The following is a 57,671-nucleotide window of genomic DNA, read 5'->3' as shown; positions in this document are numbered from 1 at the left end:
TTGGCAGTAGCACGGGATTTCCCGTCAGCTGGTAGAAATCGGAAAGCAAAGATGACGGTTCTTTATCTACCATGAGGAATACGTCGAGATAATTCTCCGAGTGGGAAAGCGTCACTTTCTTAGCATCTTCTGCTCCGAAATCGTAGCGACCAGGCTTGAAAGTATGCCACAAAAGGCCGTACCCCTTTGTTGACCAATAGAAAGGAGTGGGAGAAGCCACACCGCCATCCACCCAGTTGTTCGTGTTTTCGATGGCGATAGACTTTCCTCTGTGGGAGAAACGACCATTTTGCACGCCGCCACCATAGAAATATTCATTGGGTTGAGCAGCAAATGTGAGGGTGGTTTTTGCATCCGTGATATTGGCAGCTGCCAGCTCGCGCACCACTTCTGTTCCCTCACCGTTGAGCACGGAGAGAAGCCCTGAAGTAGCATTTAGGCGAAGTTGTACTTTCGGCGTAGCAATGATATAGTAGCCATTGTCTTTTGTCAAGTTGATATGCTCCACGCTCTTTCGCGGATTGTCCACGAGGATTTGTGCGGGCGGCTGTGCCTGCGGATTGCGCACCTTTCCGCCCTTGTTGTCCTGGAACAGACGGAAGATGTTCTCACCGTAGAAGTCAATGGTGAGCACCTGTCCGTTCTGATAGCGCACTTCAAAGGTGGTAGCGTTCAGTTGGTTCACTCCGCTGATTGCGCTAGCAGTCTGGCTGATAGTGACCATGGAGGACGGAACGAAGGCCATAGCCGGAACGCCGGCCACGAGCGGCAGAGCGAGCGCCAAAGCTGCGCAACGTCCTCGTCCTTTTGATGTGTAATGTTTCATCGGGTGTATAATTGTTATTTCGATTTTCCAAATTAGGCACAAATTTACAAAGAATATCCATTCAATACAAGGGGCGAGCCGCTTCCTCCCTTCGAGAGTGAGCGAGAGTTGAAGGATAAGGCCGCAAAACAAAGCTATTGCAGTGAGAGTTCTGCTGGATTATGAGCCGCATAAAGGCCATGATAGTTGTGCAGTACTTTGTCAAGAGAATTCGTATTCTGCGGCTCTGAGAATCTCTCGAAATCAAAACCGAAATAGAGCGGTGCACCTGCAAGTCTTGCTGAGTTGCCCGCCCAATAAGGCTATCCATGGATACAATAAGGATATTTTGAAACGCAATAAGGCTGTCAGCTGACATCCTTATTGTATCGGCCGACAGGATAAGGAAAAATACGAGCGTTTTAATGAAGAAAGAGGGCGTTTTTGTGTTGTTGAACATTAAAAAGTAGGTGTTTTTCCAAAACTTAAAGGTAAGAGTGATTTTTTTAATGCGCTTTTTCGCTTTCTCCCCACTTTTTGCACGCTATATTGAGATAGTGGTTTGTCAAGTAATAGGGCGGTTTTACTTGTGGGAGATAAGATGTAGTTATCGAGCTTTTCGGACGAATTAGACACGTGAAATTAAAGCGAGAATTGGGAAAAGCGGATATTGCCCAATTCTAATCTTTACTTTATCTTTGCTATCCGAAATTGTAATAAGAGAAATGGCAAAGAAAATAACGCGGTTGGAGGCTCTGAGGGTCATTCTTTCCAATAAAGTGGTGAGGTCGCAAGCTGACATACAACGCGAATTGGCGCGCGCAGGCTTTAAGGTTTCGCAACCTACGGTGTCGAGCGATTTGCAGAAGCTTCACGCCTTGCGGCAAAAGACTCCCGATGGCTACCAACTGATTCTTCCCAAAACAGAAGGTTACCGCCGACCGATACCTATTGAGGCTTTACCAGAATATTTACAGAACACGGGTGTTGTCGGCATCACTTTTTCGGGCACTTTAGCCGTTCTCCACACACGTCCGGGCTATGCGGCGGGGCTTGCTGCCGATATTGATAGCCATCATTTGCCTGAAGTGGCAGGTACGGTGGCGGGCTACGACACCTTGTTTGTGGCACAAGCTGAAGGTATCGAACGCCAGCAGCTCATTGACGCACTCTCCAGCGTGATTCCCGCACTCAAAGCTGTGCTCCTATAAATTTTGAGAAATAACAACAGCGTCGGTCAACACTCATGAGATATTGACCGACGCTGCTATATATCTTCAAAAAAATACTTATTCTTCTGATTTGTATTTGCCAACAAACTCGTTGAGCAACTCAATGCCTTTCTCGGTGGAAATACCGCGGAGATAAGCGATAGTGGAAGAAGAGAGAAGTTCAAAGAGAGGAACGGTTTTGTAAAGCCCTTTCTCCACCAAGGTGTCTATGATGGCCACGCCTACTTCATAGACCATTTCCGCATTGATCTCGGGGCGGAAAAGTCCCTGACTGATACCGCGATTGATAAACTCAAGAGCGTTGGCCTTGTTCTCCTTTCGATGGTGTAGCATATTCTCCCGCAACTTATCGTAGAGGGGGATTTCGTTGAGAAACTCTTTTGAAAATTTCTGGATTTCCATCATGCTGAGTTGGAGATCGCTGAGAATGATTTCTATGACGTTGTCAGTCTCCGCCATGATATGTTCAATTTGCTGTTGGTGCTCCGCCATCGCTTTTTGCTGGCACGCAAGAAGCAAGCTCTCTTTGGTATCGAAGAGTTGGTAGAGTGTGCGCTTAGATATATGGAGCTGATGCGATACATCGTCCATCGTAACGGCTCGGATACCGCGTTTGTGAAACAGTTCCTGCCCCGCAGCAATCACTCGCTCCCGCAGTAGCGTTTTATCATTTATCGCTTTCATTTCTATCCTAAAATTGTATGTTCCCAAATGTCTTATCCGCAAAGTTAAGATAAAAACTTCTGTCTTGGCTATAAGTTTTAGTCTTTCTTTACTTTTAGCAGCAAGAATTTATTCTAAAAAAAGAGGTTTCTTGCAGTACATCTGTTAGTCAGTGGGTGCTTTCTGATGAAAAAATGTATCTTTGCAAAATAGAGATACATTATAAAGAACAAACCAGATAAGTATGGTGAAAATTACTAAAGAAGCTGCCTTGCATTATCATGCAATGGGCAAGCCCGGCAAGATTGAGATTGTTCCCACGAAGCCTTATCGCACACAAACAGATCTCTCTCTGGCCTATTCACCCGGTGTGGCTGAGCCATGCCTTGAGATTCAGAAAAATCCGCACGACGTTTATCGCTATACCAACAAAGGTAACCTCGTTGCTGTGATCAGTAACGGCACGGCCGTTCTCGGCTTGGGCGACATCGGCGCTATGAGTGGCAAACCCGTGATGGAAGGAAAATCACTCCTCTTCAAAATCTACGCTGGCGTGGATGCTTTCGATATAGAAGTGGACGAGAAAGACCCCGAAAAGTTTATACAAGCGGTCAAAGCTATCGCCCCCACTTTTGGCGGTATCAACTTGGAAGATATCAAAGCACCTGAATGTTTCGAAATTGAACGCCGACTGAAGGAAGAACTCGATATTCCCGTGATGCACGATGACCAGCACGGCACGGCCATTATTTCAGCCGCCGGAATGCTAAATGCCGTGGATGTGGCGGGAAAGCGTATGGAGGATGTGAAAGTTGTGGTCAACGGCGCTGGTGCAGCCGCTATCAGTTGCTCCCGTCTCTATTGTGCTTTCGGTGTGCGTAAGGAAAACATTGTGATGCTTGATTCTAAAGGTGTGATAACGGCAGATCGCCCCAATCTCACCGAACAAAAGCGCGAATTTGCCACCACTCGCACAGACGTACATTCCTTGGCCGAAGCAATGGTTGGGGCTGATATTTTTGTAGGTCTTTCAAAAGGAAATATCGTATCGCAAGAGATGGTTCGCACAATGGCTAAAAATCCCATCATCTTTGCATTGGCTAATCCTGTGCCCGAGATTTCTTACGAAGAAGCCAAGGCGGCTCGTCCAGACGTGCTGATGTCGACGGGGCGCACGGACTATCCCAATCAGATCAATAATGTCATTGGTTTCCCCTATATTTTCCGCGGTGCGTTGGATGTGGCTGCTACGGCCATCAACGAAGAAATGAAAATGGCTGCGGCGCGCGCCATTGCCGAACTGGCTCGCCGCCCTGTGCCCGATATTGTGAATCGTGCCTATCATGTGCGCAACTTCACTTTTGGCCCTGACTATTTCATTCCGAAGCCCGTTGATCCGCGCCTCATCACGGAGGTGAGCATGGCGGTGGCAAAGGCCGCTATCGATAGTGGCGTGGCACGAAAGGACATCTCCGACTGGCGCGCTTATCGTCAGCACTTGCGCGAACTCATGGGGCAGGAAACTAAATTCACGCAGAATCTATATGCCGCGGCAAAGCTCCACCCGAAGCGCGTGGTTTATGCCGAGGGTACTCACCCTACTATGCTCCAGGCTGCAGTGCAGGCAAAGGAGGAGGGATTCTGCGAACCTATCCTTTTGGGTAACGAAATCAAGATTAAAGCCTTAGCGGCTGAATTGCATCTCGACTTGACGGGTTGCCAGCTGCTGAATCTTCGCGACGATTCGCAGATTGACCGCCGCCACCACTACGCCCGTCTGTTGGCCGAAAAGAAGCAGCGCGAGGGGTACACCTTGCAGGAAGCAATGGACAAGATGTATGAGCGAAACTACTTTGGCATGATGATGGTGGAAACTGGCGACGCAGACGCTTTCATTACTGGATTATACACCAAATATAGTAATACGATCAAGGTAGCAAAGGAAGTGATTGGCATACGGGAGGGCTACTCGCACTTTGGTACTATGCACCTGATTTCCTCTAAAAAAGGCATTTTCTTCATAGCCGACACGCTCATCAACCGCGACCCAGACGAGGAAACACTCTACGACCTCGCCAAGCTCTCGGCTTCAACGGTGCGCTTCTTCAACCGCACTCCGACTATAGCTATGTTGAGTTATTCCAACTTTGGTTCGGACAATGAAGGCAAACCTGCTGTCGTGCACGATGTAGTCAGTCGGATGCAACAAGAATTCCCCGACTTAGCAATAGATGGAGAGATGCAGGTGAACTTCGCCCTCGACCGCCAGCTTCGCGATGAGAAGTATCCCTTTACGCGCCTCAAAGGACAGGACGTGAACACACTTGTTTTCCCCACTCTCTCAGCGGCCAATTCGGCTTATAAGATGGTGAAAGCTATCAATATGGCCGATGATGGAGAAGTGATAGGCCCTATTCAGATGGGACTGAACAAACCAATCCATTTTACAGACTTCGAAAGCAGCGTGCGCGACATCGTCAATGTCACAGCCGTTGCAGTGCTCGATGCAACCGTACAGAGCAAACTCGGAGAGCATCCCGAATTGTAAACAGATTCTTCTTATATAATAAAAGGAGTAATCGCTCGGTTGATAACAGCCTGCGGTTGCTCCTTTTACTTTTACTCATAAATGAGGATTTTAGAAAAAATAAAAAAATCATATCTTTGCACTCGAAACCAATATTTTAAAATTTTATGAAACTAACTAAATTTTTCGCCATTCTCGGACTTGGTCTCTGCTTGATGGCTACGAGCTGCTCAAAAGATGAAGACAAAGCTCTCACGGCAGCAGATGTTTGCGGTACCTATTCAGGTGCATTCACCGTTTCTTTAGGTGGCACTCCTTATGCTACTGATAATACAGAAGTGAAAGTAGAAAAGGCTGGCGACAACCTGGTAAACATCACTTTTGCTGAACTCACTGGTAGCCCTGCAAGTCCTGGTCGTCCGGCTTCTAAGATGACAAATCTGAAGCTTACTAATGTCAAGTTGACGCTCAATGGTACTACTGCTTCTTTCGAGGCAGACCCCGTTGAAGGTGCTGGCATGATGAACGGCAAGAGTGCTGCCATTAATCACAGCAAAATCTCTGGTACGTTCGCCAATAAGAAGTTGAATCTCAACCTCGATTTCTCTTTCGGCCGTATGTACGAAATGATGAAAGCTCTTTTGAACGGTAAATACGAAGGTACGAAGAAGTAACCCTTCTCCTTATTCCATAAATGTTGCAGTCCGATGTAAGCAATGCTTGTCGGACTGCTTTTTTTATTACTTTTGCCGAAATTTCAAAACCGATAGATTTATGTTACACTCTTTACGCACGGCTCTTTTAGCAGCTCTTTTCTGTTTGGCAACATCCTCCTTCTCGCAAAGAGAGGCTGTTATCGGGACATCCCCTGACTACTCCAGTTATGCCACGCTAATCAGCCAACAGGACACCTCCCTTGTTTTTGTCACCGACCAGCGGGACACGATTTCGCTCACCATTCTGAAAAAGCCGTGGAAGATGATGAGCCGGATAGGCACATTGCGCCCTGGCGATCGTTATGCTATTGTTGTTCATCCCGATGGGCTGCCAGGTGTAGTTTTTTCTTATTTGAATATCACACAGCTACAGCAGCGTTGGATTTCGCTTACAGATGGGAATACATTAGATTTTTTACCTGGAGGAAGGTTACGCGGAAGTTCTTCGGTAGCTCTAAAAAATTATCGTATAGATGACTATTGGGGTACAATTTTCGTGAACTTCGATCACTTTTATCCCGCGGGTGATGGAACGTATAGGCGCACAGATGGAGAGGCCTTACTGGAAGTGAAAGAACTTACAGACACCACGCTCGATGTTGTTTTGAAACTGAGCGATTTATCCTATATAAAGCTGGACGATTGGCACATGAAATACCGATGCCAAACACCTGAGGAGCGACAAAACGAGCTGCTCAAACGCTATGGTGTAAGAAAGCAGTGATACAATAAGGGCGTCAGTTGACAGAATAAGGTTGTCAGTTGACGCCCTTATTCTGTCAGCTGACGCAATAAGGATATTGATGGGTAAAAAGAAGATAAAGATTGCTTTGCTTATCTCTCAGAATAGCATAAGCCTATAAAGCAGTATTGCCCTTATAGGCGGCTTCGATTTCTAAGAAATAAACATCGTGGAGACCGCCACCGGGCCGATCGTTATACCAACGCTCGAGTTGTTCTTTATCGAGGAATTTCTCAGGCTCAAAATGTCCTTTGTACATCTTACGACAAACAAGAGTCAGTCGGGCTTGCTCGAAAGTTACGGTATCATCGGCCAGCGCAAGTGGCTTCAGTCCAGTTGCTGCCACTTTGTCGAGATCACGCCCCGACTTACTCCCACAAACTTTATGAGCAGCACGCCCAGCCTCTCCCAAGAAAGCAAGAGTCAGGCGATTCTGTTGCTCCACAAAATCATGCGTATAACGCTCGGGACGGATAAAAACAATCGCCACGTGCTTTCCCCAGAGTTCGCCCAGAGCTCCCCAGCTCACTGTCATCATGTTAAAGTTATCCAGAGTACCCGCAGTGACGAGTCCCCACTCTTTGCCGATGAGTTCAAAAACGTTCTCTTTGCCTAACTCAGTAATATCAATTTGTTGCATAATCTTTCTTATAAATTAAAAGTTTCCAGCCACTCCCCAATGGGAGCGGCTGGTGCAGGGAATATTATAAATCTTCGAGATAAATGAAATCGCCACGATCCTTACGTTCCTCGATGAGTTTGTTAAACTTCATCCGTTTATTACGATTGATAAAGCGACGGGCAAATACGTTTGGAATCGCCACACCGAGGGCTATACAGAAAATCATCATTGAGGCCGACACACCGTTGACTACTGCTGCGCTCATTGTCTGGTTGAGAGTTTCGTGGTCAACAGGCACTTGGATAAACGAATAAAGGGCGCGGTACATCAGCACACCTGGAACCATTGGGATGACACTCGAAATCGTGATAACATGGTTGGGGGTGTGAAGCCAGTGTACTGCTTTCAGCGCTATCAGGCTCACCAGTGCAGAGCCAGCTAAGCTACCGATGACGCCACCTAAGCCCAACGAGAAAGAACAGCATTCGTCGGGACGCAGGCTTACGAAGTTGCGTGTACAAACTGCTATGATGGCTCCTAAAGCCGCCACCCAGAGCAGTCGCTTGGGAATATTGAAAATCATACTAAAGCCCATTCCAGATATGGCCGCTGCAAGAGCATATTCCCAATATTGGTGGTGTGGCACCATAGGGATACCCATAATGTCGGGCTTGAAACCAAAGGTTATCCCGCAGAACATGAGGGCGAAAGCTATTCCGAAAGCCATTCCAACCATCATCATGGCCGTATTAGTTGCTCTGATGAGCCCCACCTGGTGGTTGCCTTCCATCATATCGTCTACAAAGTTGATCAGCGGTACTCCCGGCACAATGAAGAGCGCACACGCCAAGAGCGGATGTAGGGGCGTGGTTGTCCAACCGGGCAAGAAGGTAGTGAGCCAAGCCGCGAACGTGGAAACGAATGCGGCAATGGCAATGGACATATATAGATTCACTCCAGCTTTGAGCAGATAGAATCGTGCACGAAAACCGAGATAAGCACAAATAGATGCTAAAAGAAATGCAATCCAGTCGCAGCCAAACTGTATGCAGAAGCCACCGCAGGCGAAAGCCGCACCAATAGCGGTGACGCGTGGACTATAGTTGCGAGGGCGTTCTTTAATTGTGTTCAACTCCTCTTCAAACTGGTCGATAGAATAATCCTCACGAACTGCACGGAACGTGAGTTTGCTGATAGCAGAAATAGCTGTAAAGTTGATGCCGTGCTTCTCGCAACGCTGAAACTTTGAGAAAGAATGTTCGGCATCGCTGAAATTCACCATCAGCATCTTGTAGTCGATGTAGATATGAAGATTCTCTTCGGGCAATCCAAAGAAAGCCGCAGTTCGCTTCATGTTGCGCTTGATGCGGTCTGTATTTGCTGAACTTTCAACGAGTAGTTGTCCTGTACGAAGCAGAAGATCGAGTTTCCTACGCAAGTCATGTACTGAAGAACAGTGAGTATTTGCTTCCATTTATAAGTTATTGATTTTTCGAGGTGCAAAATTACAAAATTATCGGCAGAAGGCAGTCACCAACACATGGCTTTCCCTTATCGGACAGTAGGAGGAAAACGAAAGAAGACTTATTGCAGTCACAGATGTGATACTGCAATAAGTCTTCTTTTCTATAATCTCAAGCAACGTGCCTTATTTGGCGGCACTCAAGCGCAACTTATAGTGCTGCATCTTTTGTGCTACACGATATTTCGGTAAAGTATCCACATCTGCACCACAGGAAGCATTGCCCACACCACGTGTGCAAGCATCGAGGTGCAGCACTACGGCAGGATAACGCTGGAGGTCTTCTTTGTGAAGTGCTTCCATTAGCTGCGCATCAGTATAGTTGAGCGCTGAGAAACTCACATCGCCTTCTGTTTCTACTCGAACGCCACGACCTTGCTTATCGGTCAGCGTGAGTTCGCGGAGCAATTCTCGCCCACCCATAGACTGTGGCTTCATGTAGCGTTCTCCACTGTTCTCCACCATGGTTGTATAGCGACCCATAAGGCTTCCATCGCGGCGATCGTTATAGTTCTCCCAAGGTCCAAGAGCGTAATAGTTCATGCGCTGGAAGGTGCTGTCGAGGTACACCACGATACCCGCGCGGCGAAGGTTTGGCGTCTTCGGCTGGAGGGTTACATCGACATCCACAACGCCTTCGGGATAGAGTGTGTACTTCAGCGTCTGACCGCAGAGAGAGCCGTCGCGCGACACGATAATTTGAGGCGTGCCTTGAGCAGATGTTTCGAGGCGCACCTCTGCCTTATCGGCCAGTCCGTCGGACGTATTGCCGAAGCGGTCGTTCTCAATCCATCGGTGATTATTGAAAAGGAAACTTCCATCAGCACCTACCACTTGCGTGCTGCCGAGCGTGAGCGAGCGAACAGCACCTGTCGTGCGATTGATTTCAATGGCCGATTGGCCGTTCTGATAGCGCACAACATTACCTGGGAGTTCCGTGGCCGTGGGTGCTGCCGATGAGTGGAGCGCAGGCAGAGAGCCGCGCGCAGTCAAGGCAAACTGCTGATGAGCCACCTCGTGATCCTTAGCGGCATAACGCGTGGCAGCAGCTTCAAGGAGATGAAGCTGAAGAAGAACCTCATCGCCAGCAGCAGTTGCAGCACGAAGTTTCACCTTCTTAATAGGAAGCACCAAAGTGAGACTATCGCCGGGGAGCACATTGGGCAGCTTCATCGTTTTCGTACTCACAACATGGCCGTTCTTCATCACGTCGTAGCGCAGAACAAAGTTGTTGAGACTTGTGAAGTCGTAGTTATTATAGAGGCGTACTGCCACCGTATTCTTATCCATATCCGTGCGCTGCTCTGCAAACTTTACATACTGGAAGGCAGCTTTCACTTCTTTGAGTTTCGCACTCTCTTGACGCGTAGCAGGCAGAATACCATTGCAACAGAAGTTGCCTTGATGAGGGCCTGGATAGTCGTAGCCCGTTGTGAGGCGGTAAATGCCTTTCTTCATTAGTTGCGGATTGTAGATCGCTTGATCCACCCAATCCCAAATGCAGCCGCCGATGGTGGAGTTACTGCTCTCGATGACATTCCAATACTCCGTCAGATTGCCGATAGCATTACCCATGGCGTGGGCATACTCGCAGATGAACATCGGCTTATCAAGGTTGCTCGTATTCTCGTGCATCCAAGCCATACCTGGGTACATCTTAGAATAGAAATCAGAGAAACGAGAGCCACCATAAGGCTTGCCCGCGCGCGTTCCCTCGTAATGGATGGGACGACTGTCGAGTTCGTGAACTTTCTCGTAGCATTCTTTGAAGTTTGCCCCGTTTCCGGCCTCATTACCAAGACTCCAGAAAATCACAGAAGGATGGTTGCGATCGCGACGAACCATTCGTTCTTCACGGTCCACAAAGGCGGGAATCCAACTGGGACGATCGGAAATGCTCTGGTTTGCGTGGTCTTCCAAATCAGCTTCTTCCATGACATACATACCGTAGTAGTCGCACAGGAAAGAGAGGCGCGGAGAGTTGGGATAATGGCTTGTGCGGAGCGTATTGACATTGTTTTGCTTCATCAATAAGATGTCGCGCTCCATCTCCGACAAAGTGACAGCTCGTCCATGAGCTGGCGATGTGTCGTGGCGGTTTACGCCTTTGAAGAACACTTTCTTTCCGTTGATATAAACTAGAGAGTTGGCAACGCGAATATCGCGGAAACCGTATTTTGTACTGAAAGCCATCTCTTCGCGGTCGCCATCGAATTGCTGAATACGCACAGTGTAGAGGTTGGGGGTTTCAGCCGTCCACGCCACAAAGTGGGGCACGTGGATATTGAGGTTAGCATCCGTCACATTGCCCGGCGTGAGAGCCACTTCAACACTTTTCTCACCCACCAGCTTACCTGCTGGATCGTAGAGTTTAACCACCAAGCGGCGTGAACCTGAAACATTGTCGCGGTTATCGAGCGTCAGATTGACATTCAGCGCGGCGTCGGAGAAGTTCTCAAAGAATTTCGCCGTCAGAACGTGGTCGCGAATGGCAGCTTTGGGGACGTCGTAAACATATACGTCGCGGAAAATACCACTCATACGGAACATATCCTGACATTCGAGGTAGCTACCATCGCTCCAGCGGAAAACTTGCACGGCGAGGCGGTTGCGGCCGTCGGTGAGGTACTTGCTGACATCGAACTCAGTCACGTTGTTGCTTCCCTGCGTGTAGCCAACATATTGGCCGTTCACCCAAACGAAAGCAGCCGAGTAGATACCATCGAAGTGGAGGAATGTTCTGCGATTCTTATAGTCAGCTGGAGAGTCGAAGTAGGTTACGTAAGAACCCACGGGGTCTATCCCGTAGTTTTTACCGCCATCGTTGTAACCCGGACGGGCATTGATGAACGGCGGCGTATTGGAATGAGGGTATTCTACATTGCAATAAAGAGGTGTATCATATCCCTTCATCTCCCAATTAGAGGGAACAGAGATGGTGTCCCATGCAGCTTCGTCGAAACCATTTTTCCAGAAATCCATGGGGCGTTTGCTGGGCTCGGAAACAAGGTTAAACTTCCACACACCATTCAGCAAGCGGAAATGGCTGTTTCTTTGCGGATAGAGCCAAGGACTGTTGTAGAAAGCCTTGTCTGCCAGCATCTCCGCCTCTGTTGCGTAGGGGAAATAAGTAGCTACACCCCTTTCTTTATTGATGGCAAAGACGGTTTCGTCCTCCCATTCGTTTTGCTTGAACTTCGGCTTATCAGTCAGCTCAAAGCTAAACCACGCCTGCTGGTCTTTGGCATCGTATTTCACCAATTTGAGACGACCATTAATAAGGGCGTACATTGTGCCCTTACCTTTTGCGCCAGCAGAAATAAGGCGGTAAACATCTGTTTGCCCACTGACGGGTTCAAAGAAGAAGCGGGCGTTGCGCCATGTGCCGCGCTCGGCGGGCCACTGTAGCAAATAGTCGATAGCAGCATTATCGCCGCCATCGTCGAAGTTCTCGTCGTAGTAAGCATTCTGCACGGCATATTCGCCAAGTCCCGCCATCGCGATGTTCCAATACTGACCGCGATTGTTAGGATCAAGCTGTTCGCCAACGATGCGGGCATTGTTCTCGCCGCTGTTACCATTGCCAAGCACCACGTTTGCACCTGCTACGCTGCGAATACGGAAAGTTTGCGAATCGTCAAAACCTGCCACTTTAGATTTGCGGAGCGAGAACACCGTAATTCCTTCCGATGCTTTGCTTTCTGCATCCGTCAGGCAGAGTTGTCCCTTGCGTCCCGCCATCGCCTTTTTGCCCTGCTTGTTGGTGGGCAAAAGAGCAACGCCTTGTTTTGTATCGACGAGTTTCCAGAGTTGAGCCTCATCAGAACCATTGATTTCGGCAGCTTTCAGCAGGCCATCTTCATCGGAGCGAATGGCCAAATGCCGAAAAGGATTGACCAATCGGACACTACCACTCAATTCTTCCACTTGCCAATACTGCGAAGGATTGGCAGCATCGGCTTTTTGAACAACCACATTGCCGTGGTTGTCGACAGAAACTACATCGGTGCCATTCGCACCCACAAAGATTCCATAGAGTGCCCCTTTCTCGTAGCGCACTTGGGCTGTGAGCACATGGGCAAACAGCAAAAACGCCAGCACGAGTAGAGCTTTCAACGTTACATTTTTTCGATTCATAGGGATTGTAGAATTTTGCACAAAAATAAATATAAAACTTGGGATTTACAAACCACGCCGAAAAGGGAAAACCAAGAAGAGTGACTTCTCCATCGGCTTTAGCAATCCACCCTACCAATATGAAAGCTACTCACGTTCGTTGAAAACCTCGTCAGCAGTAGTCTATTGACGACCTCTTATGGACTTATTTTTCAGAGAAAGCATTCCCATTTTTTGTTCGTTTTATTTAACAACACGTTTTCTCATTCTGGAAACAAATCTTACAGAATGTGAACGAACACAGACTGGAGAAGGGGGAGAAAAGAGAGTTTGGAGCAAACGCCCCCTCCTTTTTAGTACAAAAAGGGAGGGAGAAGCAGCTTTTTCGCCTAAAATTAGCGATCGGAAAGTACCGCAGAGCCGTGTTTTTCCTTATTGTTCTGGCCGATACAATAAGGCTGTCAGCTGGCATCCTTATTGCGTTTGAAAATAGCCTTATTGTATTTACGAAGAGCCTTATTGGACGGGTTGTAGCAGCAGGACCTATCCAACGAGCAACTTACTGCAAGTTGGATTCCAAACGATTCTCAGAGCCGTAGACTGCGAATATTTTTGATAATATCAAAAAGAAAAAGACGCGCATCAAGGGCGTTGAAAGATAGAGCGACAAAGGTAAAGAGCGGGTATAGCCCCATCCGTTTCCAACTCCTCACAACTCTTGCACCGCTGCTTTGGCGTTGTCCATGTTTGCCGTTCCGTCATTTTTCTATACTTTTGCAATAATGAACACCCCTGCACTCGCCCTCGAAAAACTTACCACCGGCTATCGGTCGGGAAAGACCCTTCACCCCGTAGGTCAAAGACTCACGGGAGAAATTTCCGTGGGCGAAATGACGGCACTTGTGGGGCGCAACGGCTGCGGGAAAAGCACGTTGCTCCGCACCTTGGCGGGTTTCCTCCCTCCCATCAGCGGCTCGGTACGCTGGCTCGGTCGAGAGCTAACAGAGATGCAGCCGCGCGAATTGTCCCGCCTGCTGAGCATCGTCCTTACCGACCGTCCCGACACGGGTTTTCTCACGGTGCGCGAGATTGTTGAAACGGGGCGTATGCCTTACACCAACTTGACGGGACGACTCACGGCGGAGGACAGAGAGGTGGCCGACAAGGCGCTCTGCCTGACGGACACGGCCCACTTTGCGCGCCGCCGACTCACGAGCCTTTCCGATGGGGAGAGGCAGCGCGTGATGATTGCGAAAGCCCTCGCACAACAAACTCCGGTCATACTCCTCGATGAGCCGACGGCTTTTCTGGATTATCCCGGTAAGATTGAAATGTTGGAACTTCTCACACGATTGGCGCACGAAGAGCACAAAACGATTCTCATCTCTACCCATGACCTCGAACTCACCTTCCAAACGGCCGACCGCCTTTGGTTGCTCGGGCGCGAGGGTATTCAGCAGGGAGCCACACGCGAGATGCTGGAGAGCGGAGTATTGGAAAAAGAGCTGAAGTATGCTCCGCGCGTTGTGGCCGCAGCGAGTGCTGACCAATAAGGTGCAGCAGTCATTTAATAAGAACATTCAACAATAAGATATAAAGGTTCTTGCCTCCCTCCTCTCCCTCGGAGCGGGAAGTGGCAAGGTTATAGCGATGATAGTTTGTATTGCCGAAAAGCCGAGCGTAGCGCAAGACATTGCGCGCATATTGGGAGCAACCATTCGTAAGGATGGCTACATGGAAGGAAACGGTTACCAAGTGACGTGGACTTTTGGACATCTCTGCGAATTGAAGTACCCCGAGGATTACACCCCCACGTGGAAGCCTTGGAGCCTCGGGCAACTGCCCATGATACCGCAGCGTTTCGGCATCCGCCTAAAACACGAGAAAAGCATAGAGCACCAGTTTGCTGTCATTAAAGAATTGTTCGAGAAAGCCGACACCATCGTCAACTGCGGTGATGCTGGCCAAGAGGGTGAGCTCATCCAGCGATGGGTGCTCCAGCTCACGGGCGTAAAAAAAGACGTGCAACGGCTCTGGATCTCAAGTATGACGGACGAGGCCATACGCGAAGGCTTCAACACGCTCAAGCCGCAAACCAACTACCAAAGCCTCTACGAAGCGGGACTATGCCGCGCCATCGGCGACTGGATTCTGGGAATGAACGCCACCCGCCTCTACACGCTGAAATATGGACGGCGAGAGCGTGGAGCAACTCCGCTCTCCATCGGTCGCGTACAAACGCCCACGTTGGCACTTATCGTCAATCGCCAACACGAGATCGACAATTTCACACCCGAACCCTATTGGGTACTGACTACGGACTATCGCCAAACCACCTTTACTGCCATCACGGCCGATCCCAATGAGGACGAACAGCCGGAGGACAGCAAGGGCAGCAAGAAGCAAGGTGCAGCACGACGCGGCTTCACGAGCGAAGAAGAGGCACGCAACGCACTGGAGAAAATCAAGGATGCACCGTTCGAAGTGACGAAAGTGGAACGAAAGAACGGCACTGAAGCTCCACCACGCCTCTTCGATTTGACCTCGTTGCAGGTGGAATGCAACAAGAAGTTTGGCTATTCGGCCGACGAGACGCTGAAACTCGTACAGAGCCTTTATGAAAAGAAAGTGTCTACCTATCCGCGTGTGGACACTACCTATCTGCCCGACGATATCTATGGGCAGTGTAAGAACATTCTCAATGGCATTTCTGAAGCCTACGGCGAACTCTTGCAGCCGCTCCGTGGCACACAACTCAAAAAGAGTAAGAAGGTGTTCGACTCATCAAAGGTGACGGACCACCACGCCATTATTCCTACCGGACAGAAGCCTAACAACCTGACGGACATTGAGCGTTCCGTTTTCGATCTCATCGCCCGTCGTTTCATCGCTGCATTCTATCCCGATTGCAAGTTTGCTACAACCACCGTTGAAGGCCAGGCTGCCGATGTGCCGTTTAAGGTGAGCGGCAAGCAGATACTGGTGGCTGGTTGGCGCGATGTGTTTGCACGCGACAAGAAAGAGGACGATGATGACGCCAAGCAGGGCGACGACGAACGCACGCTGCCCGATTTCAAAAAGGGCGAACAAGGGCCACACCAGCCAGGACTAACGCAAAAAATGACGCAGCCGCCGAAGCCCTACACCGAAGCTACGCTGCTGCGCGCTATGGAAACGGCTGGACAAAAGGTGGATGATGACGAACTGCGCGATGCGCTCAAAGAAAACGGCATAGGTCGTCCCTCCACACGAGCCGCCATTATCGAAACACTCTTCCGCCGCAACTACATCCGCAAGACGCGCAAATCGCTCTTCCCTACACCTACGGGAACAGAACTCATCGGACTGATAAAAGAGGACTTGCTCAAAAGTGCAGAACTCACCGGACGATGGGAGAAACTCTTGCGCGAAATAGAACGCCACGAGTATGAACCGGCAGAATTCATCAACGGACTGAAAGAACAGATAGAACGAATCGTACACGACGTGCTTTGCGACAATAGTAATCGCCATGTGACGATGGAACTACCAGCTGAAACAACCAGAAAGAAAAGCTCATCAGCAACTACTGATACGGCGGCGAGCAAACCAAAGACGCCGCGCATCAGAGTGGGCAGCCAATGTCCCGAATGCGGACAAGGCAAGGTTATCAAAGGCAAAACGGCTTACGGCTGCTCGCGCTGGAAAGAAGGGTGTACATTTAGAAAACCGTTTAAGAAATAAAAAATTGAAGGCCTCTGTTATAGTAAAGAACAGAGGCCGCTTATTTATCTACAGCACACACAAAAACTAAGACATATTTATGCAAAACTCCACGATTTCCTCTTCCGCAGCTACTACTCCCGCATCGCTCCTCGCACAGTGCCGTACGCACAAGGGCGGCATCCTCTTCGATTTCGATGGCACATTGGCCAACACAACACCTGGTATCGTTGCCACGTTGCGCGCCTCTTTCGAGGCGATGGGTCGCCCCGTTCCCGAGGAGGATGCTATGGTGAAAAGTATCGGTTTGCCGCTCAACCAAGCATTTTGCAGGTTGGGAGAATTTAGCAAAGAAGAGGCAGCTACGGCGGTGAGTATCTACGCCGAGCTTTTCATGACTCACGAGATTCCCACCATAGAGTTGTTTCCCGAGGTAAAGACCACGCTGGAGCAGCTCCATGAGCAAGGCATCAGAATGGCGATTGTAACTTCGCGCAATCGGCACAGTCTCGAACTGATCCTTGAGCGGCACGACATCCAAAAGTATTTTGAAACCAACGTGACTTTCGACGACGGTATCACACCCAAGCCCGCGCCCGATATGGTTTTGGCCCTCCTCGACAGGATGCACCTCGCGGCGGATTCCACCCTCGTAGTGGGCGACACCACCTTCGACATCGAGATGGGAAATCGCGCCGGTTGCCACACCTGCGCCGTGAGCTACGGCAACCACGACATAGCAATGCTTCAAACAGCTCACCCCGAATTTATCATCCATCGTTTGGGCGAACTGTTGTAAGAAAAGGAGGCAACGATCCATACCTAAAGCAGAGAAAAGCTATAAGTATGATTGTTTAGCTTGTATTTCTTGTGAAATGTTTATATTTTTGCAGATAATAGGAATAAAATACAATAAAGAAAAGAAATATGAAGAAGATACATTCTCTGCTGTTGATCTTGGCAATGTCCTTATTAGTGGGCTGCGGAACAACATCAACAGTACCTCTCACTGGGCGCAAACAGAACTTACTCGTTACGGACGCACAAGTGTTGGCGTTGAGTAATCAGCAGTACAAAGAATATATGAGCAAAGCCATACCTTCCACCAATAAGCAGAACACAGAAATGGTGAAACGCGTAGGAAACAGACTGGCCACTGCTGTTCAGAATTACCTCATACAGAATGGCCGTGCGGAGGAGATAAAAAACTACGCTTGGGAGTTCAACCTCGTCCAGGACAAGAACGTCAATGCGTTCTGTATGCCTGGCGGAAAAATTGTGGTGTATGAAGGTCTTCTGCCATACACCAAAGATGAAGCATCATTAGCCATTGTTTTGGGACACGAGATAGCCCACGCTGTGGCGCGCCATAGTGCCGAGCAAATGTCGAAGCGCATGAAGGCGCAATATGGTGCAACAGCGTTTAGTGCCATCTTGGGCGCAACCACCAATAGCTCTTGGCAAGCGCTGGGCAACGAGGTTTTCGGATTCGGCGCCAATAGCGTGCTGCGCAAGTTCTCCCGCAATCACGAGAGCGAAGCCGACTACATGGGGCTTATCTTTGCTGCCATGGCTGGCTACGACCCCACGGTGGCGGTGGCCTTTTGGCAACGCATGGCTGCAAGCGGTGGCAGTAAACCCGCTGAATTCTTCTCTGATCACCCCTCTGATGAACATCGCATTTTGGCCATTCAGAAGGATTTGCCAGAGGCGTTGAAATACTACAAGCCACAACAACATACTTCAGCTTCTGCCTTTTCTGTGTCTACTCCTCAACGCAACCAAACTACACCTGGTGCAGCGAAGAAGAAGCAGACCACAAAGAAACGTCGATAAACTTTTGGGACACTGATTCGTCCATTTCTCGATTTTTTTCGTCCCTCGTCACGGACGTTTTGTTCTTAAAAAAACTCTCATGCAATATAAGTGGAACTACGTGAAGCCATCGCCGGAAGCAACGGCCGAAGCTGAAGAAGTAGCCCAACGTGCGGGAATTCACCCCGTCTTTGGGAAACTTCTCCTCGATCGTGGCATTCGGGAGCCGCAAGAAGTAAAGCGTTTCTTCAAGCCCCAACTAACGGATCTCTACGACCCGTTTTTGATGAACGATATGCAGCGGGCTGTTAGCCGACTCAACGATGCTATGGCTCGCAAGGAACGCGTCATGATCTACGGCGATTATGACGTTGATGGCTGTACGGCTGTGGCTCTCGTCTATAAATTCCTCCTCCAGTATTATGCCAATCTCGACTACTATATCCCCGATCGCTACGAAGAGGGATATGGCATTTCGAAGAAAGGTGTGGACTTCGCCTACGAAACGGGCGTGAAACTCATCATCGTATTGGACTGTGGCATCAAGGCTGTTGAGGAAATTGCTTACGCCAAGGATTTGGGTATCGACTTCATCATCTGCGACCACCATGTACCCGATGCAGTGCTGCCTCCCGCCGTTGCCATTCTGAATCCAAAGCGCACCGACAACCACTACCCTTACGACCACTTGAGCGGCTGCGGCGTAGGTTTCAAGCTGATGCAGGCTTTCGCCGTTAGCAACGGTATCGAGTTCAACAAACTCATGGAGCTGCTCGACCTCTGCGCCGTGTCCATCGCTTCCGATATTGTGCCCATCATGGGAGAGAACCGAATTTTGGCATGGCATGGTCTGCGCCGTCTCAACTCCAATCCCTCCGTTGGTTTACAAGCCATCATTGAGGTGTGCGGTCTGAGCGAGCGCGAACTAACACTGAATGATATTATCTTCAAGATAGGGCCGCGCATCAATGCGAGCGGACGTATCCAAAACGGCAAAGAAGCTGTCAAACTCTTGGTGGAACAGGACTATTCGGCAGCAGTAGAGATGGCCGAGCGCATCAACCTCTTCAATGAGATGCGCAAGGACATCGACAAACAAATGACAGAACAAGCCGTCAACCACGTTAAAGAAATGCCCGATCTCGAAGAACGCAAGAGTATCGTGGTCTTTAATAAAGAATGGCACAAAGGCGTTATCGGTATTGTGGCTTCACGCCTCACCGAACAGTACTATCGTCCCGTCGTGGTGCTCACGGAGAGTGAGGGCGTAGCCACTGGTTCGGCGCGCTCGGTATCGGGGTTCGATGTGTATGGAGCCGTGCGCAGTTGTGCCGACTTACTGGATAATTTCGGTGGTCATACTTACGCTGCCGGACTTTCTATGCGCGTGGAAAATGTACCCGAATTTGCTCGTCGCTTTGAGGAATATGCTGAAAACCACATCCTCGACGAACAAATGGAAGCAACGCTCGAGGTCGACGCCGTGCTCGACTTCAGCGACATCACGTTCGACTTCTACCGACAGTTACGCAAGTTTGCTCCGTTCGGGCCTGATAATGCTCGCCCCACCTTTTGCACCCATCGTGTCTACGATTATGGCACAAGTAAGGTAGTGGGACGTGGGCAAGAACACATCAAGCTGGAACTTGTCGACAATAAGAGCAATACGGTGATGAATGGTATTGCTTTCGGACAGAGTAGTCAGGCGCGCTACATCAAGACGAAGCGCGCTTTCGACATCTGCTACTCCATCGAAGAGAATACGCACAAGCGAGGCGAGGTGCAATTGCAGATTGTCGACATCAAACCTTGCGAATGAAAAAACAAGTGCCTCCTTCTCCCTCCCAGTCTGAGGACGACAGCTCACAACTCCCCGAATGGGCGAATGCCGCAGCAGCACCTCTTCCCTCAAAGGAAGATGAGGAGGGAGGCATACTCCCCTCGTCCAACATTCCTCTACCCGAACACATCGGCGAAACACCCACTCTCAGCTCCTCTCTCTTCTCTCAGCAGAAGCTAACGGAGGAGTCTCTCTCGTCTCCCTCCGCCATTCTCTCCCACTATTGGCACTACCCCGCTTTCCGCGGCATCCAGTTGCCTATCATAGAGAGCATTCTATCTGGTCACGACACACTGGGACTTATGCCCACGGGCGGTGGAAAAAGCATCACCTTCCAAGTGCCAGGGCTGGCAATGGAGGGCACTTGCTTAGTGGTTTCTCCCCTTATTGCACTGATGAAAGACCAGGTGCAAAACTTGCGCCGGCGAGGCATAACTGCCGCCGCCATCTATACGGGTCTTTCCCATGATGAAGTACTCCAGGTGTTGGACAACGCTATTTTCAACGCCTATAAGTTTCTGTATGTTTCGCCCGAACGCCTTGGCACGAAGCTCTTTCAGCAGAAACTTGCTCATATGCACATTTCCTTTATCACCGTTGACGAAGCCCACTGCATCTCCCAGTGGGGATATGATTTTCGCCCCTCTTATCTCCAGATTGCCGAGGTGCGCAAATTGCTCCCCGATGCTCCCGTGCTGGCCCTTACGGCAACGGCCACTCCCGAGGTTGTCGACGACATCTGCGCCCAGTTGGCATTCCGCCCCGACAGCGAAGTGCATCGCATGAGCTTTGCGCGGGATAATTTGGCATACGTCGTGCGCCGCACCTCTGATAAATTCCAAGAACTCCTCCACATTCTCAACAGCGTCCCTGGCAGCGCCATCGTTTACGAGCGCAGCCGAAAGGGCACAGCCGAAACGGCTAAGGCCCTCAATGAAGCAGGCATCCGCGCGCTCTACTACCACGCGGGACTGACCAATGTGGATAAGGACGTGCGGCAGAAGGCATGGCAGGACGATGATACGCGCGTCATGGTGGCTACCAACGCCTTCGGTATGGGTATCGACAAGCCGGATGTGCGCATAGTGGTTCACATGGATTTACCAGATTCCATCGAAGCCTATTTTCAAGAGGCAGGGCGAGCGGGACGCGATGGGAAAAAGGCGTATGCCGTACTCCTATACAACAATTCCGACCATGGCAAACTCTCGCGACGTGTGCCCGAGACATTTCCCGAGAAAGACTATGTGCGTGAGGTTTACAACAAACTGGCTTATTTTTTTCAACTGGCTGTGGGCGATGGCTTCAATGTACGTTATGAATTCAATCTCGACAAGTTTTGCTTGCGCTTCCATTGTTTCCCTGTTCCCGTTGTCAGTGCCCTCAATCTCCTCATGCGGGCTGGCTATCTCCACTATGAAGAAGAAAGCGAGAGCACCTCGCGCGTTCAGATGCTCGTGAGTCGGGAGGAGCTGTATCACATTCGCGACTATCCCGAGGGCAACGATGTACTCAAGGCGCTCCTGCGCGATTATAGCGGCCTTTTTTCCGATTATGTCAATATCGAGGAAAAACGCTTGGCGATGGATTCAGGATGGTCGGAACATGAGGTGTATGAGATTCTGAAAGGGCTCACGCGCCGCCGCATTCTCCATTATATCCCGCGCAAGAAAACGCCCTATATCACTTTCCTTCAACGCCGCGTGGAGGGAAAGGATATTGTCCTCTCACCTGAAGTCTACGACAAGCGAAAGGCCGTCTATGAAACACGCATCAATAGTATGCTCAACTATGCGGCACATTCTGACACCTGCCGCAGCCGCTACCTGCTCCACTATTTTGGAGAAGAACAAACGGCCGACTGTGCACAGTGTGACGTATGCCTTGAGCGTGCAGCACTCCTCAAAGGTGCGCCTCATCTGGATGCGCACATCCTCAACATCCTTGCCGACCGCCGCCCGCATCGCCTTGCCGAACTGCAAGATGCGCGCTTCCGCGCTGAAGACCTTGCGGCGACTCTCGAACAACTTGTTGAGGAAGAACGCATCACTTACCATAACGGCCGCTTCCGACTCAATGCGGAAGCACAATAGCACGCTCTCCAACGAAGATTTCAGCCACAAATCATCCCTCACCTTTTACGCCAGAAGCCACCCACAGCACCAACTTCTGCTCCGCCGTTTCCCCCTCACAGATATCCTTATTGCGTTTGGAAATACAATAAGGATGTCAGTTGATAGCCTTATTGCATCAGCCGACACCCTTATTGCGTCAGGACATAGAATAAACCTATCCGCACACGCCCTTATTGTGTTCACACCCACTGCGATGTAACGTATTCACTCACTGTCCCCGGCGGGGACACACCATGCTTAACCGCGGGTGATGCCCAAAGGGCGAACCCGTGGGAAAGGGATGCACAAACCTCCGACGCAGGAAGCGTCGCACAGCACCCACTCTCCTCCTCCCAGGATTTTATTTTTCGTTGTCACGTCGTCACGTTGTCACGCTTTGAGCATAACCGCCTGAGGATGTACACTTTATGAGGGTGACAACGGTGTGACAACAAAGAAAAATTGTTGTCACACACATAAGCTCCTCTCTATCAGCATCTTCGCCTCTTCCGTGACAACGTGACAACAAAATCGAGTTTTTTCTATAGGAGGAGAGATAGATAATACTCCCTCTACGCTTTCAGTGCGACGCTTCCTTCGTCGGAAGTTAGTGCTGCCACCTGTCCACGGGTTCTCCCTCACCATAGTTCGGGCATCACCCGCGGTTACGCATGGTGCGCCTCCGCTGGAGGCGTGAGATACTTTGTTTTGCTGCGGCTGTGGTGGGAGAGGATGACTTTTGTGAGTGCCCTACAGTCCTTGGCTGGAGGCGTAAGATAGTCTGTATTACTGTGGTCGCGGTGGAATATATGACAAAAAATCTGCAACACCCAAAGGGGTATTGCAGATAGAGGGTTATTATATAAGCCGCTATTTGCGGAGAATTGCGGAAATAGGTAATGGCTATTTGCGGAGAATCTTCTGAGTGGCGCCGTTGTTCATGCGGACAATATTCAGTCCACGCTGCAACTCGTTGAGCCTCTTCCCTTCAGGAGAATAGATTGCCTTGATATTTTCAGCATCATGGTGGGTGGTGAGGATGCCCGAAATTTCTTTTTTAGAGAAATATCCTGTCGTGGGATTCGCCATTGAGACATCGACCTTGTCTTCATCATAGGCTACTGCACCTTTGAGATTTGTACATCCCAAGAACATTTCATCAGAAATTTCACACGTCCAATCATCATTGCAATAAAGAGTTTGTAGCGCTGCACAATTCGTAAACATATACATCATTGCCTTTACCTTCTTCGTATCGAAGTGGGAAAGGTCGAGCTTAGAAAGTTTCTCACAACCATAGAACATAGCACTCATATCCGTTACCGCAGATGTATTGAAACTCGAAAGATTGAGGTCAGTAAGAGCCGAACAAGAATTAAACATATCGGACATCTCTTTCACATTCTTTGTATCGAAGTTGGAGATATTGAGCGTGGTGAGCTTTCCGCAACTGGCGAACATAGAAGACATTGTGGTTACGGCCGATGTATTGAAGCTTGAAAGGTCGAGACTGGAGAGGCTTCCACAATAGGAGAACATGGCATTCATTTCCGTCACCTCAGAGGTGTTGAGGTTCTCCAGTCCTTTGATTTCTTTCAGATTAGGGAAGTATAGGAACCAGCGATCCGTTGCTGTTGGGCGAAAGTCCTTGAACGAAGCATCGAAGACCGCCTTGAGTACCTTTGCTTCAGGTTCATCCCACGTTCCAGTCCAAGCGTGATACGTGTTGTAATTTTCATCCTCTTTCTCCTGCTCTATCCCCCACACAGTGCCTGCGCGAGAAGCTCTCTGAGTATCGTAGTAGAACGTGAGAGTTGTTTCATCACTACTTTTCACCACATAAGCTTCTTTGCTCTGAGCTTGAACTGACAGAGGAAATGCGAATAAAGCCATAACTCCAGCGAGGAGCACAGCACAAATGTTTATTGTTTTTTGTTTTATCATAATGCTTGCTTTTTCAAGGGAACTAGTTAGGTTATTGAGATTAGAGTAGTTTTACTTAACCACTATAACGCCGTTTTCCGTGGTTTGCAAACGAGGCTTGCTCTTCTGAACCACGGGATGTTGCTTTTGCGGCTTTTGCGATTTGGAGGCTTTGCGACGAGCAGAAGCAGAAGCAGAACGCCTTACGACGTGAGAAGCTTGGGGGCGTGACTGAGTTTTGGGTGTTTCTTCGCTATTTTCTGCTTTCGCCTTGTTGAAGGGAACGAAAGTTTTTTCCATTCGGGAGTATTGAGGATACTTTGGATCCGTAACAATTCGCTCATAATAGATACCATCATCAGTTATTGTTGTATCAGCCACAACCCATCCGTCTTCGTAACGAGTACGCTTGGATATTTTCCCATCTCTCTCAAAGGTATAATGCATCCCTTGAAACTCATCATTCTGATAAGTGGCGATGATATAAACCGGTGGTTTATCATGGGAATCTTCCGGTTCGTAGTATTTCACGTATTTACCTTCTTTCTTACCATTGCGATATTCGGTGATACTGCTCACAATGTTGTAGAAATTATAACGAATGAGTTTTCCATCCTCCAGTCCGTCCTTATAGTCGCACTCTTCAATCAAATCTCCCTGCTTGGAATAAACTTTCCAATGTCCTTCAAATTTTCCCGTTTTTTTGTCTTTGAATCCCGTGGCACAGATTTTTCCATCAGGATATCGATCTTCAAATTTCTTGATTTGGGCTTCAGCAGAAAGTGAGAGAAAAAGCAATAGGAACAGAAATACTTGTTTCATTTTGTAGAGAGTTTATATTCGGTTGGGAAAACGTACAGATTCTCATACTTACCGTCGGCTAAATCAAAGCTATAGCAATAGGCGTCGTTCGACTTGTCCCGATAAGTGGTCTCTACTCTCACCCATATTTTCTTATTATTACGGGCAGCAGGGCCTACTCTGAGACGTTCCTCAAGAGGCTTCGTCCAAAGAATCTGACCATCAGTGCGGCGCAACTGAAATACGGTGTTGGCATCCTCAGCTATCGTAGGCGTGTAGGTCAGGAGAATGTAGTTGGCATCTTGATAGATAATAGCCGTGTGGAAAGCCACAAAGGTATCGGATATAGGCGCATAGTTGATAAGGCGATGGTCGCCGTCCCATGTATTTATCATATTTTCGGAGAAATAATAAGAGTCCTGCGGATCACCAAGGTGGAACTTAACATGTAATTTCCACAGTCGGTTCTTCTTTTTATTCTCTGTACGCTGCAACCAATAGTAGACACTATCGCGCACTTCGCTTTGCAGCGCTGAAGGAGGCAGCGTTCTAGCATACTCGAAAGCTTCTTTGGTGTAGAGTCGGTCAGTGCCGGGGAAATAGTAATATGTGTCAGCCATATTGTTAGTGACCAAGAATCCCTCTCCTGTATCCTCTCTGATAAATTCCACTTGCGATAGTCCTGTATTCATCGCTGTCTTTTTAGCAAAGAGCGATTTCGTCACCTCCTTGAGCGTTAGTGAAACAGGGTCTATTTCATAAATATAGCGCGGCGAGACGATGATATACCAACGGCCTACTTGATGGAAATAGCGTATGTTATCAGAATTAAATGAAAAACCGTTGAGCTTATTTGCATCTTCACTAGAAATCAGCAAGTGATCGGAGAGAATCTTTCCAGACTGGGCATCACGAAAACCATAATAATAGCCGTCAATATATTTCCCTTTATTTGCTACATCACTGTCGTAGCAACGGCGTGTGAGATAGAAAAAACAGACGTTTTCTCCTCGCGACATGGGAAAGATATACTTATAATCCTCATCAACTTCCACCGTAGTATCTTCATTCAAAAGAGAGGACGGTGAAGATGAGGAATGTCTAAAAAGCATTGAGCCAAAGACAACAATGATGGTCACGATACTCACTGCTGCAATGGCAAATAGGTTGATCAGTTTTGAGGGGCCGCTGATATTGGGAATAGGAGGCGGACTATAATCGTAGCGATGATTTACGTTGATATTTATATCATCGTCATCAATAAAAAATTCCGTTCCACAATTCTTACATCGAAAGCGCTTACTGTCCAACTGATCGTGCTTCTCGCTTCCACAGTTGGGACATTTCACTGCTCGTATCTTTGTAGCCATTATATCGTTATGATTATGCCTTCTTTGAGTAATGTATAGTGAGATAAGTCAGCACACACTGTGCAGCCGTCAGAGCCACAAAGAGAATGATCCACCAGTTGTCCGTCAGACGAGCGGGAGCAAAGAAACCACTAAAAAACTCCATTATGCCCACTACTAAAAAAATCATGCCTAGACTCAAGCGGTGAGTGCTCTCAGCTTCCATCTGGAACAAGATGCCTATCAGCAGAGCGTTCACAAGGATAGCTAAGTTCGTCATGAGCATATTGGCAAATGGGTAGGCGGACAAGAGGAGCCCTGCAACTATATTTACAATCAGCGGAGCTATCGCTGCAACAATTACTTTTTTCATAATTGAGAGAGGATTTCGTTTTTCTTTTTCTCGTATTCTTCTTCCGTGATGAGCTGTTCATCGAGCAACTTTTTGAGTTTGCGCAATCGCTCTGTTGAATCGTCCGCAGCTTGTGTTTTAAACACATCTTTCGCCAATTGAACGCCAGCACCGAGTTGCAAACCAGCACCAGCCAATCCGCCTTCGTTGCGCGCAGCATCGCGAAGAGCTTCCAACTTCTGCATACTCACATAGTCGAGGTCGACCTCCGCAGCAGCTCTCTGTTCAGCCGTCATATTGGCAATACGTCCGATGCGCTCCATGGTGTCCTCATCGAAAGTGACAGAATTGACGCGAAAATCGGTTAGTTCCAACCCTAATTGTTCCAACTCTGTAGCCGTTCGTTCTTTCAATTCGTTCGATAAGTCCATCAAATGACTGTCTACTTCACGATAGGGATAAGCCTTTTCCGCTAAGAAAGAAGAGAGAGGGGCAACAATGCGCGACGATACTAACTCTTGCACGTCAGCAACACTATAATTGCTCATCGTGCCCAACAACGTTGTAAACATACGCCCGGCATCGGCAATCTTTATAGAGAAATTACCACATGCCCCCAACGTAACGGGTAGTTTATAATCTGGCTCAATATATTTGACAGGAGAAGCCGTACCCCACAATACATTTACCACCTCTGCCGTACGGAAGAAATAGAAACGCATTTTGTGTTCGCTCTCAGAGCGTTGCGCCAAATTGAGCAAAGACGTGATGAAAGGATGATTGGCGGTTTCCATCGAGTAGACATCAGGCTCTGTCAGTACGCCCGATACTTTACCGTCGTACACTACCACACAGCCCTGACCTGGAGCCACAATCAACTTACTTGCATTCTTAATTTCATCCGTTGTCGTCTCCATCAGATGGAAGAGCAGCTGCCCGTTTTGCTCCTTCCATTCCACAACTGTTCGCAGTTGTCGCTTGAATAAATCTCTCAATCCCATATATGATTATCGTTTTATACAACAACGCTCTTCTCAATAAAACCTAAGAGCTCGTTGCTGTTTCATGTGATGCAAAAATAACGATTCACGCCGATAACTACAAGTTTCAACTTCATATCTATTATTGTTTACGAAAACGAACATTTTACATCTCTGCTCTTAGCCTTACAAAAGAGCAGAGACAGACAAGAGTTGCAGAGCGCGGGGAGAGAGCTCTAAACTTTTCTATCTGCTATATTTTCACTAATTTAGCCGACAAAATTTGAAACGATATGAAGAAAATCTTTATTTTGCTGCTGACGCTGTGCATCTCAGCTGTGATGCTGGCGGGCGTGCCGATGCCAAAACGCGAGTTTCGCGGAGCTTGGATACAGATGATAAATGGGCAGTTTCAGGGGATGAGTCGCGACCAGATGCAAGCTAATCTTACGCATCAGTTGGACGTGCTTCAACGCTGCCATGTCAATACCATTATTTTCCAAGTGCGAGGTGAAGCCGATGCGATGTATCAGAGCAGTCTCGAACCTTGGACGCGTTTTCTCTCGGGGCAACAAGGCGTAGCACCGCAACCGCTGTGGGATCCTTTGGCGTGGATGGTGAATGAGTGTCACCGTCGTGGTATGGAACTCCATGCGTGGATCAATCCTTATCGGGCGAAGACGAAAACGACGAAGGAACTTGCGGCGAACCATCCTGCGCGCATTCATCCAGAGCGGTTTATCAGCTACGACAATCAGTTGATTTTCAATCCAGGGCTGAAAGAGAATCGCGACTATATCTGCACGGTGGTGAAAGACATCGTGAGTCGCTACGACATTGACGGACTTCATATCGACGACTATTTTTACCCCTACCCAAACGGTACGCGCTTCGACGACGAGGCTACTTTCCGCCAATACGGCAATGGTTTTACGGATTTAGGCGATTGGCGTCGCTTCAACGTGAACCTGCTTATCGAACAGCTTTATAAGACGATTCACGACACTAAGCCGTGGGTGAAGTTTGGTGTTTCGCCCTTTGGTATCTACCACAATGCAAAGAACGGCGGTGTGCCAGGTTCGGACACCAATGGTTTGCAAAACTACGACGATCTCTATGCTGATGTACTCTATTGGATTAACCGCGGTTGGGTGGATTATAACGTTCCACAAATCTATTGGGAGATTGGACACAAGGCGGCTGATTATGACACGCTCATCCGTTGGTGGAGCAAATATGCTTCGGCGCGTCCGCTCGTCATCGGACAGGATGTGGAGCGCACCGTGCGCGCTGCCGATCTTCAGAATCCTGCGCAAAATCAGATGCCTGCCAAGTTTCAGTTGCAGCGCACCCTACCAGGAGTGAGCGGTTCTTGTCTGTGGTATAGTGTAGCTGTTGTTCGCAACGAGGGCAACTATGCTGGAGCATTGGAGCAATATTATCACCGCTACCCTGCTTTGCAACCGTTGATGCCGTGGATCGACAAAAAAACGCCAAGGAAAGTGCGCCATCTGAGTGTTCGCAAAGCTCCCGATGGAAATTATCTCTTCTGGGAAGCACCCAAAGAGAAAAGCGAGATGAACAAGGTGCGCAACTATGTGGTATATCGCTTTGCGCGCGGCGAGAAAGTGAATACAGAAGATGCTTCGCACATCTTGACCATCACGCCACAAAACATTCTGAAGCTCCCCGTTGCTGATGGAAAAACCCGCTACACGTATGTAGTAACGGCTCTCAACCGCTTACAGAACGAGAGTAAGGGGAAAAAGAAGAAATATTAAGACTCAGAAACAAAAGGCTACGATACCTCCCCTCCTTTCCCCTCATGGGAAGGAGGGAACGGTGGCTTTACGAGTGAGATAAATACTAAACCGCAAAAACTAAAAACTTCCTCATCATGTTCTCTCTGGAAAATGAAGAAGAGGTGTTTTCCAATATGAAAGTTCTAAAATTTGGTGGATCCTCTGTGGGTACTCCCGAGAGCATCCTCAACGTAAAAAATATAGTAGAAGCAACGGCACGCCCCGCGGTGGTCATTGTCAGTGCCCTGGGTGGCGTTACGGACCAACTCATTGCCGCATCGCGCATGGCAGCAGCTGGCGATTCGGCTTATTCCGAAAGTGTCGATTCGCTGATGGAGCGCCACCACAAGATGGTGAATGCCGTTGTTGAACCGCGCCGCCGCCCGCAGTTGTTAGAGAATCTCGACCATCTGCTAACGGATCTCCGCAGCATCCTGCATGGTGTATTTCTCATTCAGGATCTCACACCGAAAACGGCCGATGCCATCGTGGCGTATGGAGAACGCTTATCATCGCTCATCACGGCAGCTTTGTTGGATAATGCTTGTCATGTTGACAGCCTGGATGTGGTTTGCACCCGTGTGCAAAACGGCAAAACGCTCGTAGATTTCGAACTGACCAATCGCCGGATAGTGGAGCACTTCGGGAAGCATCCCGGACTCTTTGTTTGTGGCGGTTTCATTGCGAAAGATGCCGAAACGGGACGCATCACCAATCTCGGGCGCGGTGGCTCCGACTACACGGCGGCCATCATCGCGGCTGCTCTCAATGCAGAAGCCTTGGAGATTTGGACGGATGTTGACGGATTTATGACAGCCGATCCGCGCGTTATCCCTACTGCCTACACCATTCCGCAGTTGTCTTACAACGAAGCAATGGAGTTGTGCAATTTCGGTGCAAAGGTGGTCTACCCTCCCACTATCTACCCCGTTTGCACAAAGAACATCCCCATCTACGTAAAAAACACCTTCCACCCCTCCCATGCTGGAAGTGTCATCAGCAGCGATATGTCGCTCACCGCCAATGGCGAATCCACATTCACAGCCCCCATCTGTGGTATCAGCTCCGTTAATCGCACGAGCGTTGTCACAGTGAGCGGCCCAACCATGGTGGGTGTCATCGGTGTAAACCGCCGCATCTTCGCCTGTCTGGCGCAGAATGGTATCAGCGTCTTCATGGTTGTTCAAACTTCTTCTGAAACGAGCACATCGCTCTGTATCACGCCGGAAGACGGACAGAAGGCGTGCAAGGTTCTCGATGCCGAATTCGCCGTTGAGATTGAGGACGGAGCGATGAACAAGGCGCAACTCGAAGAGGGACTGGCCACTGTGGCCGTTGTGGGCGAGAACATGAAGCGCACACCGGGCATCGCTGGAAAACTCTTCAGTGTGTTGGGGCGTAATGGTATCTCTGTCAGTGCCATCGGGCAAGGCTCGTTTGAGATGAACATCTCGTTTGTCATTCAGCAGGAGATGCTGAGCAAAGCTCTCAATGTGCTCCACAACAGCTTCTTCCTTTCCGAATATCAGGACGTCAACGTCTTTGTTTGTGGCACGGGAAATGTGGGCGGAAGCCTCCTCCAGCAGATTGCAGCCCAGCGCGAGCGTCTCATGAAAGAACGCCGCCTGCGCATCAACCTCGTGGGGGTCAGCGGAAGGAGCCAGTCGGTGTATCATCCTGAGGGAATCGATGCTGCCCACTACAAAGAAGCCATGCAGAATGGTGAACCGGGTGGTATCAACCACATGGTGGAACGCATCGTTGAGATGAACAGTTTCAACTCTGTCTTTGTGGATTGTACGGCTTCTGAAAACGTGGCTCGACAGTATGAAACCTTGCTCAGCCACAACGTGAGCATCGTGGCAGCCAACAAAGCTGCAGCCTCATCCGATTTCGATCGCTACAAACTCCTGAAGGACACCGCTCGGGAACGCGGAGTGAAATATCTCTTTGAAACCAACGTTGGGGCGGGGCTTCCTATCATCAACACCATCAACGACCTCACAGGTTCGGGCGACAAAGTGTTGCGCATCGAAGCCGTAGTGAGTGGCACACTCAATTTTGTGTTCAACGCGCTGAGTGCCGACATTCCTCTCTCAAAGGCGGTGCGCATGGCGCAGGAGCAGGGCTACAGCGAGCCCGATCCACGCGTCGATCTCTCGGGCAAGGATGTTATCCGCAAACTAACAATCCTTGCGCGCGAAAGTGGCTACCGCGTCAACATGGAAGACATCGAAGCGCATCTCTTCATCCCCAATTCGCTCTTCGAAGGTTCGCTCGAGGAGTTTTGGGAAAAACTGCCGGGACTCGATGCCGAATTTGAAGCGCGTCGTCAGCGCCTGGAAGCCGAAAGCAAATGTCTGCGCTTCGTTGCCACTTGGGCCGATGGTAAAGGTGAGGTGGGTTTGCGCGAAATTGACCAAACGCATCCTTTCTACCATTTGGAAGGCTCTAATAATATCATTTCGCTCACCACAAGTCGCTACCACGACTACCCCATGCTCATCAAGGGCTATGGAGCTGGGGCGGAAGTAACTGCCGCAGGTGTCTTTGCCGACATCATGCGCTGCGCCAACTTTTAGCTGGAACTAAAAGGAGGTTGCATTTGAATCTACTCTTTCTCTCACCAGAGAAAAAGTCATTTTTTGTTGTCACGTTGTCACAGCAGCGTAAACATACTGATAGACAGTAGTTTAGATGCGTGACAACAAAATTAAGAACAAAATTTGTTGTCACACTGTTGTCACGCATTTAATATGCTAATTTTCAAACTATTATATCTCTTTTGTGACAACGTGACGATGTGACAACAAAAAATAACTCTTAGGCGGAGAGTGCCTCCAAGTATTCTCCGCTTTCCTTTTCTTTTTCTTCACTACAATAAGGGTGTCGGCTGACGCAATAAGGATGTCAGCTGACACCCTTATTGTATTTCTAAACGCAATAAGGATATTTGCGACGGCAGTGCTTTTGTACATTACTTGCACTATATCCATTTGCAAAATTTTCTATTCTAAGGAAATTTATGTAAGTTCGCAACATCAATTTGCTAAAAGTTGAAGAACGGAAGATACACACCTAATATAATCCAAAATAGTATGCACACACAGCTCAAACACCTACTCTTTGCGGCAGGGCTTGCTTGCTTTACGCTGACAGCGCAGGCACAGCCGAAAAAGTTGCAAGCAAAGAAGACCATCCAGATGGTAAATCCACTTATGAAACCAAGTACACTACCCTACAATGCGCCCGATTTTAGCAAGATCAAAGGCGACTACTACCTGCCGGCCATCCAAGCAGCCATAGCTGCGCAAAGGCAAGAGATTAAAAAGATTACCGACAATAAGCAAAAACCCACCTTTGCCAATACCATACTTGCTTACGAAAGGAGCGGGCAGATGCTGAATCGTGTGACCGGTATTTTCAACTGCGTGACAGAGGCCGACAAGACGCCCGACTTAGAAAAGGCCGAAGCTGCCGTCATTCCGATGATGACCAACTTTGAAAACGAAATCAAGTTTAACCAAAAGTTTTTCCAGCGCATCAAATACGTCTACGACCACGAGTTGAACCAACTCAAGGGTGAAGATAAAAAACTTCTGGAAGAAGTGTATAAGAGTTTTACCCATGCCGGCGCACTGCTCCCCAAAGAGAAGATGGCGCGCATGCAGGAGATTAACAACCGCTTGGCAAAACTCCAACAAGACTTTGGGAATATGCTCCCGAAGGCCGCTAACGAGGCTACTGTTTGGGTTAACGATGTGAAAGAACTCAGCGGGTTGAGCGAAACGGACATAGCACAATGTAAGAAAGATGCCGAAGGGCGCGGCGGCAAAGCACCTTACTGCATCGTCATTACCAACACCACACAGCAACCCATTCTTGCCAGTCTTGAAAATAGGGCCTTGCGCGAGCGCGTCTACAATGCCTCTATTCATCGCACAGATGGTTCGGGAACATACAATACCTTTCCCTTCATCGTTGAAATAGCACGCCTGCGAGCAGAGAAAGCTGAACTGATGGGCTTCAAAGATTATGCCTCTTATTCGCTTGAGAATACGATGGCTAAGAATACGACCAATGCGTATGCCTTCTTGCGCCAACTCATTGCGGCTTACCAACCAAAGGCTGAAGCTGAAACAAAAGCCATCGAAGATTATGCAAGGCAGACCGAGGGTGCCGACTTCCAATTGCAACCCTACGATCGCTTTTTCTATTCCGCCAAGATGAAGAAAGCGCAATATAGTTTTAGTGACGATGACGTGAAACCTTATTTCAATTTGGACTCCGTTCTCGTCAATGGTGTCTTTTATGCTGCCCATCGTGTATACGGCTTAAACTTCCGCGAGCGCACGGATCTACCGACGTATCATAAAGATATGAAGGTCTTCGATGTGCTGGATGAGAACGGCAAGCAGTTGGCGCTGTTCTATTGCGACTACTTCCGCCGACCGACGAAGCGCGGTGGTGCTTGGATGAGTGCGTTCTTAAAACAGAGCAGCGACCGCAAGCAGTTGCCTCTTATCTATAACGTCTGCAATTATGCCAAGGTGCCTGAGGGGCAACCTACGCTCCTCACTTGGGACGAGACGCAGACGATGTTCCATGAGTTTGGACACGCTCTGCATGGTATGCTTTCCAATTGCAAATATAATACGCTTAGCGGCACATCCGTCTCACGCGACTTCGTTGAGATGCCTTCACAATTCAACGAGTCGTTTGCCAGCATACCCGAAGTGTTCAACCACTACGCACGCCATTATAAGACGGGTGAGGCGATGCCCGATGCCTTGCGAGAGAAGATGCTCGGTTCGCTCAATTTCCAGCCGGCCTATGCTCTCGGAGAGAACTTAGCTGCTACCTGCCTTGACATGGCTTGGCATTGCCTCTCTTCAGCCGAAGTCCCAACAGCTGAGGATGCGCAACAGTTTGAGACGAAGGCACTGAAAGAGATCGGTTTACTCAACACACAGATTCCACCCCGTTATTCCACATCCTATTTCAACCACGTTTGGGGCGGCGGTTATGCAGCTGGCTATTATAGTTATTTGTGGAGCGAGGTGTTGGCGGTGAATGTAGCCGACTATTTTGAGAAACATGGTGCACTGACGCGAGCTGTTGGCGATGCCTTCCGCACTAAGGTGCTGAGTCGTGGTAATACGCGCGACTTGATGTTTATCTTCTCCGACTTTACCGGCCTTTCGGCGCCCGACGCTAAGGGGTTGCTGAAAGCACGCGGCCTTTAAGCCGAAACTCCCCTTCAAACTCTTCGCTCCACCGCCTTTTATTTAATGAGGCAGGTAGGAGCGAAGAGTTGCTCGTTTTAACGCCCCTACCGATTGCCTCAAAGGGGGCTTTCATTCCCTCATATTGATGAAAACTAACTCCTTTATCTTCTCTTCTTCCTGTGTAGAAATGAAAAGACTGCTGCTCATAAGCATCTTTACACTGGTTTCGTTGAGTGCCTCTGCCCAGAGATGTGTCATAGATGGGCAACTCGTTCCCGACTCTCTCTTACGTGTAAGCGTTGACGAGATGCGCTCCGACTCGGCAAAGCAGATTGTTTCCAAGCGCTTAGGTTGCCTTTCTCCCTTTGCCATTAATACCATACAAATACTGCCTAAAGAAAAGCAACAGGTCTTCTGCAAGCCGCCATCAGATATTATCATGATACGAACCAATACTTTAGCTCAACTACAATGGGTCGTAAACGGGAAGGTCGCAAAACCTAAGAAACTACTAACAATAATTGATTACAAACTATCGCCTACGTGCTTAGAAGCAGCCCTGCCCAAAGGTGTAAAACCACAGAAAATTATTTCTATACAAATATTGGTGCCTAAGAATTATACCATTAGGCCAGAGGCGAGACCAACCGTAATTGTAGAAACCAAAAAGTAGACAGAGTGGATGCTAAGGTGTGCGACTCATCGGAGGGAATAAGGAAAAGAAGTGCATATCTAACTCTGTTCTCTCCCCTTCCTGAGTTTTTATCTCTCCTCCGGCACATATCCTTTTGAAAGAAAGAGGGACAAAAGAATTAAACGTTTAGCTATGTGGTTTTGAAAAACCATTTTTTGTATCTTCGCCACAAATCTTCACACTTATGAAATCTAAATTTCTTCTCCCTTCTCTCAGTTTGCTGGCGATGGCTGCTGCGGCACAGCGTGCCGATCGCCCCAATGTGTTGCTCTTAGTGGCGGACGATTTGGGCTATGGCGATTTGTCGTGCTATGGTGCAAAGCGCGTTTCAACTCCTGTTGTTGATAGTTTGGCAAGTCGCGGCGCTCGCTTTACGGATATGCACGCTTGCGCCAGTACGTCCACTCCTTCGCGCTATTCCCTCTTGACGGGTAAGTACCCTTTCCGCCGCGAAGGCACTGATGTGGCGCCTGGCGATGCGGGGCTTATTATCGAACCGCTGGAATACACCTTAGCAGATCTCTTCAAGGAAGCAGGGTATCGCACGGCTGCCATCGGAAAATGGCACTTGGGATTGGGAGCTGAAACAGGGAAACAGGATTGGAACGGTAAGCTCGATGTGACTCCTGCCGATATAGGCTTCGACTATCATTACCTAATGGCGGCAACGGCCGACCGCGTGCCGTGTGTGTTTATAGAACAAGGGCGCGTGGCCAACTATGATGCGTCAGCACCCATACAAGTGAGCTATCGGAAGAACTTCCCTGGTGAACCAACGGGACGCACTCATCCCGAGATGCTCAAACTCCTGCCCAGCCATGGGCACGATATGTCCATCGTCAATGGCATCAGCCGAATAGGCTATATGAAAGGTGGCGGCAAAGCCCTTTGGCGCGATGAAGATATTGCCGATTCTATCGCTGCCCACGCCATCAATTTCATTTCTCAAGAGGCGAACAAGCCCTTCTTCATGTACCTCTGTACCAATGACGTACACGTTCCACGCTACCCTCATGAGCGTTTCCGCGGTAAGAGCCCGATGGGGCTGCGTGGCGAAGCTATCTTGCAGTTCGATGAAACCGTCCGACAGGTGGTGACGGCTTTGCGCGAGAAGGGATTGGACAAAAACACGCTCATCATCATCACGAGCGACAACGGCCCTGTACTCGATGATGGTTATCGCGATGAGGCTTGGAAGCTGGCGGGCAGTCACAATCCGTCAGGTCCTTTCCGCGGTGGAAAATACAGTAGCTACGAAGGTGGCACTGCTGTTCCGTTCATTGTTTACTGGCCCAAACATGTCAAAGTGGGCACAACGAGCAACGCACTCTCATCACATATCGACTTGGGGGCTTCGCTTGCGCAGCTGATTGGTGCAAAAGTTCCTCAAGGGGCTTTTCCCGACAGTCGACAACACCTGAGGCAGCTACTCGGCAAATCTCACCGCAACCGCAACTTCGTTGTTACGATGCCCAACAATCGCAGCGTTGACCTTCGCGTGGGACGGTGGAAGTATATCCCCGCCAGTCGTGGCTACGCCGAAGCTTGGCAAACTCACATTGAGACGGGCTACCAACTCAAGCCGCAACTCTACGACCTTCGCCGCAGTCCCTACGAGGGGCAAGAACTCTCCTCTCGCTATCCACACTTGGCTCGCCGCTTGCAAAAAGTGCTGAACAAGATTGTGAAGCAATAAAAAACTCCTTTATCTTACCGGTTACATCCTCGAAGTTTTGAACGCATAAAAATATCCTTATTGCGCCAGCTGACCCCCTTATTCTGTCAGCTGGCTTCTTTATTGTATTCGCAAACGCAATAAGGAAAAGTCGGTGTATTTCTCCTCTATTTGGAGAAATACACCGACTGATTAAAAGGGATTTTGCTCTTCTTCGACGGGACGCGAAGAATGTAGCATTGATTAAAGCACTATTTTCTTCACAATTTGCTTACGCCCTTGACTTACAACTACGATATAGGAGCCATGAGCAAGAGAGAAAGAGATAGAATTGTGTGCCTTCTTTTCGGCTAATTTCTTGCCTTCTGTGCTATAAACCAAGATGCGCGCGTTATTAAGACCGGAAATATTCAGCATTTCACCTTGCGTAGAGAAATGTACGTTATCGAGTGCAGCATTCGTTACAGAAAGTACTTCGAACTCTTCGATGTTCGTGAAGGTCTTCCAACCAGGTGCTTGACTGTAAGCTTCTTTTGCACCTTGCGGGACATACAACGTAGCTGTTTCGATGTCAACAATATCAGCGAAAGCTGATTCATCGAGTGCGGGAGGCGTTGTGCTATAAGAGTATACCTTTGCGATAGACTGACAGCCGCGGAACGCATTAGCGCCGATAGTTGCATCTTTGGGCACATTGAGCGTAACAATAGCCGAGCCTTGCAATGCTTGCTCGCCAATATAAGTAACGCCCTCTTGCGGCAGGTTGAAACTTGCCAATCGGAAGCAAGCTTTGAAGCAGAAGTCGCCAATTCGCTTCAGTGCCTGACAATGCTCAATCTTCAGATCTACCAAATTGGCTGCACCGATGAAAGCATAGTCTTCCAACACTTCAACATCAGCAGGAAGCACGAGCTTTTGTGGCAGGAAGTTGAAAGCAAAAGCATATTTCTCGATTTTCTTAATATCATTCGGAAGTTCGATAGGCTTTGGTTCTTGCCCTGGTTGTACGAATGAGGGATAGTGCATCAGAGCACGATCTGCCTTGCGGATGAGCATTCCGTCGACAGTCTCGAAGTAATCGTTGCCGCCCAGAATTTTCTTGATAGGAATAGCAAAAGTGAATGCGCCCGTACGCACCTTTTCTACCGAAGCGGGGAGCGAGAAGGTCTCTTGCTGATAAGCTGTGGCTACTTGTACCAACTCTTTGCCATCTTTTGTATAAACTGCATTGTCTACAGAAGTGAAGTGTTGGTTTTCAGGTACAACAACCAACTTCTTCAACTGACCACAGAACATAAAGGGAAGTTCGCCGATACTTTCTACCTGCGCAGAAATCGTCAAACCGGTCAGACTTGAGCCCTTGAAAGCAAAGTCGGCAATATGCTTCACGTTGTTAGGCACAACAACATCACCTACAGCATTCCATTTCACCAGTGTATCGCCAGCAATGACGGGAGCGTGGTCATCTTCTTGGTGTCCTGATACCTCGCAAACCAAGCGAACAGAGAGATCGCTCGTCACATTATTGATGCGCAACTCTTGATCTTTTTCCGTTCTCTCTTCATCATTAACAATCCAAGTACCTACTTTGTATCCGGTTTTCGGAAGAGCCATGAAGATAATATCTTTGCCACTGGCTATAGCTTCGCCACTGGCAACAGGCGCTCCCTCTGCTGTACGAGCTGAGATGGAACCATTGCCGCTAAGCTCTTCATAGTTAATAACAACAGAACCTTCGTTGCGCTCAAAGCGAACGAGGAAATCGAGAGTCTCAGTCGGCGTAATCGTCCACGTAGTCTTACCTTTCAGTTCGTTCTTCTCAACGTACTTACCATCGCGATCTTCAAAGAGCCAATCGGTCACATTGTAGCCTTTAACTGGCGTTGCAGTAAACGTAACGCTCTTGCCGGTCGGAACAATCTCGCTACTCTTAATTTCTTTACCATCCATTACGGCTGTAACCGTACCGCCAGCAGGCGTTGCCGACTTAAAGAATATGCGATTACCTTCGGGGAGTTTGTTGCAATATGCCACAATATTAAGGTCTTGATCTACCGACTTAATCTCAAGAACTTTCGCGTTTTGAGGGTCACCGTCAACTCTATTTCCATTCACCGTCCAGTGAGAGAATTCATAAGTCGTGAATTTATAGCGGCATTCCATTTTAAGCGTGCTACCTTCAGCCACTTCCCCACCGTTTTCAACAGTGACAGGTCCCGTTGTCCAAGCCTCGATAAAGCCTGAACCTTCCGGTTCCACCTTGAAGTTTACGCGATATTTCTTCAGTTCGCTTGCTGGCGCACCAACAATAATCTTCGCTTTCTTATAATATTGTTCCAATGCCGTTTTCACCGTTTCGTTGGCTACATAGATCGTCAACGAAGTTTTATCAGCTGGGCCGCCATTGTTGTAGTTGCTAAAAGCTGTAAACTGTGTACTTTCGTGAATATCCACGAGCTTTATACCGCCGATTTGGCTAAATGACAAGAAGCCTACGTTTTCTAATTTGGGAAGATAGATGCTTTCCAAAGCATCAGCAGAGAGGAAGCTGGATTCACCAATCGTTGTCACAGATTTACCAATGATTGTTTGCAGCGTCTTCACATTCTGAGCAGCACCGTCAGCAATTGTCGTTGTCTCATCGGGTAGCGTGATCTTCGCAAATTGTGGGAGAATGATTACAGCTTCCGCCTTGTCTTTTGAAAGCACAGTACCATCCGCCACCACATAAGCTGCTTGCGCATTTATGATCTTAAATTCAGTTATGTTCGGGTCGTTGTTGAAAGGATTCTTTTCAATCTTTTCCAAAACGCCGCCTAAAACAATCTTCTGGAGTGAGGAGCAACTGAAGAATGCGTTCTTGCCAATGCGCTTAATGGCTGGCATTTCGAGCGTTGTGAAGCCGTTGTTGTCGCAAGAGGCAAAGGCGTCTTCACCTATTTCTTCAACATTCGGCATCTTTACCGACTTAATGCCTTTGCATTCTTTAAAGGCTTCTTTGCCGATTTTCTTCACTTGGTTGAAGTCTACAGAGGTGATTTCTTCGTTGGAGGAGCGACGCGATATGCCAAAAGCGGGAGCTCCTCCCCATTCATCTTCTCCGCCCCACTCACCACTGGTCTCATGGAAGCAATTCGGAGCAATTTCAACTACACCATCAGGAATCTTAATGTCTCCCGATGCCATGGGCCAGCTTATCAGCACGCCATCTTGGATGTTCTGCGCTTTGATGCCAAAGGTCGAGGCTATCAAAGAGAACAGAAAGAAAAGAGTAAACTTTTTCATTTGTAATAATTAAGTTAATATTCTATTTTGTCTGCATTGCTCGCAAACTCTTGGTATTGCTTCTTAAAAAAATCATTTACAGCCTCACCATATTGACGACAGTTTACAAGACTAAAAGTATAGCGTTTACAAAAATAAGTAGTCGTTTTGATTTTTTCAAACATTTCCTTATAAAAGTGCACTTGTCCATATTCCATCAAGGGTTGCAATAAGACAGCAAGATATGAGAAAGTACCTCTATTTGCTCAGATGCCGTTTTTGTTTTGCTACGAGGATTAGACCTCTCTTTCTCCTCAAAAAGCATACGGAAATTGGGGAAGTTAGTAGGAATTTAGTAATTTCGCCTAATAAACGTAAAATGCTCTATTTATGCCCGATAATACAGGAAAGGACTTGAAAATGTTTTATTCCATCTCCGAAGTTGCGGAGATGTTTGATGTGCAGCCCACACTGTTGCGCTATTGGGAGAAACATTTTCCGCAAATTGTTCCGAAACGGCTGAATCGCAATGTCCGCCAATATACGCAAGATGAAATCAATAAGATTCGGGTGGTGTATAACCTGGTAAAGGTGCGCGGATTAAAACTCGATGCTGCTGCCAAACTGATCAAGAAAAACCGCGGAGGAGAGGAGAAAAAAACAGAGGTGGTTACGCTCTTGCAGGACATCCGCGAGGAGTTGCTCACCATCAAAGACAAACTGAATCAACTGTAAGAGAGTTTTGAAATCGAAAACAGTCTATGTCTGCTCCCATTGTGGGGCAGACTCTCCTAAATGGATCGGCAGGTGTCCCGCTTGTGGAGAATGGAACACCTATAAAGAAATGACCATCCGACCGATGAGTGCTTCTTCGGCCGAATCAATTGCTGATACCGCGCTGGGGCGAGGCTTGAAGCGCAACAAGCCCATCCCTCTGGTGGAGGTTTCGGGAAAGGAACTTCCACGTTTAGATATGCACGATGCTGAATTGAATCGCGTGTTGGGTGGCGGCCTTGTGCCGGGTTCGTTAGTGCTTTTGGGTGGCGAACCAGGCATCGGCAAATCCACTCTTCTCTTACAAACTATCTTACACCTCCAAGAGCGTGTGCTCTATATTAGCGGAGAGGAAAGCGAGCAGCAAATCAAGTTGCGCGCCGACCGCTTGGGCATATCTCCCGCCAACATTTTGCTGCTCTGCGAAACGAATATGGAGCAGATTTTCACGCACATCAAAAACGTGGAGCCACAGCTCATTGTGGTTGACTCGATACAGACGATGACCACCGAGTCGCAGGAATCAGCAGCGGGGAGTGTGACGCAAATTCGCGAATGCGCCGCAGCTCTCCTCAAATATGCTAAAGAAAGCAGTGTCCCCGTGGTGCTGGTGGGTCACATCACGAAAGATGGCGCCATTGCCGGGCCAAAGGTGCTCGAACATATTGTGGACACCGTTCTTCAGTTTGAAGGTGATCGCCACTACCTCTACCGCATTCTTCGCAGTATCAAAAACCGCTTTGGGAGTACTTCCGAACTCGGCATCTACGAGATGCGCACAGAAGGGTTACGCCCCGTGGGGAATCCCTCCGAACTGCTGCTCACTCAAGCCAATGAGGGATTGAGCGGGGTGGCCATTTGTGCCGCTATCGAAGGCGTTCGCCCCTTCCTCATCGAGGTGCAAGCACTCGTCAGCACGGCTGCATACGGCACTCCACAGCGAAGCGCGACGGGTTTCGACCTCCGCCGACTCAATATGTTGTTGGCAGTTTTGGAAAAACGCATAGGGTTCAAACTCGGACAAAAGGATGTGTTTCTCAACATTGCAGGAGGTATCCGCGTAACTGATCCCGCCATTGATTTGAGCGTCATTGCCAGTGTGCTCAGTAGCAATGTGGACACCGCCATTGAACGTAGCGTTGCTATGGCAGGAGAAGTGGGACTGAGCGGTGAGATCCGCCCCGTCACACGTATTCAGCAGCGCATTGCCGAAGCTTCTAAACTCGGATTCCAGCAGTTCTTATTGCCCGAACAGAGCATGAAAGGCCTCGACATAAAAGCACCTGGCATCGAACTTGTGCCTGTTCGCACTGTCACGGAAGCCCTCCGCGCACTGTTTGGATAAGGATTTGAGCACAGACCTCTCGTGAGTTGAAGCAACTGAGAAAACCATTGTTCACGGTGCTTTTTCTCTTGTAAAATAGAAACTAAGTATGCAAAAACAAATACAATTACGCGTAACACCCGATGTGGCTTTTCAGCCCAGCGTGTTGCGTGAATATGTGGCTCGCGAACTCGCTTGCGATGGGCGCACTATCAAGGCCGTCCACATTCGCAAGCGGAGCATCGATGCGCGCCAACGTTCCGTTTTCGTGAATCTTTCCCTCAATATATACATCAATGAAGAGCCGCCAGCTCTCGATTATGAGCAAGTGGCGTATAAGGATGTTTCTCACGCCGACCGCGTCATTGTGGTGGGCGCAGGTCCTGGTGGACTCTTTGCCGCCTTGCGCCTCATCGAACTCGGATTACGCCCCGTGGTGCTCGAACGCGGAAAAGATGTTCGCGAACGGCGCAAAGATATTGCCCTCATCTCGCGCGAGCACAAAGTGGATGCCGAGAGCAACTACTCCTTTGGAGAAGGCGGTGCGGGGGCTTATTCCGATGGAAAACTCTATACGCGCAGCAAGAAAAGAGGCAACTCCGATAAGATTCTCCGCGTTTTCTGCCAGTTTGGAGCATCTACCGATATTCTTGTCGATGCGCATCCACACATTGGTACGGACAAGTTGCCGCGCGTGATAGAGAACATGCGCAATCAGATTATCGAAAGAGGCGGCGAAGTCCACTTCCAAACGCGTGTTGACGCTTTCCTCTTCGAGGGCAATAAAGTGGCGGGAGTACAGACTGCAACGGGCGAGCACTTCCGCGGTCCGGTTATCTTAGCCACGGGGCATAGTGCGCGCGATGTGTATCGCTATCTCTACCAAGCGGGAGTGGAAGTGGAAGCCAAAGGGCTTGCCGTGGGCGTTCGTTTGGAACACCCCTCTCAGCTCATTGATAGCATTCAGTATCACAATCGCAACGGGCGCGGGCGTTTTCTCCCCGCTGCCGAATATAGTTTTGTCACTCAAGCCAATGGGCGCGGCGTTTACAGTTTCTGTATGTGCCCTGGCGGCTTTGTAGTGCCAGCAGCGAGTGGACCAGAACAAATCGTAGTGAATGGTATGAGTCCGAGCAACCGCAATGGAGCGTGGTCCAACTCGGGAATGGTGGTAGAAACTCGCCCTGAGGACATCGACGGCGAACTAGCTCCCTTCATGGCTGAAGCTATGCAAGACGAACATTTCGCTGCGGCACACGCCGACTTCTCTAATCCAGAAAATCCGCTACGCCTTATGTACTTCCAAGAAGCACTGGAAAAGGCGTGTTGGCTACAAGGGCAACGACGTCAAACGGCTCCAGCTCAGCGCATGGCCGATTTTGTGAACAATCGCCTTAGCTACGATCTACCCAAGTCGAGCTACGCCCCCGGCGTAGTTTCTTCACCGCTCCATTTCTGGATGCCGAAATTCATCAGCTCTCGCTTGCAGGAGGGCTTCCGCTATTTCGGTCAGCGCAGTCGCGGCTTCCTCACCAACGAAGCTCTCGTCATTGCTGCCGAAACCCGCACGTCGAGCCCCGTTCGCATCCTGCGCAATCCCGAAAACCTGCAACACATCCGCATTGAGGGTCTCTTCCCCTGTGGCGAGGGAGCAGGCTATGCCGGAGGTATCGTATCGGCTGGTGTCGATGGCGAGCGCTGTGCTGAGGCTGCAGCAGCCTATTTGGGGAAATAAGCCAGATTGCAACAGAAGGAAGTAAAGAGTGAGTCTCTAAAATCCGCCGAAAGTTGTAATAAATCACATTAAAGACAAACTATTTATAACGGAAAGTACTACCTTTGCGTCACGAAAATAGAATAATTACTAATTTTATCTACTATAAAACCACATGAAACCAACATTATTCCTTTTGGCTGCTGGTATGGGCAGTCGTTATGGTGGTCTGAAACAATTAGATGGTCTTGGCCCTCACGGCGAGACGATCATGGACTATAGCATCTACGACGCTATCAAAGCTGGCTTCGGCAAGCTCGTTTTCGTTATTCGTAAGGATTTCGAAGAGGATTTCCGCAAGGTGGTGCTTTCTAAGTACGAAGGCCACATCCCCTGCGAAGTTGTATTCCAAAGCCTCGATAAGTTGCCCGAGGGCTTCACTATTCCCGAAGGCCGCACTAAACCCTGGGGTACAAATCACGCTGTCATGATGGGTAAGTCAGTGATTAAAGAACCGTTTGCTGTTATCAATTGCGACGACTTCTATGGTGCTGATGCTTTCCGCGTGATGGGTAAATTCCTCTCCGAACTACCTGAAAATTCTGAGAAGAAGTACGCCATGGTGGGCTTCCGCGTTGGCAATACGCTTTCCGATTTAGGTACAGTTTCTCGCGGCGTTTGTGAGAACGACGACCATAAACACCTCACCAGTGTTGTAGAGCGCACAAAGATTCAACGCCTCGACGGCGTGGTGAAGTATCTCGACGACAACGGCGAGTGGGTAGCTATTGAGGACAACACCCCTGTATCAATGAACTTCTGGGGCTTCACTCCCGAATACTTCCAGTACTCCGACGAGATGTTTAAGGAATTCCTTTCCGACCCGAAGAATCAGGAAAACTTGAAGAGCGAATTCTTCATTCCCTTAATGGTTGACAAACTCATCCACAAGGACGGAGCCACTTGCGAAGTTCTCGACACCACCAGCCAATGGTTCGGCGTGACTTACAAGGAGGACCGCCCCGAAGTGGTTGCTAAACTCGCAAAATTGCACGAAGAAGGCATTTATCCCGAAAAGATGTTCTAAAAAGGACGTCATACATAATAGAATTAGAGAGCATATCCCCCATTGCGTGGATATGCTCTTTTTCGTTTATTAGTGCTAACATTCTCCTACCAGAAAAAACTTGGAATTTCTTGTCACGTTGTCACAGAACGAGAAAATAAGCTGAAAAACAGCTTCTTATAGGGTGTGACAACAAAAAACAACAGACAGAGAAGAGCCTTCCTACCTATAAATGCCCGCAATCCTTATTGCAGCCTTCACCACAATAAGCGTATCAGCTGACGCAATAAGGCTATCAGCCGACATCCTTATTGCATTTCCAAATACAATAAGGACTTATATCATTCCGAAGTAAGTACAAAAAAGAGGGCATCGAGATTGTTCGATGTCCTCTTTCTTAAATTGTTAGTTACCTTAGCTTTAAGCTTCAGCTTGGGGCTCTACGGAAACAACGCTGCGGTCGCGATTACCACGACGGAAAACAACTACACCGTCTGCCAAAGCATACAGAGTGTCGTCCTTACCCTTAGCTACGTTCTTACCAGGATAGTGAACCGTACCGCGCTGGCGAACAAGAATGTTGCCTGCTACGCAAGTTTGGCCACCCCAAATCTTAACACCTAAACGCTTTGAAGCTGATTCGCGGCCGTTCTTAGAACTACCAACACCTTTTTTATGTGCCATTTCTTAAAATAATTTTAGGGGTTAAGCAATAACTTGTTTGATTACTAACTCAGTGAACTGATGACGATAGCCGTTGAGCTTGCGATAGCCCTTACGACGCTTCTTATGGAAAATAAGAACTTTGTCACCCTTAACGAGCTTGGAAGCTACTTCTGCAACTACCTTTGCGCCGTCAACAGTGGGAGCGCCTACAGTTACCGTGCCGTCTGCGTCTACCAGCAGCACCTTGTCAAATTCAACAGTTTGGCCGTCTTCTGCATTCTGCAAGTGATTGACGAAGAGCTTCTTGCCCTCTTCTGCCTTGAACTGCTGACCGTTAATCTCTACGATTGCGTACATTATAAATTATTGTTTAAACGGATTTTTCCGGGAGGCGGAAGAATCTATCAAATATCCACGCTGTTCGGTGCTGTGTGGCAACACGTCCCTTTATTTCTCTTCGATTTTCTTCACTTTTTCGGCCCCGTCGGACTCAATGCGGGTGCAAAAGTAGTACTTATTTATATAAAAACAAAATCTTTTGGCGCGGAAAATGCTTTTAATCAGCGAATTTCGCCCCATCATTTTTAGTTTTTCCACATAAAAAAACAGAATTTGCCTACGCTCGTAACACCTTTACTTATCCAACTTACGCACTTTCCGCTTTCTTTTTTAGAAATTCCTGTAATTTTCATATCTTTGCTGCAAAGAAAAGACTGATTCTCTATGAAAAAAATTCTGATGATGCTTTGGGCAGCTCTCTGCCTACAAGCTACAGCACAAACGGCGAAAGAAGTGCAGGCCGATTTCCAACAGCGCTTCAAAAATTCAGTTTGCACACATCCGCAAGAAGCGCTGAAACTGGCGAAGACACCGCAGGAACGCGATGCGCTCCAATTTCTGTATGCCTACATGGACTGGCCCGATGTGACGGATTATGACCCACAGTTCATGCTGGATAATGCGCGCTTAGCGCTCCAAACTCGCACTGATTTTCCTTGGGGGAAACAAATCCCCGACCGTGAATGGCTGCATTTTGTTTTGCCCGTTCGCGTCAACAATGAACATCTCGATTCATTCCGTATAAAAACCTACGAAGTGCTCCGAAAACGTGTGCGCTACATGAATTGGCACGATGCAGCTCTCGAAGTAAACCATTGGTGCCACTCGGTGATGACCTATCGCCCTTCAGATGCGCGCACCTCCAGCCCTCTGGCTTCCATGCGCACCACTACGGGGCGTTGCGGCGAGGAGAGTACGCTGGCGGTGAGTGCTCTTAGAGCCGTGGGCATACCGGCACGCCAAGTGTACACCCCGCGCTGGGCGCACACCGATGATAACCACGCGTGGGTGGAGGCTTACGTCGATGGAAAATGGCAGTTTCTCGGTGCTTGCGAACCAGCTGCGGAATTAAACATTGCGTGGTTCAATCAGCCCGCAGCGCGTGGTATGCTGATGAATACTACCGTCATGGGACGATACCAAGGCGACGAACAAATCCTCCAGCAATATCCGTTGCAAACCACTATCAACGTGACCAACAACTACGCTCCTGTTGAACGACGCAGCGTGCGCATTGTTGATGAAAGAGGGCGCAAAGTGCGCGATGCTAAGGTGCGCTTCGGTCTTTACAATTATGCTGAATTTTATCCGCTCTACTCCACTCAGTCGGATGCTCGCGGTGAAGCCTCACTCATCTGCGGAAAGGGCGATCTCCTTGTTTGGGCAGCAAAGGATGGACGCTACGGTTTTGCCAAAGTTTCGCCGAATCAGGGTAAACACCTCACGGAGATACGCCTTACTCATAAAGCGGGCGATCGCTTTGAAACTGACTTAACGCTCACTCCTCCTCCCGTTAGCAACAACTATCCGAAAGTGTCGCCCGAAGCCGAAGCTCTCAACAATAAGCGATTGGCGCAAGAGGATGCTCAGCGCATGAAATGGCCTTCAGTCTGGCCAAACGAGAAGAAGGTGGAGGAAGTGGCCGAAGTATTAAACTACGATGCTGCCCGCTTACAGCCGCTCTTCAAAAAATCGGAGGGAAACTTCATGGCGCTCTACGATGTGCTTGAACATTTCAACCAAGAAAAGAATGTATGCATATTATCGAAGAATTTGACGCAAAAAGATCTTGTTCTGTACGTACTCGAAAGTTTGACAGCCAAAGACTTGCGCGACTTTGATGAGCGGGTTATCATCAACCACATCGAACAAATCGAAAAGCAGCTGTCTACACCGAGCGCAACGAAAGTGGACGAAGAGAACTTCCAACGCAACTCACACTACGTGCTCTGCCCTCGCATCTCAACGGAAGAGCTCACACCGTGGCGCGAAGAGCTGGCTCAAACCGTGGAAACGATCCGGACATTCACTCATACCGACGAACAAGTGGCGGCAATCATACAGAAGCTAAATGGCGTGAAGACAGACACCACACCCGCTTCACGCTTCATCCCTCAAGCTCCCGCCACGGTGCTCTCCTCTCAAGAAGCCTCAGCCACTTCCAAAGGTATCTGCTTCGTGGCAATGTGCCGCACATTGGGCATTCCCGCCCGCCGTGATGAAGTGACGAGTAATTTCCAATATTGGGATGGCGAATGGAAAACAGTAGATTTCGGTCCAACGCAAGCTGCCGCTAACTCTCAGTTGTCCAACCTTGCCCTCTCCTATTCTCCGCGTCGTTTCATGGAGAATCCGTCCTACTATTCCCACTTCTCCCTCTCGCGCCTCGAAGATGGACTACCAAAGCTGCAAGGTTATGACGAGAACGCTACTTGGGCGGAAACATTCAAAAAGGGCGTAGAAGTGGAGCACGGCGATTATCTGCTCACTTCCGGCACACGTTTAGCCGATGGTAGTGTGCTCTGCCACATCAGTGTGTTCCCCGTAGCGGCTGACACCACTGTGCAACTCGTTATGCGGGAGGATTCCAGCCAGGTGAGTGTTATCGGTTCGTTCAACGCCGAGAACATCTACCACGACCTTGAGGAAGCTAAAGAGAAGAGCGTTCTCTCCACCACTGGGCGCGGCTATTTCATCGTTGGATTACTCAAAGCCAACAATGAGCCGAGCACCCATATTCTCCACGATATTGAAGCCAGTCGTGCCGAGCTTGAAAGCTGGGGACGCGCCATTTTGATGCTCTTCCCCACGGCAGCAGAGTACGACTCCTTCATGAAACGTCGCAGCGAATTTCCTAACCTACCGAAGAACCTCCGCTTTGGCATCGATAGCAAACAGCAAGTGGCCAACGACCTCTTTGGTAGCGGCTTGACGCAAAGCCCCGAACGCCCCGTTGTGATTATTGGCGACACGTTCAACCGCGTTGTATTCTTCAGCCAGGGCTACACCATCGGTATGGGGCAGCAACTCACAAAGACTATCGGTAAACTCTAACGCGACGCCTTTAACGGTGTAAAATTTCCACAAGCCCACTCCGCGAACACATTCTTCGCGTGAGTGGGCTTGCCTTGTTTTCTTCGGGCGCCAGTAAGGGCACAGAATAAGGAAAACAAGGTGTGGAACTTTGCGTTTCAGCCACTTTGCAGTATTTTTGCACCTTTAGAAAAAGAAAACTAATAAAAATACAGAATAATGACAGCAAACGAAATTCGCGAGTCGTACAAGAAATTCTTCGAAAGCAAGGGACACACGATTGTACCTTCTGCTCCGATGGTTGTCAAGGACGACCCCACGCTGATGTTTACAAATGCCGGCATGAATCAATGGAAAGATATCATCCTCGGCACGCGTGATCCAGAACCGCGCCGTCGTACAGACTCACAGAAGTGTCTGCGCGTGAGCGGCAAGCACAATGACCTTGAAGAAGTGGGTCACGACACTTATCACCATACTATGTTTGAGATGCTCGGTAATTGGAGCTTTGGCGATTACTTCAAAGAGAAAGCGATCGACTATGCTTGGGAGTATCTCGTCGATGTTCTTCACCTCGACCCGAAAGACCTTTACGTCACCGTATTTGAGGGCTCTAAGGAAGAAGGCCTTGAACGCGACGACGAAGCAGCCAGCTTCTGGGCTAAGCATGTTCCAGCCGACCATATCATCAACGGCAACAAGCACGACAACTTCTGGGAGATGGGCGACACAGGTCCCTGCGGTCCTTGCTCTGAAATCCACGTCGATTCTCGCTCAGCAGAAGAGAAAGCAAAAGTTCCGGGACGTGAGTTGGTAAACAAGGATGACCCTCAAGTTATCGAAATCTGGAACATCGTATTCATGCAGTATAACCGCAAAGCGGATGGAAGCCTCGAACCACTTCCTATGCACGTCATCGATACGGGTATGGGCTTCGAACGCTTGGTTCGTATGCTGCAGGGTAAGAACTCCAACTACGACACCGATATTTTCCAACCCATCATCAAGAAAGAGGAACAACTCTCCGGCTTTACGTACGGTAAGGAAGAAAATGTTGATGTGGCCATGCGTGTGGTTGCTGACCACCTCCGCGCCATCGCTTTCTCCATTGCTGACGGTCAGTTGCCCAGTAATGCGAAAGCGGGTTATGTGATTCGCCGTATTTTGCGCCGTGCAGTGCGCTACGCCTACACTTTCCTGAATCAGAAGCGGGCTTTCATCTATCAGCTCATCCCTACCTTCGTGAAAGAAATGGGTGGAGCCTATCCCGAACTTGTTGCGCAGCAAGAGCTTATCACCCGCGTTATCAAGGAAGAGGAAGATAGTTTCCTCCGCACTTTGGCAACAGGTATCAACCTGCTCGATGGACTTATTCGTGAAACCAAGGCAGCTGGTAGCGACACACTCGATGGTGCTAAGGCTTTCACGCTTTTCGACACTTACGGTTTCCCCTTCGATCTCACGGAACTCATCTGCGCTGAGCAGGGACTCAAGACGGACGAAGAAGGCTTCAACGTTGAGATGCAAAAGCAAAAGGAACGCGCTCGCAATGCTGCGGCAGTAGAAACTGGCGACTGGGTAGTACTTCGCGAAGGTGAAGACAAGTTTGTGGGGTGGGACGAAACAGAAGCCGACTGCCATATCCTGCGCTACCGCAAAGTGCAGCAGAAGAAACAAACCTACTACGAACTCGTGCTCGACACTACTCCTTTCTATGCTGAGATGGGCGGCCAGGTGGGCGACAAAGGTATTCTCCGCAGTGCGAACGAAACAGTTCAGATTTTCGATACGAAGCGCGAGAACAACCTCCCCATTCATCTAACAAAACAACTACCCGAAAATCCAGCAGCTGATTTCCGCGCAATAATCGACCTCGAAGCGCGCCGTGGCAGCGAAGCCAACCACACGGCCACTCACCTCATCGACCAAGCTCTCCGCGAAGTACTCGGTAGCCATGTAGAACAAAAGGGGTCACTTGTTACTCCCGACTATCTGCGCTTCGACTTCTCTCACTTCCAGAAAGTGACGCCCGAAGAATTACGTAAGGTTGAACAGATCGTCAACCGTCGTATCCGCGAGGACATCCCCTTGCAGGATCATCGCAACGTACCTATGGAAGAAGCCAAGCGTATGGGCGCCATCGCTCTCTTTGGCGAGAAATACGGAGATGAAGTTCGTGTCGTACAATTCGGCAACAGCGTAGAGTTCTGCGGCGGTTGCCATGCCAAGAGTACCGGTCGTCTCGGTTTGTTCCGCATTGTGAGTGAGAGCAGTGTAGCTGCTGGCGTTCGCCGCATCGAAGCTCTCACCGGTAAGGCAGCAGAGGAGAGTGTTTATATGCAACAAGACTTGCTGACGAGTTTGAAAGAACTTTTCAACAACGCTAAGGATCTCACGGCGGCTATTCAGAAAACCATCGAAGAAAACAGTGGACTGAAAGCTCAGGTAGAGGACTTCGTGAAGCAGAAGGTGCAACAAATCAAGGCGAGCCTCCTCGAACGTGCTGAAGATATCAACGGCATCAAGGTAATCAAGAGCGTACTCCCCACAGGTATTTCTCCCGACGCTGTCAAAGACTTGGCCTTCCAAGTGTCAGGACAGTTGCCCGAGAAGATGCTCTGCGTATTGGGTTCGAGCTATGAAGGCAAACCACTCTTAACAGTGATGATCAGCAAAGACCTCGTGAAGGACAACGCCCTTAATGCGGGACAGATGGTGCGCGAAGCAGCCAAACTTATCCAAGGTGGCGGTGGCGGTGCTCCTCACTTTGCCACAGCAGGCGGAAAAGATGTTAACGGTCTCGAAGCTGCTGTTGAAAAAGTGCTTGAATTAGCCGATCTCTAAAACGGAGATTCTCTATTATAAAAATCCCCTGCAAGCTGCTTGCTTGCAGGGGATTTTTCTGTTGTGCCGTGCATCTTTCCGTAGATGCGGCAAATGACCTTTTTACTTAAAGTGGATAAACGGTATCACTGCACCACTATTATAAAAATCCAATCTCATCCAGAATTTACCTTCCGTACGATAGGTCATTTCTGCACAGAAATCGAAATTAGCAGCAGGACGTTCCAACTCCGTACTGGTCCAATATTGATTCCAAGTAGGAGGGAATGAACGACCAGCTTGTCTGAAAGCAATATCTATAAAGACTGGTCTCCATTCGTATTCCGTGTTAAACTGGAAAGTTTCCTTACGCTTATCTGAAATCTTATAATACGTTCCATAGCCTACGGTGCGGTACATATTCACCAATTCTCCATAAGCAGGGAGATACCATTTTCCGATGCTATCATTTACATCCGTCGAAGGATTCTTCAACCATTCTGCAGTTACAGCTACACCTGGATTATAGTGAGCAGCAGTATAGAAAGCTGGGAGATTTTGATCCTCAGCATGAGCCTTAGTTTGATCATACGTATAAGCAGGATCGTACGTTGTTCTATACCCATTCAGCAGTGTAGGCAACTTCGGAGAATTCGTAGCGTAATAGTCTCTATTGATATGTTCTATCCCTGTTCGATCCTTTATATTATTCACACGTCCATCAACTCTCAACCCCACCGCTGTTTTGGTTTTCATACTCGTCACAAGGGCTATCGGTGTCTTTGTTTTCCAGTTATTGTTCTCTGCAAGCGTTCCCACTGTGCCGTCACTGAAGAGATACTTAAAATTGTACGACATATAAATACGCACTGTATAGCTACCATTGGCTTCGAGCGATGTAGGGAGAATATCCTCAATGGTTTGATAGAGTTTCTCAAAAGAAAGTGGTTTCCGATAAAAGCTCACTGCCGCAGCATTCCATTTGTAGGCCTTCAAGTTTGCTCCTGCTGGGAAATACTGCAAAGAAGTTTGTGCGCGCTGGTAATTACCATAATAGGAAAGCCAGCTAATAAATTGTGATGCGTGAGGAACATTTTCGAACGCTCCAAAATGAAACACGCGCTTGTTATTAATTTTCTCCGCTCCTGTATTGACATCCACATCGCTCTGGGAGTAGTCCACGGGCGCGAGCGTCATAGCATTCAATTCATACACGCTCTTCGTCTGAGCCATACCCGTAGTGACACTTTCGGCCGATGGAGTCATCACTGTAGCTGCGCTGACGTCAGCATCATAGGAGATAGGGGTCGGTGTTCCTGTAGTGCTATAATCTATATCCTTATTATTGAACGCCAATCCTACACCCACTATTTGAAACTTCACACGTGACCATGGATGACTCAGCACAAAGGGAACTTCAATTCTATTGTTAGGAACCGCTGTAGTTACTTTTCCCACCAATGCTTTATCGTAGTCGTCTGCAAGATTGTCATAATAGGTCTGATAGTCCTGATCCGTTGTGAGATTTGCCGTCTTATCATAGTTTGCCATGACAAGTTTGCCATCTTTTTCCTTCAGTTTGTCGTTGAAACAAACAAAGGTGTACGTGCCTGCCGGAAGGTGCATCTTAGCTATATTGCCATCATCTGTAAACTTAGAGCCGTCCCAATGCACTTTCAGTTCTGCTTTCTTTTCTGGATTGTTAGCACTGCCTTGATAAGCAACGATGGTGAAATCGCCTGCTCCTAAAGAAGTTTGAGCAGGAGCACGGTGTTCCCCCACCTCTCTATCGTCGCGCACAATGCTAACATTGGCCGACACTTCTGGACTGAGATCTACCACTGCCTCTGCCACGTCAGGCGCAGCAGGAGCTTTTGTTGCACGGAGAGAATCCTCGCCCAATGTCTTCACATTCCAGTCGGACGCTGTCAGCGTAAAGGCTACCCCTGTTCCTTCTTGTTTTCCACTACCATCATCGTTCATGTCAGAACATGAAGCCAGCAACAATACGCAACTGAGCAACAAGCTCCAAATAAGGAATTGATTATTTTTATTTCCTCTCATCTTTTCTGATATGTCTTTTGTTCTTTAATTCTACAAATGGAAAATAAAGTATTTACCAATCATCGCCTGAGAATTCTCCTCCACCGACACCAACACCGCCAGTAGTGGGATTATTTTCTTTCCAAGGGGTTTCAGAGGCATCTTTATTACCAGGACCTGTAGTACCCGTAGGGACTACTGAACCGGCAACAACCGTTGCAAGTGTTACACCTACGGCCTCACTCGCTGGTGCCACATATTTTTTTCTACACATAAAATAGCTAATAAGAATAGGAAAATTTTGTCTTTTCTATAAAAATCAGATGCAAAAGTAAGAAAAAAAGAAAGTAAAACAAACTGAATCATAATTATTTAGTATTTCTCAACCATAACATGAAGATTCTTTTTTGATCATTTCAAACATGTAAAATTTTTTTGAATTAAAATTCTTGGAGCTTTATACCCAGTATGCTCACATCGCAGCAAAGCGTTATTACCCTTGTTCCTGTCTTTCGGCATCTCAGATGCAGATGCCCTATTTTTGGGGAAAAAGCGAAAAACTTTAGGCCTTTGAAAAAGAAAATCCTGCCAAAGCACACAAAGGAGAGGCTTTGGCAGGACGAATAAGGAGGAAGCGCATGGGGCAAAAGGAAAATGCCGAATGCGCTGAAGCGATTATTTCAGGATTTTTACCGTTTTAGAATTTCCGGTTGTCATGATGTCGAGGATATAGGTTCCAGCAGGCCAAGCAGTAGTGGAGAGCACAACTCGGTCTGTTCCTTTCGCCGTCCCCAACAGTCGACCATCCGACGTGTAGGCACGAATGCTGAGAGGGCTTGCTCCAGTCACTTCTATGCTTGCTGGCGTTGTCGTCACCTTCAGACCGTTGGCAGAAGCCTCAGCAATACCAGTGGTTTTCTTTACCACAAACACCAAATTATGGTCGGCACGCACTGCGGCAAAGTGCACCGTTGCAACTGAATCCCTACCGGCATTGAGCGTTGTCTGAACGCCGTCCTTCGTGTAGCCAGCAAGGCGGAAGCCGTCTTGAGCCACGGCCTTGACCGAAACAGTTTTTCCCGGCGCGACGGCAGCTACCAACTGCTCGCCGGCAACTGTCACTCCAGCTTTAGGAGTGAATGTCACGTCAAGTCCTGTGGGTACAGTCACACTGATGAGGTATTTCTCAGTGAGTGCTGCAGAGGCATCGGCTGCAGCTTTCTCGTAATCGGCAGCTCCTACATAGAGACCAGCAGCTGCCAGTTCCAAACCAGCCGTACCTCCCAACTGAAGAGGAGCTGGCGTGAGAACTTCCTCAGCATAAGCAGCATTATAGGCAGTGCCCTGCAAATTGCCATCGATATAGACTTTCACCATGCCGTTTGCCTCGCGCACAGCAGTAATCTGATGGTTACGGCCATCGTTCACCACAGAGTCAGCAGCAAAGGTAGTATGTCCCACCTTGAAGACGGGTTTTCCATTCACGAGTTCCAATTTCCAAGCTCCTGCTTGCTGTGCTATGACTGTATTGGCAGCAGTAGTACGGACGAGTGTAGAGAAAGTGAAAGCATCGCGCCCACCTATCGTTTTCTCACTCACCGCAGTATAGGACTTATCCAAAGCAAGGAACTGAACGCCGGCGCGGAAGTCCGAACGCGTGGCTACGGTCTCTGCCTGCTGCAATTGCGCTATGGAATCTATGCGGAGAACGAGACCTCCTGCATTATAATAGAAGACAGGAGATACATCCTGAGAGAGAACATTGTTCCAATCCGAAAGATTCTGTGCCTTCAGCGTGTAAGCCTTATTATCTTGTAGAGCATTGGCAAAGGTGAGTGTCACGGTGCGATAATCGGCCGCTAAGGAAACTGCTGTGGGCTGACCAACGAGTGTTGCTCCATCATAGAGAGCAAAGGCAGAAGTTGTGGGGCGGACGGGCTCGGAGAACTGCGCCACCACTTTGCGAGCTTCCGTAGAGCGCACCGTGGCAAACGTTGCGGGGGTGGTATCGGCCGCACCAAAGCTGAGCACGAGGATCTCACCCGGACGGAGCGTCAGTTGCATATTCTGACCGTATGCGTAAGTCGTGGCAGCAGGTGTCCATGTCAGTGCTGTCGCTGCACCCGGTGTGCCGCTATATTGCATAATCAGACCGGCATGCAGATTATTCGCCGTTTCGGGAACTCCTACTGCTTTGTCGAACGTAAACGTGAAAGTCTTAGAAGTGTTTGACGGATTGCGGAACGAAACAATACCCTCCGCTTGTTGTCCTGTTGTCACGGGACGCCAGCAAGAGTAGCCGTAGATTTCGCCCGACTTCGGCGAGCGACCAAAGTAGACAGCATTGCGCAGTGTCTCGTAATTCTTGTCTATGAACGTGAGCGCTTCGGCATTGATAAGCCATTTGTTGCCTTCGTCCATCATGTTGTAAGAATACAGCATTTCCCAGAATGCCGTTCCACGTGTAGCCATCATGTAGAGGTAGGCGCGGAACTCATTGTCAGACATAGCGTTGGGACTCATACAGTCCGTCTTACCGTAGATAGGGTCGTGGTTGAATATGTGGCTCTGGGGAAATTGCAGACCGTTGGCATTGTAGAAATCGTAGTAGCGATCATCGCGGTAGCTTAATTGCTTGTCGAGTTCACTATTGCGACCGCCCACTACAGCCCGTCCCATATCGTTGGAATTTTGCATCCACACACTGTTGCAGAACTGCAAAATCCACGGGCTCGGGTTGACATAGCAAGTGAGATTGAGCCAGAGGTCGCTACCACGACCAGAGGCCTCAGCGTAAAGGTCGCGGAACACATCGTACCAACGCTCCCAATGCTCCGTAAAATAGTAGTTGCCATTTTTCCCTCCCGTGATATAACGGCCATTATTGCTAGGTTGCGGTTCTACCGTGGAGAAACCATCAAGTTTCCAATAATTAACCCCGTAATCCTTCTGGCAGGTGAGGAAAAAGTCGCGCAGCTTGGAGACATAGACAGAGTCGCCCGTCACAGCATCCCCCGAACGCGTATTATATGTGCCGTTACCGTGGGATTCAAGGAAATGTCCCCAACTTGCATTGAAATTGTAGCCACCACGCGGGCCGAGCCAAATACCAAAGTCGGAACCATAGCGATGAGCAATCTGTGCTGCACCCTGAAGCCCCGTAGGGAATTTAGAATTGAATTCCCAGAAACCAGACACGTTGGAAGTAGTGCCGGAACGTTCCGTATCGCTAACATTATAGTTGTTCCAACCATCATCCACAACATAGGAGTCCATCGGTCGGAGACCGTGCTGCGTGAAACCGCGCTCCATCCGCTTGAAACTGGTATTGATGCGCTCTTCCGTAATGATCATCATCCAGTCGTACCAACTATTGTACTGCATACGTACTTTAGTGGGGCGCGC

At 48.8% G+C, this 57,671-nt stretch carries 38 protein-coding genes (1 of these 38 running past the window's edge); 22 read left to right on the top strand and 16 right to left on the bottom strand.

Features of this window, described 5'->3' with window-relative positions:
• Window positions 1-826: the start of a TIM-barrel domain-containing protein gene (locus tag ABLA33_RS00950; protein WP_347718887.1), read on the bottom strand. It extends 3,026 nt beyond the left edge of the window; 826 of the gene's 3,852 nt are visible here — the first part of the coding sequence; it begins with the start codon at window positions 824-826; its stop codon lies off the left edge, out of view.
• Window positions 827-1,530: 704 nt separating this feature from the next.
• Here ABLA33_RS00950 and ABLA33_RS00945 point away from each other — a divergent pair.
• Complete coding sequence (locus ABLA33_RS00945) at window positions 1,531-2,016, top strand: ArgR family transcriptional regulator (protein ID WP_347718886.1); 486 nt, start codon at window positions 1,531-1,533, stop codon at window positions 2,014-2,016.
• A 78-nt stretch (window positions 2,017-2,094) separates the two neighbouring features.
• On the opposite strand, the gene ABLA33_RS00940 is transcribed toward ABLA33_RS00945, so the two are convergent.
• The gene (locus ABLA33_RS00940) at window positions 2,095-2,721 is read right to left on the bottom strand and encodes a TetR/AcrR family transcriptional regulator (protein WP_347718885.1); all 627 of its coding nucleotides are present in this window, start codon (window positions 2,719-2,721) and stop codon (window positions 2,095-2,097) included.
• 223 nt (window positions 2,722-2,944) lie between these two features.
• Here ABLA33_RS00940 and ABLA33_RS00935 point away from each other — a divergent pair, with 223 nt between their 5' ends.
• The 3 genes from ABLA33_RS00935 (at window position 2,945) to ABLA33_RS00925 (ending at window position 6,667) form a co-directional block, all read left to right on the top strand.
• The gene (locus tag ABLA33_RS00935; RefSeq protein WP_347718884.1) at window positions 2,945-5,248 is read left to right on the top strand and encodes an NADP-dependent malic enzyme; all 2,304 of its coding nucleotides are present in this window, start codon (window positions 2,945-2,947) and stop codon (window positions 5,246-5,248) included.
• A gap of 146 nt (window positions 5,249-5,394) precedes the next feature.
• Window positions 5,395-5,901: a calycin-like domain-containing protein gene (locus ABLA33_RS00930; RefSeq protein ID WP_347718883.1), complete on the top strand. Its 507-nt coding sequence runs from the start codon at window positions 5,395-5,397 to the stop codon at window positions 5,899-5,901.
• A 100-nt stretch (window positions 5,902-6,001) separates the two neighbouring features.
• A complete protein-coding gene (locus tag ABLA33_RS00925) occupies window positions 6,002-6,667 on the top strand; it encodes a hypothetical protein (protein WP_347718882.1) in 666 nt (221 codons plus the stop codon).
• A gap of 133 nt (window positions 6,668-6,800) precedes the next feature.
• On the opposite strand, the gene ABLA33_RS00920 is transcribed toward ABLA33_RS00925, so the two are convergent.
• From ABLA33_RS00920 to ABLA33_RS00910, 3 genes are all read right to left on the bottom strand, one after another.
• Entirely contained in the window at window positions 6,801-7,325 is a 525-nt protein-coding gene (locus tag ABLA33_RS00920; protein ID WP_347718881.1) for a flavin reductase, read from the bottom strand.
• 64 nt (window positions 7,326-7,389) lie between these two features.
• Complete coding sequence (locus ABLA33_RS00915; protein WP_347718880.1) at window positions 7,390-8,781, bottom strand: threonine/serine exporter family protein; 1,392 nt, start codon at window positions 8,779-8,781, stop codon at window positions 7,390-7,392.
• Window positions 8,782-8,955: 174 nt separating this feature from the next.
• Window positions 8,956-12,966, bottom strand: a complete 4,011-nt coding sequence (locus tag ABLA33_RS00910) for a glycoside hydrolase family 2 TIM barrel-domain containing protein (RefSeq protein ID WP_347718879.1) — start codon at window positions 12,964-12,966, stop codon at window positions 8,956-8,958.
• A 761-nt stretch (window positions 12,967-13,727) separates the two neighbouring features.
• Here ABLA33_RS00910 and ABLA33_RS00905 point away from each other — a divergent pair.
• The 7 genes from ABLA33_RS00905 to ABLA33_RS00875 all read left to right on the top strand — a co-directional run bounded on the left by ABLA33_RS00905 (window position 13,728) and on the right by ABLA33_RS00875 (window position 22,636).
• On the top strand, window positions 13,728-14,498 hold the full coding sequence (locus ABLA33_RS00905; protein WP_347718878.1) for an ABC transporter ATP-binding protein: 771 nt from the start codon (window positions 13,728-13,730) through the stop codon (window positions 14,496-14,498).
• Window positions 14,499-14,595: 97 nt separating this feature from the next.
• Window positions 14,596-16,668: a DNA topoisomerase 3 gene (locus ABLA33_RS00900; RefSeq protein ID WP_347718877.1), complete on the top strand. Its 2,073-nt coding sequence runs from the start codon at window positions 14,596-14,598 to the stop codon at window positions 16,666-16,668.
• Window positions 16,669-16,747: 79 nt separating this feature from the next.
• Complete coding sequence (locus tag ABLA33_RS00895; protein ID WP_347718876.1) at window positions 16,748-17,446, top strand: HAD family hydrolase; 699 nt, start codon at window positions 16,748-16,750, stop codon at window positions 17,444-17,446.
• A 128-nt stretch (window positions 17,447-17,574) separates the two neighbouring features.
• A complete protein-coding gene (locus tag ABLA33_RS00890) occupies window positions 17,575-18,483 on the top strand; it encodes a M48 family metallopeptidase (RefSeq protein WP_347718875.1) in 909 nt (302 codons plus the stop codon).
• A gap of 79 nt (window positions 18,484-18,562) precedes the next feature.
• Window positions 18,563-20,281: a single-stranded-DNA-specific exonuclease RecJ gene (gene recJ / locus ABLA33_RS00885; RefSeq protein WP_347718874.1), complete on the top strand. Its 1,719-nt coding sequence runs from the start codon at window positions 18,563-18,565 to the stop codon at window positions 20,279-20,281.
• Window positions 20,278-22,395 (top strand): ATP-dependent DNA helicase RecQ, encoded by a 2,118-nt coding sequence (locus ABLA33_RS00880; protein WP_347718873.1) that lies wholly within the window; start codon window positions 20,278-20,280, stop codon window positions 22,393-22,395. Before recJ ends, ABLA33_RS00880 begins: the two co-directional genes overlap by 4 nt.
• Window positions 22,379-22,636 (top strand): hypothetical protein, encoded by a 258-nt coding sequence (locus ABLA33_RS00875; RefSeq protein ID WP_311490738.1) that lies wholly within the window; start codon window positions 22,379-22,381, stop codon window positions 22,634-22,636. Before ABLA33_RS00880 ends, ABLA33_RS00875 begins: the two co-directional genes overlap by 17 nt.
• Before the next feature lie 683 nt (window positions 22,637-23,319).
• Here ABLA33_RS00875 and ABLA33_RS00870 read toward each other — a convergent pair.
• Genes ABLA33_RS00870 through ABLA33_RS00850 form a run of 5 tightly spaced genes read right to left on the bottom strand, consistent with a single transcriptional unit; the run spans window position 23,320 to window position 27,842 of the window.
• Window positions 23,320-24,360, bottom strand: a complete 1,041-nt coding sequence (locus ABLA33_RS00870; RefSeq protein WP_347718872.1) for a BspA family leucine-rich repeat surface protein — start codon at window positions 24,358-24,360, stop codon at window positions 23,320-23,322.
• Between the two features lie 51 nt (window positions 24,361-24,411).
• Complete coding sequence (locus tag ABLA33_RS00865; RefSeq protein WP_347718871.1) at window positions 24,412-25,161, bottom strand: hypothetical protein; 750 nt, start codon at window positions 25,159-25,161, stop codon at window positions 24,412-24,414.
• On the bottom strand, window positions 25,158-26,510 hold the full coding sequence (locus ABLA33_RS00860) for a hypothetical protein (protein ID WP_347718870.1): 1,353 nt from the start codon (window positions 26,508-26,510) through the stop codon (window positions 25,158-25,160). Before ABLA33_RS00860 ends, ABLA33_RS00865 begins: the two co-directional genes overlap by 4 nt.
• Before the next feature lie 13 nt (window positions 26,511-26,523).
• On the bottom strand, window positions 26,524-26,862 hold the full coding sequence (locus ABLA33_RS00855; RefSeq protein WP_347718869.1) for a transporter: 339 nt from the start codon (window positions 26,860-26,862) through the stop codon (window positions 26,524-26,526).
• The gene (locus ABLA33_RS00850) at window positions 26,859-27,842 is read right to left on the bottom strand and encodes an SPFH domain-containing protein (protein ID WP_347718868.1); all 984 of its coding nucleotides are present in this window, start codon (window positions 27,840-27,842) and stop codon (window positions 26,859-26,861) included. Before ABLA33_RS00850 ends, ABLA33_RS00855 begins: the two co-directional genes overlap by 4 nt.
• Before the next feature lie 272 nt (window positions 27,843-28,114).
• Between ABLA33_RS00850 and ABLA33_RS00845 the strand changes: the two genes are divergently transcribed.
• The 5 genes from ABLA33_RS00845 (at window position 28,115) to ABLA33_RS00825 (ending at window position 37,241) form a co-directional block, all read left to right on the top strand.
• Entirely contained in the window at window positions 28,115-29,602 is a 1,488-nt protein-coding gene (locus tag ABLA33_RS00845; RefSeq protein ID WP_347718867.1) for a family 10 glycosylhydrolase, read from the top strand.
• A gap of 155 nt (window positions 29,603-29,757) precedes the next feature.
• Window positions 29,758-32,205 carry a bifunctional aspartate kinase/homoserine dehydrogenase I gene (gene thrA, locus ABLA33_RS00840; RefSeq protein WP_347718866.1) on the top strand — a complete coding sequence of 816 codons (2,448 nt, stop codon included), beginning with the start codon at window positions 29,758-29,760 and terminating at the stop codon, window positions 32,203-32,205.
• Window positions 32,206-32,721: 516 nt separating this feature from the next.
• Window positions 32,722-34,869 (top strand): M3 family metallopeptidase, encoded by a 2,148-nt coding sequence (locus ABLA33_RS00835; RefSeq protein ID WP_347718865.1) that lies wholly within the window; start codon window positions 32,722-32,724, stop codon window positions 34,867-34,869.
• A 169-nt stretch (window positions 34,870-35,038) separates the two neighbouring features.
• The gene (locus ABLA33_RS00830; RefSeq protein WP_347718864.1) at window positions 35,039-35,524 is read left to right on the top strand and encodes a 50S ribosomal protein L19; all 486 of its coding nucleotides are present in this window, start codon (window positions 35,039-35,041) and stop codon (window positions 35,522-35,524) included.
• A gap of 205 nt (window positions 35,525-35,729) precedes the next feature.
• A complete protein-coding gene (locus ABLA33_RS00825) occupies window positions 35,730-37,241 on the top strand; it encodes a sulfatase-like hydrolase/transferase (protein WP_347718863.1) in 1,512 nt (503 codons plus the stop codon).
• Window positions 37,242-37,463: 222 nt separating this feature from the next.
• Here ABLA33_RS00825 and ABLA33_RS00820 read toward each other — a convergent pair whose 3' ends face one another.
• Window positions 37,464-40,505, bottom strand: a complete 3,042-nt coding sequence (locus tag ABLA33_RS00820; protein ID WP_311490180.1) for a leucine-rich repeat protein — start codon at window positions 40,503-40,505, stop codon at window positions 37,464-37,466.
• A 369-nt stretch (window positions 40,506-40,874) separates the two neighbouring features.
• On the opposite strand from ABLA33_RS00820, the gene ABLA33_RS00815 reads away from it, so the two are divergent.
• The 4 genes from ABLA33_RS00815 (at window position 40,875) to ABLA33_RS00800 (ending at window position 45,383) form a co-directional block, all read left to right on the top strand.
• Window positions 40,875-41,219 carry a MerR family transcriptional regulator gene (locus ABLA33_RS00815; protein WP_311490179.1) on the top strand — a complete coding sequence of 115 codons (345 nt, stop codon included), beginning with the start codon at window positions 40,875-40,877 and terminating at the stop codon, window positions 41,217-41,219.
• Between the two features lie 7 nt (window positions 41,220-41,226).
• A complete protein-coding gene (radA, locus tag ABLA33_RS00810; RefSeq protein WP_347718862.1) occupies window positions 41,227-42,603 on the top strand; it encodes a DNA repair protein RadA in 1,377 nt (458 codons plus the stop codon).
• A gap of 88 nt (window positions 42,604-42,691) precedes the next feature.
• Window positions 42,692-44,317 carry an FAD-dependent protein gene (locus ABLA33_RS00805; protein ID WP_347718861.1) on the top strand — a complete coding sequence of 542 codons (1,626 nt, stop codon included), beginning with the start codon at window positions 42,692-42,694 and terminating at the stop codon, window positions 44,315-44,317.
• A 154-nt stretch (window positions 44,318-44,471) separates the two neighbouring features.
• Window positions 44,472-45,383, top strand: coding sequence for a nucleotidyltransferase (locus ABLA33_RS00800; protein ID WP_347718860.1), 912 nt, complete (start codon window positions 44,472-44,474; stop codon window positions 45,381-45,383).
• A 399-nt stretch (window positions 45,384-45,782) separates the two neighbouring features.
• Here ABLA33_RS00800 and rpmA read toward each other — a convergent pair whose 3' ends face one another.
• Window positions 45,783-46,046 carry a 50S ribosomal protein L27 gene (gene rpmA, locus ABLA33_RS00795; RefSeq protein WP_183693503.1) on the bottom strand — a complete coding sequence of 88 codons (264 nt, stop codon included), beginning with the start codon at window positions 46,044-46,046 and terminating at the stop codon, window positions 45,783-45,785.
• Window positions 46,047-46,067: 21 nt separating this feature from the next.
• Window positions 46,068-46,385, bottom strand: coding sequence for a 50S ribosomal protein L21 (gene rplU / locus ABLA33_RS00790; RefSeq protein WP_009348338.1), 318 nt, complete (start codon window positions 46,383-46,385; stop codon window positions 46,068-46,070).
• Between the two features lie 366 nt (window positions 46,386-46,751).
• Between rplU and ABLA33_RS00785 the strand changes: the two genes are divergently transcribed.
• A complete protein-coding gene (locus ABLA33_RS00785; protein WP_347718859.1) occupies window positions 46,752-49,421 on the top strand; it encodes a transglutaminase-like domain-containing protein in 2,670 nt (889 codons plus the stop codon).
• 195 nt (window positions 49,422-49,616) lie between these two features.
• Window positions 49,617-52,244, top strand: coding sequence for an alanine--tRNA ligase (gene alaS / locus ABLA33_RS00780; protein ID WP_347718914.1), 2,628 nt, complete (start codon window positions 49,617-49,619; stop codon window positions 52,242-52,244).
• A gap of 102 nt (window positions 52,245-52,346) precedes the next feature.
• Here alaS and ABLA33_RS00775 read toward each other — a convergent pair whose 3' ends face one another.
• The 3 genes from ABLA33_RS00775 to ABLA33_RS00765 all read right to left on the bottom strand — a co-directional run.
• The gene (locus tag ABLA33_RS00775; protein WP_347718858.1) at window positions 52,347-54,287 is read right to left on the bottom strand and encodes a hypothetical protein; all 1,941 of its coding nucleotides are present in this window, start codon (window positions 54,285-54,287) and stop codon (window positions 52,347-52,349) included.
• Between the two features lie 52 nt (window positions 54,288-54,339).
• Entirely contained in the window at window positions 54,340-54,540 is a 201-nt protein-coding gene (locus tag ABLA33_RS00770) for a hypothetical protein (RefSeq protein WP_311490173.1), read from the bottom strand.
• Between the two features lie 401 nt (window positions 54,541-54,941).
• Window positions 54,942-57,671: Ig-like domain-containing protein (locus tag ABLA33_RS00765; protein ID WP_347718857.1), on the bottom strand; the 2,730-nt coding region annotated here is incomplete at its 5' end.

The organism is uncultured Alloprevotella sp. (assembly GCF_963536905.1).
Classification (GTDB): Bacteria; Bacteroidota; Bacteroidia; order Bacteroidales; family Bacteroidaceae; genus Alloprevotella.
The sequence above is the reverse complement of the archived record's forward strand: the minus strand, read 5'-3'. Positions and strand labels throughout refer to the sequence as shown.

Bases quoted from the DNA above. Each gene is read 5' to 3' on its own strand.
- ABLA33_RS00910 (WP_347718879.1), bottom strand. From the start codon at position 12,966: ATGAATCGAAAAAATGTAACGTTGAAAGCTCTACTCGTGCTGGCGTTT.
- ABLA33_RS00935 (WP_347718884.1), top strand. From the start codon at position 2,945: ATGGTGAAAATTACTAAAGAAGCTGCCTTGCATTATCATGCAATGGGC.
- ABLA33_RS00940 (WP_347718885.1), bottom strand. From the start codon at position 2,721: ATGAAAGCGATAAATGATAAAACGCTACTGCGGGAGCGAGTGATTGCT.
- ABLA33_RS00855 (WP_347718869.1), bottom strand. From the start codon at position 26,862: ATGAAAAAAGTAATTGTTGCAGCGATAGCTCCGCTGATTGTAAATATA.
- ABLA33_RS00860 (WP_347718870.1), bottom strand. From the start codon at position 26,510: ATGGCTACAAAGATACGAGCAGTGAAATGTCCCAACTGTGGAAGCGAG.
- ABLA33_RS00945 (WP_347718886.1), top strand. From the start codon at position 1,531: ATGGCAAAGAAAATAACGCGGTTGGAGGCTCTGAGGGTCATTCTTTCC.
- ABLA33_RS00895 (WP_347718876.1), top strand. From the start codon at position 16,748: ATGCAAAACTCCACGATTTCCTCTTCCGCAGCTACTACTCCCGCATCG.
- ABLA33_RS00775 (WP_347718858.1), bottom strand. From the start codon at position 54,287: ATGAGAGGAAATAAAAATAATCAATTCCTTATTTGGAGCTTGTTGCTC.
- ABLA33_RS00805 (WP_347718861.1), top strand. From the start codon at position 42,692: ATGCAAAAACAAATACAATTACGCGTAACACCCGATGTGGCTTTTCAG.
- ABLA33_RS00830 (WP_347718864.1), top strand. From the start codon at position 35,039: ATGAAAAGACTGCTGCTCATAAGCATCTTTACACTGGTTTCGTTGAGT.
- ABLA33_RS00850 (WP_347718868.1), bottom strand. From the start codon at position 27,842: ATGGGATTGAGAGATTTATTCAAGCGACAACTGCGAACAGTTGTGGAA.
- ABLA33_RS00815 (WP_311490179.1), top strand. From the start codon at position 40,875: ATGCCCGATAATACAGGAAAGGACTTGAAAATGTTTTATTCCATCTCC.
- thrA (WP_347718866.1), top strand. From the start codon at position 29,758: ATGAAAGTTCTAAAATTTGGTGGATCCTCTGTGGGTACTCCCGAGAGC.
- ABLA33_RS00835 (WP_347718865.1), top strand. From the start codon at position 32,722: ATGCACACACAGCTCAAACACCTACTCTTTGCGGCAGGGCTTGCTTGC.
- recJ (WP_347718874.1), top strand. From the start codon at position 18,563: ATGCAATATAAGTGGAACTACGTGAAGCCATCGCCGGAAGCAACGGCC.
- ABLA33_RS00925 (WP_347718882.1), top strand. From the start codon at position 6,002: ATGTTACACTCTTTACGCACGGCTCTTTTAGCAGCTCTTTTCTGTTTG.
- ABLA33_RS00800 (WP_347718860.1), top strand. From the start codon at position 44,472: ATGAAACCAACATTATTCCTTTTGGCTGCTGGTATGGGCAGTCGTTAT.
- ABLA33_RS00880 (WP_347718873.1), top strand. From the start codon at position 20,278: ATGAAAAAACAAGTGCCTCCTTCTCCCTCCCAGTCTGAGGACGACAGC.
- ABLA33_RS00845 (WP_347718867.1), top strand. From the start codon at position 28,115: ATGAAGAAAATCTTTATTTTGCTGCTGACGCTGTGCATCTCAGCTGTG.
- ABLA33_RS00900 (WP_347718877.1), top strand. From the start codon at position 14,596: ATGATAGTTTGTATTGCCGAAAAGCCGAGCGTAGCGCAAGACATTGCG.
- ABLA33_RS00825 (WP_347718863.1), top strand. From the start codon at position 35,730: ATGAAATCTAAATTTCTTCTCCCTTCTCTCAGTTTGCTGGCGATGGCT.
- ABLA33_RS00915 (WP_347718880.1), bottom strand. From the start codon at position 8,781: ATGGAAGCAAATACTCACTGTTCTTCAGTACATGACTTGCGTAGGAAA.
- ABLA33_RS00890 (WP_347718875.1), top strand. From the start codon at position 17,575: ATGAAGAAGATACATTCTCTGCTGTTGATCTTGGCAATGTCCTTATTA.
- ABLA33_RS00930 (WP_347718883.1), top strand. From the start codon at position 5,395: ATGAAACTAACTAAATTTTTCGCCATTCTCGGACTTGGTCTCTGCTTG.
- ABLA33_RS00770 (WP_311490173.1), bottom strand. From the start codon at position 54,540: ATGTGTAGAAAAAAATATGTGGCACCAGCGAGTGAGGCCGTAGGTGTA.
- ABLA33_RS00905 (WP_347718878.1), top strand. From the start codon at position 13,728: ATGAACACCCCTGCACTCGCCCTCGAAAAACTTACCACCGGCTATCGG.
- ABLA33_RS00785 (WP_347718859.1), top strand. From the start codon at position 46,752: ATGAAAAAAATTCTGATGATGCTTTGGGCAGCTCTCTGCCTACAAGCT.
- ABLA33_RS00870 (WP_347718872.1), bottom strand. From the start codon at position 24,360: ATGATAAAACAAAAAACAATAAACATTTGTGCTGTGCTCCTCGCTGGA.
- rpmA (WP_183693503.1), bottom strand. From the start codon at position 46,046: ATGGCACATAAAAAAGGTGTTGGTAGTTCTAAGAACGGCCGCGAATCA.
- ABLA33_RS00820 (WP_311490180.1), bottom strand. From the start codon at position 40,505: ATGAAAAAGTTTACTCTTTTCTTTCTGTTCTCTTTGATAGCCTCGACC.
- ABLA33_RS00920 (WP_347718881.1), bottom strand. From the start codon at position 7,325: ATGCAACAAATTGATATTACTGAGTTAGGCAAAGAGAACGTTTTTGAA.
- rplU (WP_009348338.1), bottom strand. From the start codon at position 46,385: ATGTACGCAATCGTAGAGATTAACGGTCAGCAGTTCAAGGCAGAAGAG.
- ABLA33_RS00865 (WP_347718871.1), bottom strand. From the start codon at position 25,161: ATGAAACAAGTATTTCTGTTCCTATTGCTTTTTCTCTCACTTTCTGCT.
- ABLA33_RS00875 (WP_311490738.1), top strand. From the start codon at position 22,379: ATGCGGAAGCACAATAGCACGCTCTCCAACGAAGATTTCAGCCACAAA.